The organism is Variovorax sp. P4_B10 (genome assembly GCF_056402375.1).
This window is the reverse complement of the sequence record NZ_JBFUHN010000055.1, coordinates 1-46,598: the sequence shown is the minus strand read 5'-3', so window position 1 is coordinate 46,598 and position 46,598 is coordinate 1. Positions and strand designations below refer to the sequence as shown.

General features: G+C 65.3%; 42 protein-coding genes and 4 tRNA genes. 29 read left to right on the top strand and 17 right to left on the bottom strand.

Annotated features, from left to right (window positions below):
- Positions 1 to 170 precede the first annotated feature (170 nt).
- From AC1DXX_RS23015 to AC1DXX_RS22980, 8 genes are all read right to left on the bottom strand, one after another.
- The gene (locus tag AC1DXX_RS23015) at positions 171 to 1,478 is read right to left on the bottom strand and encodes an MSMEG_0569 family flavin-dependent oxidoreductase (protein WP_478136524.1); all 1,308 of its coding nucleotides are present in this window, start codon (positions 1,476 to 1,478) and stop codon (positions 171 to 173) included.
- 31 nt (positions 1,479 to 1,509) lie between these two features.
- Positions 1,510 to 1,794 carry an MSMEG_0570 family nitrogen starvation response protein gene (locus tag AC1DXX_RS23010; RefSeq protein WP_478136523.1) on the bottom strand — a complete coding sequence of 95 codons (285 nt, stop codon included), beginning with the start codon at positions 1,792 to 1,794 and terminating at the stop codon, positions 1,510 to 1,512.
- Positions 1,785 to 2,972, bottom strand: a complete 1,188-nt coding sequence (locus AC1DXX_RS23005; protein ID WP_478136522.1) for an MSMEG_0565 family glycosyltransferase — start codon at positions 2,970 to 2,972, stop codon at positions 1,785 to 1,787. The genes AC1DXX_RS23010 and AC1DXX_RS23005 overlap by 10 nt, the downstream gene beginning before the upstream one ends.
- The gene (locus tag AC1DXX_RS23000) at positions 2,965 to 3,975 is read right to left on the bottom strand and encodes a sll0787 family AIR synthase-like protein (RefSeq protein ID WP_478136521.1); all 1,011 of its coding nucleotides are present in this window, start codon (positions 3,973 to 3,975) and stop codon (positions 2,965 to 2,967) included. Before AC1DXX_RS23000 ends, AC1DXX_RS23005 begins: the two co-directional genes overlap by 8 nt.
- Positions 3,972 to 4,532, bottom strand: a complete 561-nt coding sequence (locus AC1DXX_RS22995; protein WP_478136520.1) for an MSMEG_0567/Sll0786 family nitrogen starvation N-acetyltransferase — start codon at positions 4,530 to 4,532, stop codon at positions 3,972 to 3,974. The genes AC1DXX_RS23000 and AC1DXX_RS22995 overlap by 4 nt, the downstream gene beginning before the upstream one ends.
- Before the next feature lie 2 nt (positions 4,533 to 4,534).
- On the bottom strand, positions 4,535 to 5,617 hold the full coding sequence (locus AC1DXX_RS22990; RefSeq protein WP_478136526.1) for an MSMEG_0568 family radical SAM protein: 1,083 nt from the start codon (positions 5,615 to 5,617) through the stop codon (positions 4,535 to 4,537).
- Entirely contained in the window at positions 5,580 to 6,644 is a 1,065-nt protein-coding gene (locus tag AC1DXX_RS22985) for a Nit6803 family nitrilase (protein ID WP_478136519.1), read from the bottom strand. The genes AC1DXX_RS22990 and AC1DXX_RS22985 overlap by 38 nt, the downstream gene beginning before the upstream one ends.
- Positions 6,645 to 6,789: 145 nt before the next feature.
- Positions 6,790 to 7,272 carry an MSMEG_0572/Sll0783 family nitrogen starvation response protein gene (locus AC1DXX_RS22980; RefSeq protein WP_478136518.1) on the bottom strand — a complete coding sequence of 161 codons (483 nt, stop codon included), beginning with the start codon at positions 7,270 to 7,272 and terminating at the stop codon, positions 6,790 to 6,792.
- Between the two features lie 342 nt (positions 7,273 to 7,614).
- On the opposite strand from AC1DXX_RS22980, the gene AC1DXX_RS22975 reads away from it, so the two are divergent.
- A complete protein-coding gene (locus AC1DXX_RS22975; RefSeq protein WP_478136517.1) occupies positions 7,615 to 9,018 on the top strand; it encodes an aminotransferase-like domain-containing protein in 1,404 nt (467 codons plus the stop codon).
- Here the strand turns inward: AC1DXX_RS22975 and AC1DXX_RS22970 are convergent.
- From AC1DXX_RS22970 to AC1DXX_RS22955, 4 genes are all read right to left on the bottom strand, one after another.
- Positions 8,954 to 10,252 carry an NUDIX hydrolase gene (locus AC1DXX_RS22970; protein WP_478136516.1) on the bottom strand — a complete coding sequence of 433 codons (1,299 nt, stop codon included), beginning with the start codon at positions 10,250 to 10,252 and terminating at the stop codon, positions 8,954 to 8,956. The genes AC1DXX_RS22975 and AC1DXX_RS22970 overlap by 65 nt on opposite strands.
- Before the next feature lie 22 nt (positions 10,253 to 10,274).
- A complete protein-coding gene (locus AC1DXX_RS22965) occupies positions 10,275 to 12,398 on the bottom strand; it encodes a LamG-like jellyroll fold domain-containing protein (protein WP_478136515.1) in 2,124 nt (707 codons plus the stop codon).
- A 161-nt stretch (positions 12,399 to 12,559) separates the two neighbouring features.
- Entirely contained in the window at positions 12,560 to 13,105 is a 546-nt protein-coding gene (locus AC1DXX_RS22960) for a flavin reductase family protein (protein WP_478136514.1), read from the bottom strand.
- 14 nt (positions 13,106 to 13,119) lie between these two features.
- Positions 13,120 to 14,388, bottom strand: coding sequence for an acyl-CoA dehydrogenase family protein (locus AC1DXX_RS22955; protein WP_478136513.1), 1,269 nt, complete (start codon positions 14,386 to 14,388; stop codon positions 13,120 to 13,122).
- Between the two features lie 131 nt (positions 14,389 to 14,519).
- Here AC1DXX_RS22955 and AC1DXX_RS22950 point away from each other — a divergent pair, with 131 nt between their 5' ends.
- Entirely contained in the window at positions 14,520 to 15,056 is a 537-nt protein-coding gene (locus AC1DXX_RS22950; RefSeq protein WP_478136512.1) for a MarR family winged helix-turn-helix transcriptional regulator, read from the top strand.
- Between the two features lie 29 nt (positions 15,057 to 15,085).
- Positions 15,086 to 16,024 carry a LysR family transcriptional regulator gene (locus tag AC1DXX_RS22945; protein ID WP_478136511.1) on the top strand — a complete coding sequence of 313 codons (939 nt, stop codon included), beginning with the start codon at positions 15,086 to 15,088 and terminating at the stop codon, positions 16,022 to 16,024.
- Between the two features lie 29 nt (positions 16,025 to 16,053).
- Here AC1DXX_RS22945 and AC1DXX_RS22940 read toward each other — a convergent pair whose 3' ends face one another.
- From AC1DXX_RS22940 to AC1DXX_RS22930, 3 genes are read right to left on the bottom strand one after another with little or no spacing between them, the layout of a single operon-like run.
- Positions 16,054 to 16,368, bottom strand: a complete 315-nt coding sequence (locus AC1DXX_RS22940) for a Dabb family protein (RefSeq protein WP_478136510.1) — start codon at positions 16,366 to 16,368, stop codon at positions 16,054 to 16,056.
- Between the two features lie 4 nt (positions 16,369 to 16,372).
- Complete coding sequence (locus tag AC1DXX_RS22935) at positions 16,373 to 17,242, bottom strand: intradiol ring-cleavage dioxygenase (protein WP_478136509.1); 870 nt, start codon at positions 17,240 to 17,242, stop codon at positions 16,373 to 16,375.
- Positions 17,243 to 17,267: 25 nt separating this feature from the next.
- Positions 17,268 to 18,251 (bottom strand): amidohydrolase family protein, encoded by a 984-nt coding sequence (locus AC1DXX_RS22930; RefSeq protein ID WP_478136525.1) that lies wholly within the window; start codon positions 18,249 to 18,251, stop codon positions 17,268 to 17,270.
- A gap of 402 nt (positions 18,252 to 18,653) precedes the next feature.
- Between AC1DXX_RS22930 and AC1DXX_RS22925 the strand changes: the two genes are divergently transcribed.
- On the top strand, positions 18,654 to 20,030 hold the full coding sequence (locus tag AC1DXX_RS22925; RefSeq protein WP_478136508.1) for an MFS transporter: 1,377 nt from the start codon (positions 18,654 to 18,656) through the stop codon (positions 20,028 to 20,030).
- 115 nt (positions 20,031 to 20,145) lie between these two features.
- Here AC1DXX_RS22925 and AC1DXX_RS22920 read toward each other — a convergent pair whose 3' ends face one another.
- Positions 20,146 to 21,714, bottom strand: coding sequence for an MFS transporter (locus AC1DXX_RS22920; RefSeq protein ID WP_478136507.1), 1,569 nt, complete (start codon positions 21,712 to 21,714; stop codon positions 20,146 to 20,148).
- Positions 21,715 to 21,846: 132 nt separating this feature from the next.
- Here AC1DXX_RS22920 and AC1DXX_RS22915 point away from each other — a divergent pair, with 132 nt between their 5' ends.
- The 4 genes from AC1DXX_RS22915 to gph all read left to right on the top strand — a co-directional run bounded on the left by AC1DXX_RS22915 (position 21,847) and on the right by gph (position 24,541).
- On the top strand, positions 21,847 to 22,743 hold the full coding sequence (locus AC1DXX_RS22915) for a LysR family transcriptional regulator (RefSeq protein WP_478136506.1): 897 nt from the start codon (positions 21,847 to 21,849) through the stop codon (positions 22,741 to 22,743).
- A gap of 70 nt (positions 22,744 to 22,813) precedes the next feature.
- The gene (locus AC1DXX_RS22910) at positions 22,814 to 23,083 is read left to right on the top strand and encodes a hypothetical protein (protein WP_478136505.1); all 270 of its coding nucleotides are present in this window, start codon (positions 22,814 to 22,816) and stop codon (positions 23,081 to 23,083) included.
- A gap of 322 nt (positions 23,084 to 23,405) precedes the next feature.
- Complete coding sequence (locus AC1DXX_RS22905; RefSeq protein WP_478136504.1) at positions 23,406 to 23,606, top strand: hypothetical protein; 201 nt, start codon at positions 23,406 to 23,408, stop codon at positions 23,604 to 23,606.
- A 233-nt stretch (positions 23,607 to 23,839) separates the two neighbouring features.
- Positions 23,840 to 24,541 carry a phosphoglycolate phosphatase gene (gene gph / locus AC1DXX_RS22900; RefSeq protein ID WP_478136503.1) on the top strand — a complete coding sequence of 234 codons (702 nt, stop codon included), beginning with the start codon at positions 23,840 to 23,842 and terminating at the stop codon, positions 24,539 to 24,541.
- On the opposite strand, the gene AC1DXX_RS22895 is transcribed toward gph, so the two are convergent.
- Positions 24,538 to 25,137, bottom strand: a complete 600-nt coding sequence (locus tag AC1DXX_RS22895; RefSeq protein ID WP_478136502.1) for a chalcone isomerase family protein — start codon at positions 25,135 to 25,137, stop codon at positions 24,538 to 24,540. The genes gph and AC1DXX_RS22895 overlap by 4 nt on opposite strands.
- Before the next feature lie 326 nt (positions 25,138 to 25,463).
- Here AC1DXX_RS22895 and trpE point away from each other — a divergent pair, with 326 nt between their 5' ends.
- The 21 genes from trpE (at position 25,464) to rpoC (ending at position 46,448) form a co-directional block, all read left to right on the top strand.
- Entirely contained in the window at positions 25,464 to 26,966 is a 1,503-nt protein-coding gene (gene trpE / locus AC1DXX_RS22890) for an anthranilate synthase component I (protein WP_478136501.1), read from the top strand.
- On the top strand, positions 26,963 to 27,355 hold the full coding sequence (locus AC1DXX_RS22885; RefSeq protein ID WP_478136500.1) for a GxxExxY protein: 393 nt from the start codon (positions 26,963 to 26,965) through the stop codon (positions 27,353 to 27,355). The genes trpE and AC1DXX_RS22885 overlap by 4 nt, the downstream gene beginning before the upstream one ends.
- Positions 27,352 to 27,936, top strand: coding sequence for an aminodeoxychorismate/anthranilate synthase component II (locus tag AC1DXX_RS22880; protein WP_478136499.1), 585 nt, complete (start codon positions 27,352 to 27,354; stop codon positions 27,934 to 27,936). Before AC1DXX_RS22885 ends, AC1DXX_RS22880 begins: the two co-directional genes overlap by 4 nt.
- A gap of 122 nt (positions 27,937 to 28,058) precedes the next feature.
- Positions 28,059 to 29,117 (top strand): low-specificity L-threonine aldolase, encoded by a 1,059-nt coding sequence (gene ltaE, locus AC1DXX_RS22875; RefSeq protein WP_478136498.1) that lies wholly within the window; start codon positions 28,059 to 28,061, stop codon positions 29,115 to 29,117.
- Between the two features lie 16 nt (positions 29,118 to 29,133).
- On the top strand, positions 29,134 to 29,796 hold the full coding sequence (locus tag AC1DXX_RS22870) for a LysE family translocator (protein ID WP_478136497.1): 663 nt from the start codon (positions 29,134 to 29,136) through the stop codon (positions 29,794 to 29,796).
- 21 nt (positions 29,797 to 29,817) lie between these two features.
- Complete coding sequence (trpD, locus tag AC1DXX_RS22865) at positions 29,818 to 30,840, top strand: anthranilate phosphoribosyltransferase (protein WP_478136496.1); 1,023 nt, start codon at positions 29,818 to 29,820, stop codon at positions 30,838 to 30,840.
- A 30-nt stretch (positions 30,841 to 30,870) separates the two neighbouring features.
- The gene (trpC, locus tag AC1DXX_RS22860) at positions 30,871 to 31,671 is read left to right on the top strand and encodes an indole-3-glycerol phosphate synthase TrpC (RefSeq protein ID WP_478136495.1); all 801 of its coding nucleotides are present in this window, start codon (positions 30,871 to 30,873) and stop codon (positions 31,669 to 31,671) included.
- Entirely contained in the window at positions 31,668 to 32,375 is a 708-nt protein-coding gene (locus AC1DXX_RS22855) for a uracil-DNA glycosylase (RefSeq protein WP_478136494.1), read from the top strand. The genes trpC and AC1DXX_RS22855 overlap by 4 nt, the downstream gene beginning before the upstream one ends.
- A gap of 107 nt (positions 32,376 to 32,482) precedes the next feature.
- Positions 32,483 to 32,568 (top strand) — tRNA-Tyr (locus AC1DXX_RS22850).
- Between the two features lie 64 nt (positions 32,569 to 32,632).
- Positions 32,633 to 32,706 (top strand) — tRNA-Gly (locus AC1DXX_RS22845).
- Between the two features lie 42 nt (positions 32,707 to 32,748).
- Positions 32,749 to 32,823, top strand: a tRNA-Thr gene (locus AC1DXX_RS22840).
- Positions 32,824 to 32,896: 73 nt separating this feature from the next.
- Positions 32,897 to 34,090 (top strand): elongation factor Tu, encoded by a 1,194-nt coding sequence (gene tuf, locus AC1DXX_RS22835; protein ID WP_012745744.1) that lies wholly within the window; start codon positions 32,897 to 32,899, stop codon positions 34,088 to 34,090.
- 21 nt (positions 34,091 to 34,111) lie between these two features.
- Positions 34,112 to 34,187 (top strand) — tRNA-Trp (locus AC1DXX_RS22830).
- Between the two features lie 103 nt (positions 34,188 to 34,290).
- Positions 34,291 to 34,674: a preprotein translocase subunit SecE gene (secE, locus tag AC1DXX_RS22825; RefSeq protein ID WP_007831049.1), complete on the top strand. Its 384-nt coding sequence runs from the start codon at positions 34,291 to 34,293 to the stop codon at positions 34,672 to 34,674.
- A gap of 3 nt (positions 34,675 to 34,677) precedes the next feature.
- On the top strand, positions 34,678 to 35,280 hold the full coding sequence (gene nusG, locus AC1DXX_RS22820) for a transcription termination/antitermination protein NusG (protein WP_042579443.1): 603 nt from the start codon (positions 34,678 to 34,680) through the stop codon (positions 35,278 to 35,280).
- Between the two features lie 158 nt (positions 35,281 to 35,438).
- Positions 35,439 to 35,870 carry a 50S ribosomal protein L11 gene (rplK, locus tag AC1DXX_RS22815; RefSeq protein ID WP_093441997.1) on the top strand — a complete coding sequence of 144 codons (432 nt, stop codon included), beginning with the start codon at positions 35,439 to 35,441 and terminating at the stop codon, positions 35,868 to 35,870.
- On the top strand, positions 35,871 to 36,569 hold the full coding sequence (gene rplA, locus AC1DXX_RS22810; RefSeq protein WP_478136493.1) for a 50S ribosomal protein L1: 699 nt from the start codon (positions 35,871 to 35,873) through the stop codon (positions 36,567 to 36,569).
- Positions 36,570 to 36,813: 244 nt separating this feature from the next.
- A complete protein-coding gene (rplJ, locus tag AC1DXX_RS22805; RefSeq protein ID WP_093023395.1) occupies positions 36,814 to 37,356 on the top strand; it encodes a 50S ribosomal protein L10 in 543 nt (180 codons plus the stop codon).
- Between the two features lie 46 nt (positions 37,357 to 37,402).
- Positions 37,403 to 37,774 carry a 50S ribosomal protein L7/L12 gene (gene rplL, locus AC1DXX_RS22800; RefSeq protein ID WP_198789614.1) on the top strand — a complete coding sequence of 124 codons (372 nt, stop codon included), beginning with the start codon at positions 37,403 to 37,405 and terminating at the stop codon, positions 37,772 to 37,774.
- Positions 37,775 to 38,069: 295 nt separating this feature from the next.
- Positions 38,070 to 42,194 (top strand): DNA-directed RNA polymerase subunit beta, encoded by a 4,125-nt coding sequence (gene rpoB / locus AC1DXX_RS22795; RefSeq protein WP_478136492.1) that lies wholly within the window; start codon positions 38,070 to 38,072, stop codon positions 42,192 to 42,194.
- Between the two features lie 21 nt (positions 42,195 to 42,215).
- The gene (gene rpoC, locus AC1DXX_RS22790; protein WP_478136491.1) at positions 42,216 to 46,448 is read left to right on the top strand and encodes a DNA-directed RNA polymerase subunit beta'; all 4,233 of its coding nucleotides are present in this window, start codon (positions 42,216 to 42,218) and stop codon (positions 46,446 to 46,448) included.
- The last annotated feature ends 150 nt before the right edge of the window (positions 46,449 to 46,598 follow it).

The following is a 46,598-nucleotide window of genomic DNA, read 5'->3' as shown; positions in this document are numbered from 1 at the left end:
GGTGTGCTCTGCGCAGCGAAATAAAGGAGGAGGCCTGCGGCCTTAGGCCGCGCCGGGGGACATTCGCGGAGCAGAGCACACCGTCGGCGTGAGCGCGCCCTGAACAGCAGCGCCCCAACATGGCTCCACATAGACCGTAGACAGGCGCTGAGCGGCTGGCCGGTCCGCCGCTAAGCGGCGCGCAGCGCGGGGGCCGAAGATGCCTCCATGGCGTCGCCGCCGCGCAACCCCGCCTTTCTCTGCTCGATCGCCTCGGCCAGGAATTCCGCGTCGCGCGCCACGCCGGAAAAACGGCCCGACCCCCAGGTGTGCAGCCACGGCAGGCCGAGGAAGTACAGGCCGGGTTCGTTCGTCACCCCGCGCCGGTGCACCGGCGCACCACGACCGTTGAAGACCGGCGCGTCCACCCAGGCGAAGTCGGGCGAGAAGCCGATGCACCAGATCACGCTCGCGATGCCCGCCGCCGCGAGGTCGAGCCGCGTGCGTTCCTCCGCCGGCTCCCACACGGGCGTGTAGACCGAAGGCGGCGGCGCCTCGATGCCCCGGGCGGCGATGTGCCTGTCGATGGACGCGTTGATGCCGTTGTAGACGCCGTCCGCGTGGTCCAGGTTGTCGCGCAGGTTGGGCTGCAACTCGAAGCGGCCGCCGTCGAAGCCGCTGAGCAGGCCGTAGAGTTCCATGCCTTCGCGCGCGAAGCGCCGCAGGTCGATGTCGCGCCCGCCGTCGCGGCCCGTCACGTAGTGGTTGGTGTTGTCGCGCACGCCTTCGCGCAGCGGGTGCTCGGTGACCGGCATCTCGTAGTAGTTCATGTCGGCCAGCCAGTCGACCACCTCGCGGCCGCGGTAGAAGCGCGCGCAGCGCGGCGCATTGCCGGTGGCGAGATGCACCTTGCGGCCGGCCAGGTGCAGGTCTTCGGCGATCTGCGCGCCCGACTGGCCGCAGCCCACCACCAGCACTGCGCCACCGGGCAGCTGGGCCGGGTTGCGGTATTGCGCCGAGTGGTACTGCACCACGGTGGCCGGCAGCTTCTCGGCCAGCCGCGGCACGATCGGGCGGTGGTAGCCGCCCGAGGCCACCACCACCTGATCGGCGGTGTAGTCGCCCGTGTCGGTCTGCACGGTGAAGCGCTCGCGTTCTGCACTGCGCGAGACGCGCTCGACCGTCACGCCCTCGATGGCCGGTGCCTTCACATGCTCGACAAAGCCTGCAAGCCATTCGTTGATCTGGTCCTTGACCATGAATCCGTGCGGATCGCTGCCGAGGTAGCCCCAGCCCGGCAGCTGGCACTGCCAGTTGGGCGTGACGAGGCAGAACGAATCCCAGCGCTGCGTGCGCCAGCTGTGCACGAGGCTGCGCTTCTCGATCACGAGGTGGTCGATGCCGCGCTGCTGCAGGCAATGGCTCAGCGAGAGGCCGGCCTGGCCGCCGCCGACGATGATGACGCTGTAGTGGCTGCGCCCGCCGTAGGGATGGGACATGGGGTTCTTCTTTCTCTGGATGAGGGGGACGTCAGTCGAAAGCGACGACGGTGACTTCGGCATTGGCGGTGCCGGCGAAGCGGGTGGCGATGTGCTCGATCTCGGCCAGCTGGTCCATCGCCTGCGAGCAGGCGAAGCCATACCTGGCGCGCACGCGTTCGGAGGCGATGCCCAGGGCTTCGCGGGTGCGCTGCAGGAAGTCGTCCAGCGCATAGCGCCGGCCGGGCGCCAGGAAGTCCTGCACCACCAGCGAGGGCGAGTAGCAGCGCGTTTCGCTGGCATCGGGCCAGCGCACCTGGAAATGCATCACGGGCATGGGTGTCTCTCTTTCAAATGGGCGCGGTAGAGGGCGGCATGGCGCTCGGCGCTCGCAGCCCAGCTGAAGCGCTGCGACAGGCGCCCTGCCGAGGCGGCGATGCGCTGCGAATCGCGGGTGGCCAGCGCCTCGGCCAGTGCCTCGGCAATCGATACGGCATCGGCCGGATCGGCCCAGCTCACGTCTGTCTCGGCCAGGTATTCGGTGAAAGGTGCGATGCGCGAAACGACCACCGGCACGCCGCTGGCGAGCCCTTCGAGCACCACCAGGCCGAAGCCTTCGCGCAGCGACGGCATCGCGACCACATCGGCCAGGCGGTACAGCGCGGCGATGTCGGCATCGGGCAACGGGCCGGTCACGCGCAGCGGCTGCCCCGGGCCTTCCTCGAAGCCGAGCGCCTGCGCCAGCGCGCCGAAGGCCTGGGCATGGGCCGCGTGGTCGAGCAGGCTGGCGCCGCCGGCCATCACGAGCTGTGCGCGGGGATGTGCGGCGCGCAGCAAGGCGAAGGCGGCCAGCAGGCGCAGGCTGTTCTTGCGCTCCTCGATGCCGCCGACCGCCAGCACGACCGGCGCACCGGCGGCGATGCCGAGGCGCTGTGCGAGGGCCGCATCGCCGTCCCGGGCCGCCGGCGAGAAGCGCGTGATGTCGACGCCGTTGCCGATCTCATGGGCCTCGATGCCGTATTCGGTGCCGAGATGCTCGCACCACAGGCGGCTGGCGCTCAGCACCAGGCTCGCGCGCTCGAAGGCCGTCTGCTGCCAGCGCGTGAGCTGTGGATCGTCGAAGGTGTCGAGGTGGTGCACGGTGCGCACGAAGCCGTCGATGTGGCCGGCGTCCTGCAATTGCGCGAGCGCGTTGCCGCCGATCGAGTCGTGCGTGTGCAGCACGTCGAAGGATTCGCGTTGAAGCAGGCCCTGCAGGTGGCCGACGAAGGCATCGATGCGCGAACGCACCATGCCGACGGTGTCGCGCGGCGTGCCGTTCACCAGCACCAGCTCGACCCTGCACGGCGGCGTGCGGAACAGGGCCTGTCCCGGCGCGGCCGGAGCCATCACCGTCACCGCGTGGCCGGCCTCATGCAGCGCGGTGGCCAGCTCGAGCGTGTGGACCACGCCGCCGCGCGGATTGACCGAATGCGTCAGCAGGCCGATGCGCAAGGGGCGGTCGAACTCAGACATGCAGCGCTTCCCCGGTTTCGGCGGATGTGTGCGGCTGGATGAAGGCGTCGCTGCCGAAATCCCAGAGCAGGGCCTCTTCCCCGCCCGCATGCAGCCGCACCTGCCGCGTGGCATCGACCTCGCCGACCACCGCGCAGGCGATGTCGCGCGCGGCGAAGCGCCCCAGCACCGGCGCGACCTGCGAGGGCGCCACGCTGAGCACGAAGCCGTAGCTCGGGAAGGACGAGAGCCAGCGCATCAGCGGCACACCGTCGGGCCTGGGCAGCGCATCGATGTCGATGCGCGCACCGACGCCGGAGCATTCCAGCAGCATCAGGGCCGTTCCCACCGCGCCGGCCATGCTGATGTCCTTGGCCGCGTGGCACAGGCCCTCTTCGGCCAACGCCGGCAGCACTTCGAGATCGGCGCGCAGGCGCGCGGCGGGCGCGGTGGTCGAGGCGTTCCAGTACGGAAAGGGCTCCTCGTAGGCGCCGCGCAGGTCGGTCGCCATCACCAGCAGGTCGCCGGGCTTCGCGTCGAAGCTGGTCAGCAGCTTGCGCGCGTGGCCAAGGATGGCGACGGCCAGCTGCGGCCGCTCGCTGCGGTTGTTGCTGTGGCCGCCCACGATGGGCACGCCGTAGCGCACGGCCGCTTCCGCCAGTCCGCGCAGCACGTCGTCCGCCGGGTTCATGCCCGTGCTCCACAGCGCATCGACCACGGCCGTGGGGCGCCCGCCCATGGCGTAGATGTCGCTCACGTTGACCATCACGCCGCAATAGCCCGCGAACCAGGGCATGCGCACGATGAAGTCTTCGACCAGCCCTTCGATGGCGAACAGCAGGTAGCCGCCGTGGCCGTCGGGAATCGCGGCGCAGTCGTCGCCGATGGGCACGGCCTGCGCCAGTGCGGCATGGCCGCCGGGCAGCGAGCGGCCGAGGGCCGACACCACGTCGCTGATGTCGCGCTTGTGGGCGAAGCCACGCGTGGCGCGCAGGGCTTTGGCGATCTCGTGGACCTTCGTCATGACACCGCCTTGGCGCGCGTGACGAAGCCGCTCACGGGGTCGTGGCAGGGCGGGTACCGGCCCAGGTCGGCCTGCATGCGCGCATGCGGGCGGCCGTGCACCGACGTCTCTTCGAGCAGTTGCCAGCCCAGCTTGCGGAACAGCGGCACGTTCTGCATCTGCACCTGCGCAAGGAAGGTGCTGCAGCCCAGCGCGTTGGCGCGCGACACGGCCAGCCGGATCAGCGTGACCCCCAGGTGGCCCTGGCTGCGGAATGCGGGATGCACCGCAAGGCGCGAGCCCCACCATTCGCCGGGTGCATCGCCGCGATGGATGCGCACCGTGCCGACCACCTGCTCGGGCATGCCGCCGTTGCACGACATGGCCACCAGCAGTTGCGCCTCGTCGTCGGTCGCATCGCGGTCGTCGCGCGCGAAGATGCCCTGCTCGATGCAGAACACCGCGCGGCGCAGCGCCATCGCCTCGTCGCGCTCCCACCGCTGCGCGGCTTCGCGCACCAGATATTCGACGGGGGCGTAATGCAGGTCCAGCTCGCTCAGGTCGTCGATGCACAGCATGGTCAGCTTTCGCTTTCTTTTTCGTATATCGACAGCGAGGAGCACGCGCCGCACTTGCCGCAGCCCGCCTTGATGTCGGCCGAGCGCAGGCCCGCGGCCACCACGCGCTCGCCCAGCGGCGCGAGCAGCGACTTCATGAACTCGGGCGTGGGCGCGGGATGGTCTTCGAGCGGCGTGCCGCTGATCGGCACGAAAGGCACGACGAAGGGGTACACACCGCGCGCGAGCAACTGGTCGCAGATGCCGAGGATGGCCTCGCGCGTGTCGCCGAGTCCGGCCAGGATGTAGGTGCTGACCTGTCCGCGCCCGAACACGGCCACTGCCGCCTCGAAGGCGCTCATGTAGCGCGAGATCGGCACGCCGGCCTTGCCCGGCATGATGCGTTCGCGCACCTCGGGCGTCACCACTTCGAGGTGCATGCCGAGCGTGTCGATGCCTGCGGCCTTCATGCGGTGGAACCACCGGTCGTCGTCGGGCGGCTCGCACTGGCCCTGGATCGGAATGTCGACGGCGGCCTYGATCGCGAAGGCGCTCTCGCACAGGACGGCCGCGCCGCGGTCGGTGGCGTTGGGCGTGCCGGTGGTCATCACCATGTGCTTCACGCCGTCGAGCAGCACGGCGGCGCGCGCCACTTCCGCGAGCTGCTCGGGCGTCTTGCGCGCCACGGTGCGGCCGGCCGCGAGCGACTGGCCGATCGCGCAGAACTTGCAGCTCTTCTTTCGGCTCTCGTAGCGGATGCAGGTCTGCAGCACCGTGGTGGCGAGCACGTCGCTGCCGTGCAGCGTGGCGATGTGCGAATAGGGCACGCCGTCGAAGGTCTGCATCGCGTAGAAGCGCGGCTGCTTCGGAAAGCTGATGCTGGCGATGGGGATGCTGCCGCGCATCACGCGGCTCATGCCCTGCGCGTCGGGCGCCTCGGCGGTGAAGGGCGAATGCCAGGCGCTGGAGGTATGGACGGGCACCATGATCGTGTGCCCATCCACCGTCACGGCCTTGTGGTCGGAGGGGCCCGCGCCGCCGCGGCGGCTCGCAACGCCGGCCGAAGGATCAACCAGCCGCAACCCGAAGGACTGGAGCTCGGTCATCAGTTGCCGGCTGTCCGGCGAGGTCGTCGTGGCGATGGTCATGGTCGGGGCTCCGTTGAACGAGGGGGTGGGGTTGCGTGGCGTGTGTCCCGTGCATGGGCAGGGTGGTCTGCGCTGGCCGGTCGTTGATGGCGAGCGACAGCAATTCGGGCCGCGCGTAGTGGCCGACCGAATCCATCATTCGCTTGCGCTTGGCGATCAGCGCCATGTCGAGGTCGGCGACGACCATGCCTTCGCCCTCGGTGAGCGGCGGCGCGAGGTGCTTGCCTTCGGGCGAGACGATGGCGGTGTGGCAGCCGCCGCGCAGCGCCTTCTGCAGGTTGGCGTCGGGCGTCACGCTGCGGATCTGCGCGTCGGTGAGCCAGCCGGTGGCGTTGACGACGAAGCACCCTGATTCGAGTGCGTGGTGGCGGATGGTCACTTCCATCTGCTCTGCGAAGATCGGGCCGACCAGCGAGCCGGGGAACTGCGCGCAGTGGATTTCTTCGTGCTGCGCCATCAGCGCGTAGCGCGCGAGCGGGTTGTAGTGCTCCCAGCAGGCGAGGGCGCCGACGCGGCCGACGGCCGTGTCGACCACCTTGAGGCCGGCGCCGTCGCCCATGCCCCAGACCATGCGCTCGTGATAGGTGGGCGTGATCTTGCGGCGCTTGAGCGCGAGCGTGCCGTCGGCGTCGAACACCAGCTGCGTGTTGTAGAGGCTGCCGTGGTCGCGCTCGTTGACGCCGAGCACCACCACCATGCCGCGCGCGCGGGCGCGCTCGGCCACGGCCTGCGTGACCGGGCCGGGCACGACCACCGCGCGCTCCAACAGCTGCAGGTGCGGCGGCCCCTGCAGCACCGGCGGCAGCACGAAGCTGAAATAGGGGTAGTAGGGCACGAAGGTCTCGGGAAAGACCGCGAGCTGCGCGCCCTTCGCCGCGGCCTCGTCGATGGCGCCGCACACCCGCTCGAGCGTGCCGTTGGGTCGCTCGAAGTCGGGCGCGATCTGGATCGCCGCGGCCCTGACGGTGCGTGATGAAGAACCCATGATCACCCCCTCCCCGCTGCGGCGAGCAAAGCGAAGCCCATTCGGGAAACACCGCGGAACCGGCTTTGCCGGGCCGCTGGTGTTGCCCCCTGCAAGGGGGTGGGCGAAGCGACACGAAGTGCGCGAAGCCTGGGGGTGGTCATGTTCACAGCGTCCAGGTGTCGAGGATGACGGCGCCGGCCTTCTTGTGCAGCAGCACCAGGTCCAGCACGTCGAGCGGGTTGATCGGCGTGATGCCTTCGATCAGCGCGCCTTCGCCGTGGCCGTACAGCGCCTGCAGCGCGAAACGGCAGGCGTACACCTTGCCGCCTTCCTCGATGAACTTGGCGATCTGCTTGTTGAAGTTCTGGTGGCCCGGGAAGGCCTCGTCGCCCAGCGTGGGAAAGCCGCGCTGCACGCCCAGCGTCACGCCAGGGCCGTACAGCAGGATCGAGGTCTCATAACCCTTGCGCTTCAGGCGCGTGGCCTGCAGCAGGTTCACGAAGCCGATCGAGCCTTCGAAGGCCACGGTATGGAAGGTGACGAGCGCCTTCTCGCCGGGCTCGGCCTTGACGTCTTCGAACACCTTCTCTTCGTAGTCGACGAGGAACTCGCCTTTCTCGTTGCGGGGGCGGGTGACTTTGGGCATGGGGGACTCCGGTTGAGGGGTTGAACGCAGGTCTTGCGTGTCTTTCTCTTCGCAGGCGATGTGCCAGCGCCCGGCCGGGTGGGTGCGATCAAGTCGCGATCAATGTGCAGCGGTGCGGCCTGCATGCGGATAAAAAAATTCAGCAAGCCCGGAAAGGCGAGGGTGCGGGTGGCCGGCAAGGCGGTTCTTGCACCGGGACGACGCACGCGGCATGCGATCAATGCACCCGATCAATGGACTTGATCGCACCTGATCGAAGCATTCGGGCCCTCTGGGACGGGCGCGATTCCTGCGTGTTGATCGGTAGCCCGATGCAATCAATGGATGCAATCAACTCCGCCGATGAACACGATCACCACCCACTGGCGCAAGCAGCTGCGCAACAGCGCCAGGCCGGCCTACCTGCTGCTGGCCGAGCTGATTGCCGACGACATCAAGACCGGCAGGCTGGGCGTGCGCGACCGCCTGCCCACGCTGCGCGAGCTGGCCGCCGACCTGGCGCTCAACTACACGACCGTGGCGCGCGGCTATGCCGAGGCGCGCAAGCGCGGGCTGATCGACTCGCGCGCCGGTACCGGCACCTTCATCCGCTCCGGCAGCCCGAGCCTGCGGCTGCGCGGCGGCAGCGGCGCCGAGATGACGATGAACATGCCGCCCGAGCCCGACGACGAGCACCTGATGGGGCGGCTGCACGACAGCGCGAGCCGGGCCTTCGCCGAGATCGATTTTCACGACCTGCTGCGCTACCAGGACTTCGGCGGCAGCGCGCACGACCGCGAGGCGGCGATGCACTGGCTGCGCCCCTTCGTGCCCGACGCGAGCGTGGACCGCATCCTCGTGTGCCCCGGCATCCATGGCGTGCTGACCGCGCTGTTCTCGCAGCTCGCGCGGCCGGGCGAGCTGATCTGCGTGGAGTCGCTCACCTATCCGGGCGTGAAGGCCATCGCGGCGCAGCTCGGGGTGCAGCTGCATGCGCTGCAGCTCGACGACGACGGCCCGATTGCCGATGCCTTCGAGCACGCCTGCAGGACGCTCAAGCCCAAGGCGCTGTACTGCAACCCGACGCTGCTGAATCCGACCGCCGGCACGGTGTCGCGCGCCCGGCGCGAGGCGCTGGCCGACGTGGCGCTGCGCTACGCCATCCCGATCATCGAGGACGATGCCTACGGCATGCTGCCGCGGCAGACGCCGGCCACCATCGCCACGCTGGCGCCCGCGCTCACCTACTACGTGAGCGGTTTCTCGAAATGCTTCGGCGCTGGTTTGCGCAGTGCGTACGTGTGCTCACCGACGGTGGTGCAGTCGCAGCGCCTGGCCGGCGCGATGCGCGCCACCACCGTCATGGCGTCGCCGATCACCAATGCGCTGACGACGCTGTGGGTGGCGGACGGAACGGCCGAGGCCATGTTGCAGGCGGTGCGCGCGGAATCGGTGGCGCGGCAGCTGCTCGCCACGCGCCATCTCGGCGGCAGCGGATTGCAGGCGCATCCCGAAGGCTTTCATGCCTGGCTGCCGCTCACGCCGGGATGGAGCCCGGTGGAGTTCGCGTCCTACCTGCGCACGCAGAACGTCGGCGTCGTGGCCAGCGCGGCGTTTTCCACCGATGGCGATCCGCCCGATGCCGTGCGCATCTGTCTCGGCGGGCCGATGTCGCGCGAGCAGTGCGACCAGGCGCTGCGCCTCATCGCCGATACGCTGGCGCACCCGCTGCATCCGCACGCGACGCTGCGCGCGGGCGGTGGATGAAGCCTTCGGCCGCGGCGATCCACGCGACGGCATGGCCTGCGCCGAGGGTGGCCGATGTGCCGGGTCCCGTGAAGAGCATGCGCTCTTCGACCAGCAGGAGGCATGGCGCGCCTTCGTCGTCCCGCAGAACCCGAAGGGTGGCGCCGCCGAGGTCCAGCGTTTCTCCGGGCCACGAGGGATGCATGTCCGGCGTACCCGGTTGCGTCGAGACGGTCCAGCGCACGGGGCCGGGCGCAGCGGCGCGAACGGCGGCATCGTGCGGCCTGGGGCCGATCAACGCCCAGCCTTCCGTTCCGCCGACGAGGTAGCTGTGGAGACCGGCCGCGCCCTCGGTGCCGCCCGCAACGCGCAGCACCCTGGCGGAAAGCCGCGTGACGAGGCCTGCTTCGAGCGCATAGCGGGCATCACCGCGGCCATCGGGGTCGAGGTGCCCGATCTCTTCGTACGCGGGCTCCTCGATGTTCACCGCGCGGCGGCCGCCGGGGCCGTCGGCCAGCCTCGGCATGTTCAGCGGGACCGTGCGCAGCTGCCGCACGTGGGCCAGAAAGTCGCCGGCGCGCTCGAACGCGTCCAGCTGCTGGAGGACGCGCCGCGTCACGTTCATCAGCTTGAGGCCGCGGGCCGGGTCCAGCGCCTGCGCAGGCCTCAGCCACATGTGCTCGACGGTTTCGCGGCCGTCGGGGCGCACCGCCTGCCCGGGCGGGACCAGCGCGGCGAAGAAGCGCGTGTCGAAGCGGCGCGGCATTCCGGGCGGCGTCAGCCAGTGGCCGAAGTAGACGACCCGGTCGCCGGCGAGGCGCCAACCCCGCGCCTCGCACATGGCGAGCAGCGCATCGGTGCCCCGCTCGGCGGCCTCGCGCATGGCGGCGAGTTCGGCGGGCGGAAGATCGAGCAGCCGGACCGGGCGGCCCTGCGCATCGTTCGCAAGAAGAAGGCCCGCCTCCTCGAAGCACTCGCGGATGGCGGCCGCGTAGAAGTCGAGACCGCCTTCGGGCATGGCGAGGCGCGCGCTTGCCGCGGCATCGTCGAGGCCCGTGCACAGCGCATGCAGATGGCGGTCGTGCGCATCCAGCACGCCGCCCGGAAAGACGCTGGCGCCGCTGTTCTGGTCATTGGCCTTTTCGGCGCGGCGCAGCATCAGGGCTTCGAGGCCTTCGGCGCCGTCGCGCAGAACGACCAGCGTGGCCGCGGTGCGTATCGGGCGCGGTGGAGAAGCGGGAGTCGGGGCAGTCATGCGGCGCTATTGTGAATGCGGCCTACACCAGCGATGCGATCTCCGCGATGCCGAGCGCACCGCTGTAGAGCCGGAAGTCGTCCACACGCCCCTGCAGGCCGGGATCGTCGGGGAACTGCGAACGCCCGAGCCAGTCTTGCGTCGTCTCGCCAAGGTCGAAAGGGGCCAGCGTCATCTCTGCATTGGTGCCGGCGACGACGCCGTCCACGTACAGCGTTCCAAGCGTGCCCGACAGGGTGACCGCGACATGCACCCAGCGCCCGCTCGGAAGCGCCGCCGTGCCATCGATCACCTCCTCGTTGAAGCCGTGGACCGTGGAGATCCCGTAGCGGACCACGCCGCTGCCATTGCGGGCCGTGAGCATCATGTAGCGGCGCGTGCCGGAGCCGAAGTCGAACACGCGGGACCAGGTCGCGGCGCTGTCCAGGAAGACCCGGACCGAGACCGTGAAATCGGCGGCGTTCTTCGCAAGGCCTGTTGGAAGGCTGACGGGCGCGCGCGCGCCGCCGTCGGGTTTCCACTGCAACAGCAACTCGGGTTGGACGGACACCCGCGCTTCGTTGGAGGGGGCGCTGTCGCCCGAGGCGATGGCCGCAACGATCACGTAGTGGTACACGCCGGTCGGGCTGAGCGCGGTGTCGTTGAACGTGAGCACGTCGGTGATGCCCGATGCGATCACGCTGTAGGGGCCGCCCGCCTGCTCCGCGCGCCACACCGAATAGCTTTGCGCACCGGTGCAGCCCCACCATGACAACACCACCTGTGTGCCGCGCAACCGCGCGGTGAGCCCGCTGGGCCGCACGGGGGTTGCGAGCGGATCGCGCGTGAAGGTCAGCGTGCCGAAGCCCAGTTGGTCGCCGTTGCCGCCGTCTCCCTCGGGGCGCATCTGTGCGGCTTGCAGGGCGGTGTAGGGGGTCGCGATGCCCAGCCGGTTCGCGTAGTGGTTGTGCACGCTTTCCCAGACGGGCCGGCGGCTCCCCTGGCTGCCCGTCGACAGCACGGACTGCGTGCCCTGCCTGTTGACGTTGGTGAAGAAGGGCACCGTGTAGAAGGCGCCGGAGCCATCCAGAAGATTGGACTTCGCCACGTACTCGGAGCCGGCCAGGAAACGGTTGTTCTCGTAGCCGTAGATGTCGTCGCCCTGGTTCCACGCCATCTCGCAGAACGCGCCCGCCAGCCCGATGCCGAGCGTGCAGTGCCCCTGGTCGCGCCCGCTCTCCTGCCATTGGCCGAGATAGCCGGGATGCACGTGATAGACCGCCTGCAGGCCCGCCCCATTGCCCTGTCCGGTCTTGTAGTAGCCGATGGCTTCGTCGTAGATGTCCGGCCGGTCGCACAGCACGCCGATGGCGAGCATCGAGGCCAGCGCGCACTGGTCCCAGTTGGCCCAGTAGTTGGTGATGACGGAGCCGTTGTGGTCGATCAGGAAGCTGTGGTTGAGCGGATAGAACACGGTCAGCATCATGTTCTGGAAGCGCGCGAAATCGGCCGGCGCCCAGCCTGGATAGGTGCGCATGATCTCGGCCGCATTCGCGAACTCGTAGCCGTAGATGCCCGCCGCGAGAAAGCGGTCCGCATTGCCCGTGACCGATGTCAGCGTGGAGGACCACTCGTTCAGGAAGACCACGGCAAGGTCGGCATAGCGCGTGTCCTGCGAGACCTTCCAGCGCAGCGCGAGCTGGTAGGCGCGCGCGACGTCGATGAAGAACTGCGCGAAGTTGGAGTCGTCGCCACCTCGGACCACCGTGGCCAGCGGCCGCGGTTTCGCGCCGAGCTGTGCGCGGCCGTTGCCTGTCAATGCGTTCCAGCCGTCGAGCCAGGGTTGGGCCTGGTCCTTGACCTTCTGGCGCATGCGATCGAAGTCGCTCTCCGTGTGAAGAAGGCCGGGGTGGACGAACTTGCGCGCCTGAGGGGACGGAGACGGGGCCGGCGCTACCGCGGGTGCGATGGCAGGTTCGCTGGAAGGATCGACTGCTGCGGAAGCAGCTGGCGGGACCGCCGTCCCGGGTGCCGCGATGCCTCCCCCGACGAAGCTGCCGCCTTCACCTCCGCAGGCTGTTGCCCCCAGAGTGGCAAGGCCGATCGCGCCGACGCAAAAAGTACGGCGATCCAAAGAAGTGTCGTTTTCGCTGTCCGAGATGCGCATTGTTTGTTTGAACTGGATGACTGGTAATGATTTGTTACAGCAACATGCATGCCAATCGTTTGCGCGGCGACGAGCACGCCCAAACTGACATTCAGCGTCACATGAGGCCCCATCGATTGACCCAGAATGTCACTGCCGAGCGTTACGCGCCCCCCCAGACATCATTGAGGCCGCGCCAGCGTCGCCGCGAGTTCCCACAGCGATCCCATTTGCCCTGAATGAAAGAGCAGAGGCGGCGTGTCGGTCCGCGAGAAGCGATCGACCCGGCCGAGGATGATCGTGTGATCTCCCGCCTGGTGGCGCGAATAGGTCGAGCACTCGAACGTTGCAACACTCTCGACAAGCCTTGCACATCCGTTGGGTCCGACATCGAATGCTTCGGCGAAGCGCTCGAATTTGTCCGCTGCGGGCCTGGCGAAATGCGAGGCCAGGTCGCGCTGCGCTGCGGTCAGCACACTGAGGTTGAAAGGCCGTGCCGCAAGGAATGCGTCGGCACTGCGGGTGTCGTCGCGGATGCTCCACAGAATCAAGGGTGGATCCAGTGACACCGAGGCGAACGAGTTGATCGTCATCCCCTCGCGCTTGCCGTCCGGCGTCGTGGTCGTCACGAGGCAGACCCCCGTGGGGAAGGCGCCCAGCGCCTGCCGCAACTGGCGAGCATCGACCGTGTCGGCCGCATCGCCCGTGATGAGAGCCCAGGAGTACATGGCGGGTGCCTCGATCAGTACTGGCCCTTGGGCTCGAGGCCGAGCAGGTATTGCCCCACCATGGAAGAAACCGCGTCCCAATTGAGGCTGATATGCCGCGAGATGGCGTTCGTGTCGCGCCACATGCGCTGGATCGGCTGGTTCAGCGACAAGCCCGCGCCTCCGACGCTGGCGAACACCGCTTCGACGGCATCGCGTGAAAGACGTGCGGCGAAAGCATGGTCGCGGCGATTGCGAATTCGTTGCTGGATGCTGATGACATGGCCATCGACTGCCATCTGCTCCACCTGTGCGGTGTCGCGATAGAGGAGCAGCCGCGCCGCATCGACGCTCGCCGACGCTTCGGCCAGGCGGGACTGCACTGGAAAGAACTCGCTCAACCTGCTTCCGCCTCCGGCAACGGCCCCCCGCGTGACGCGCGAGCCGGCCAGATCGATCAGTTCGTCCACGGCGCCTTGGGCCGTGCCGATGATTGGCGACACGAGGCACACCGGCACCGCCGATAGAAAGGGGATGCGGTAGATCGGGTTCGTGTTGACTTTGGCGCCAGGAGGGCTGTTGGAAGAAGCCTCCGCAAACGTCAGCTTGCGGTGCCCTGGAATGAATGTCGGCTTGTCGATGACGATCGCCTTGGATCCCGTCCCGGCCTGGCCCGCCACGTACCAGTTGTCCTCGATCGACCAATCCGACCGGGGTGCGAGCAGAAAGCCGGCCGTTGGCGGGGCGCCCTTTTCTTCCGGCGGAAACTGAACGCCCAGCAGGGCCCACTGGGAGTTGTCCACGTTGGACGCGAAAAGCCATTTGCCGTGCACGAGATAGCCGCCGTCGACCTTCTCGGCCATCGTCGCCGGTGCGTACGAGCCGCACACGATCGCGCTGGGGTCCTCGCGCCAGACGTCGTCCTGCGCCTGCTCGGGGAAGGTTGCGACCAACCATTGGTGGATGGCGCCCAGCGAGCAACCCCAGGCCGACGACGTGCAGCCTCGTGCCAGTTCGCTGACCACGTCGATGAAGGCGGTGAAGCCGTATTCGAAGCCGCCGTAGCGTGCCGGCTGCATCAGCTTGAAAAAGCCTGCGTCGTGGAACGCACGCGTCGTCTCGTCCGAAACGCGGCGGTCCTGTTCGGTGCGTTGAGCCCGGGCGCGTAGCACTGGCACCAGTTCGCTTGCGGATGCAACTATGTTTTCGATCGAAGGGGCACCTCTTACAGGTGACTTTCGGCCTGGCGCAGGGATGTCGACGTGATTGAGTTGGGCGAGCGGATTCGTTGCGGCATCGGTCATGGGGGTCTCCAAAAGATGGGTGGCTCTGCGATCAGAGAGGTCAATTGAAGCGGATAACATTTGTAAATGCAATCAATAATGACTCGGGGTTTACGCTATATCGGGGATACTTTTCGCTTGTAAGATCGGCCATGACCAAGAGAAAGCCGACAACAACTGCCCCCGCAAAGCAGCGCAAGACGAGCCCCGATGCGCTCCCTGAATTGATTGCAGAAGCAGATAAATCTGCGAACCACGATCTCGAGCGGGCAATCCCTTACTTGCTTGCGCGTGCAGGAACTCGAATGGGCCAGTCGTTCAGCAGGGAACTCAAGCAGTTCAACCTTTCGCTGACCGAGTGGCGGATCTGCGTCGCGCTGCACCACCAGCCCCATCAGCGGCTCTCCGACCTGGCGTTGCACACATCAACCGAACCCTCCACGCTCTCGCGAACGGTCGACGGGCTGCTGCAGCGTGGCGTGCTGGTGCGCGATCGATCGGACGAGGATGCCCGGGCTCTCGCGCTCGCGCTGACCGAGGCAGGGCGCGACCTCGCGTTGCGGATCATTCCCCTGGCTCAGTTGTACGAGCGGGTGTCGTTGTCGGGACTGAGCTTTGCGCAAGCCGAGTCGCTTCGGGACATGCTCCGGATGGTCTACGACAACCTGGCGGTGTTGGACAACGAATGACGGCTCGATGAGCGGTCGGAGACGGCGCGGTGAACATCAACTCCATTGATCTGAATCTCTTCCTGGTCTTTCAGGCGATCTACGCCACGCGCAGCGTGACGCTCGCGGGTGATCGGCTTGGCATGACGCAGTCCGCGGTGAGCAATGCCCTCAAGCGCATGCGTGAACGCTTCAACGACACGCTGTTCGTGCGCTCGGCGGATGGGATGGTCCCCACGCCAGTTGCCGAGCGCCTCATCGCTCCGATCGAAGAGGGAATCGCCTGCCTGGTGCAGGCGGTCGATCAAGGCAGGACTTTCGATGCGCAGACATCGAGCCGCACGTTTCGAATTGCGGTCAACGACATCGGGCAACTGGTCATGATGCCCGAGCTGCTCATGGTCGCTCGCGCCGGTGCACCCGGGGTTCGCTTCGAAACAGTGGATGTCTCCATGGCCGACGCCCGGCAGCGGATGCTCCATGGACAGATCGATATCGCACTCGGCAGTTGGGAGCCGATGGGGCCGTCGTTCTATCAGCAGCGACTGTTCGACGAGTCATTCGTCGTGCTGATGTCGAAGACGTCGCCGCTGGGCACGCCCGAGCGCATCGAACTCGACGACTACCTCGCGGCGGAACACATTGCGTACCGGCCTCAGGGAACGACCGACTCCCAATTGCAGCAGACACTGGAGCGAGCGGGCGCACTCGATCGCCGGCGGGTCGTCCTGACGGCCGCCCACTCGCTGGGCTTGTCGTCGATCGTCGCCGCGTCGGGCTTGCTGCTGACTGCGCCAGCCCGTCTCGCCAGGGCGATGGTGGCTTCACGCGCGGATCTGCATATCGTCGATGCGCCGTTCGAGGTCATGCCATTCGAAATACGACAGCAGTGGCACGAGCGATTTCATCAGGACAGCGGAAACCGGTGGCTGCGTGAACTGATATTCGGCCTCTTCCATGAGCGATCACGCCGCGAGCCACGGATGTAGGCGTCGTACCGGTGCGCCTGGAAGGTCTATCACGCTGCGCGCGAGCGGCTGTAGTCGACTTGATAGCGCTCGGTGCGGATGTCGCCGAGCTCCCGCTTGACGCGAAGGTGCTCGGGATGCGTCGCATAGCCCTCCAGGCTCTGCGCATCGCGAAAGCGTGTGTAGAGCGCTACATCGCAGGCGTAGTCGACGCGACTCGTGTCGATCCCTACTTCGAGTTCCAGAAGACCTGGAATCCGGTCGCGCAGCCCTTCGAACGCATTGCGAATCGTCGTGCAATTCCTGCTTCGCTCCGCGGCCGTGGCACCAGCGACGCGCCACATGACGATGTGTCCTACTTCCATGCTTCTAGTCCTTCCTGGCGTTGTTCAAGACGAAGTCGTATTCGAGCGTGTAGAAGGGAACGCCCATGCATGTTCCATCCGGCGCAACGCCGGGCTCATTGCGCTTCCACTCGGCGATGAGCGAGCTGCGCACGCCGAATACCGCGTCGGAGTCGAGATAGCGGCCTCCTGAGCGGAACACATGGGTGATGAGCGTCTCGTACCCCGGCGCCCGGATCATGAAGTGCAGGTGTGCCGGACGCCACGGGTGGCGGCCGAGCTTCTCCAGCATCTGCCCCACCGGGCCGTCGTGAGGAATCGGGTAGGGAACAGCCACGATGGATTTGAAACGGTAGCGGCCGTCCTCGAGGCTGCTCAGATGGCCTCGACCTTGCGCATGGTCCAGCTCCGAACGCTGAACGTCGTACCAGCCTTCGTCGTCGGACTGCCAGACGTCGATGCGCGCATTGGCAATCGGCTCGCCGTTGATCCCGCGGACGGTTCCGCCAACGAAGCAAGGTTCACCGCTCGCACCGTTGGCGATGTCGTCGCCGTTCTTGTACGCCGGCGCATCGGGTACATAGAAGGGGCCGAAAACCGTTGCCTCGGTGCATCCGGCCGGGCGCCGATTGCACTGTGCCGTGACAAGCGTCGAAAGACCCAGCACATCGGACAGCAGGATGAACTCCTGCCGCTTGTCGTCGGTGATGCTTCCCACGCGCGTGAGGAAGTCGATGCCATGGGACCACTCGGCTTCGGTGAGCTGCACCTCGCGGGCGAAGTCATGAAGGTGCCGTACCAGACTGTCCATCACGGTCTTCAGGCGCGCATTGGAAGTTGCACCGTGCGCTTTCTGGACCGCGCTGGTGATGGTCCATTCGTCGATGTCGATCATTCGATTCCGTGCCCGCTCGAGCGACTCAGGACTGCTTCAGCTTGAACAGCGACAGCGCGTTCGTTCGGCCGATCTTCGTTCGATCGGCCTCGCTGATGCTCGCGTCGTTGAACCAGTTCGAAGCGTGATCGACGTTCTCGAAAGGCCAGTCGGTCGAGAACAGGATCCGATCCGAACCGACTTCCAGCATCGCATCGATCAGCGTCTGGGTGCGGAAGTTGCCGGAGGTCGTGAGGTAGAAGTTTTCCTGGAAGTATTCGCACAGCTTGCGCTGGGCCGGATAGCCCTTGGGGGCCTTGACCCAGGCATTGCGGTGGTCGACTCGCCACATGTTGTAGGGCAGGCCTTCGCCCAGATGGCCGAGGATGATCTTGAGACCGGGATGGCGATCGAAGAGACCGCTCGCCATGAGGCGCAGGGCGTGGACGGCAGTCTCTTGTGCAAAAGCCCACGTGGGGCCGAGCAGCCACGGATGGCCTTCGTAGATCTGCGCCGCGCTCGCGAGCGGGTTGCGCGGATGCAGGTAGAACGGCGCGTCGAGCCGCTCCGCCGCGGCCCAGAAGGGGGCGTACTGCGGCGCGTCATAGTAGGTGGCGTTGTCGGTCGTGCCGACCTGCGAGAAGCCGTTGACCAGGGCGCCGCGGAAACCCAGTTCGGTCATGCACCGCTCGAGCTCCCGGGTGGCCCTTTCGGGGTCCTGCATGGGCAAGGCTGCGAACGCCTGGAAGCGGTCAGGCCTTCTCGCCACCTGCTCTGCCAGAAAATCGTTCGCGCGGATCGCGAGCTCGCAGGCTTTCTGCGGATCGGGCACCGCCTGCACGGCAGGTGCATTCAGCGAGAGGATCATCATCTCCATGCCGTGCGCATCCATCTGGCGCAAGCGCCCTTCATGAATGTCGAGGAGGCGGCTGCTGAGCTCCCGCCAGTAGTCTCCCGGCACGAAGCCCGCTGAATCCTGAAGCGTCTCGGGAATCGCAAAGTGTTCCTCGAGGCCGATCTTGCCTTGCATGACCATCTCCTTTGTGCGCGCGGGCTCTGCCGTTGCTTGGGTTCCTGGCAGTGCCACGTTGGCGTTCGCCTGGTTGCCGAATCTACGAAGGCACCGGGGCGTGGTCCAACGAATATCGGTGATAGCGCGCATTCGCAAAGCGCATGGAAGAGCGGGGCAAGGCATCGCGACAGTCCTGTCCATGGGTAGACCCTCCCCAGAATTTCCAGGATTGATAGGGAACATCCGAAAAATGCGTTGGACCCGCCACTGCGGGGTGACCATCATTCAGGACATAGCGGAACCACGCTTGCCGTGAGTCTGGCCGTGCGATGGTGTGCAGCAGCAGCGTGAACCTCGTCTCGCGGGCCGATGTGCAGGCCCTGACACCCGTTCCAATTCATTCAGTCGGAGACAAGAGCCATGCGCCAAATCGATCTTCACAAGCTGGCCGACGATGCCCGCTTCAACCGCTTTCACGGGCGCGTGCTGTTCTGGTGCGCGCTGATCATCGTGTTCGACGGCTACGACCTGTCGGTCGTCGGCATCGCACTGCCCTCGATCATGGCGAAGATGGGCGTCGATGCGACCAACGCCGGATTCATGGTGAGCTCGGCGCTCTTCGGCATGATGTTTGGCGCCATCTTCCTCGGCACCATCGCCGACAGGATAGGTCGCCGCTGGGCGATCGCCATCTGCATTGGCCTGTTCAGCGTTTTCACGGCCGCAGCGGGTCTTGCCAACGATCCCTTCACGTTCGGCGCGATGCGCTTCCTTGCCGGGCTCGGCATCGGCGGCGTGATGCCGAATGTGGTCGCGCAGATGACCGAATACTCACCCAGGAAGATTCGTGCGACCCTTGTCACCCTGATGTTCAGTGGCTACGCAGTCGGCGGAATCGTTGCAGCGCTTCTGGGCAAGGGGCTCATCGAAACCTACGGCTGGCAGTCGGTGTTCTTCGCGGCCGGCCTGCCGGTCCTCCTGATTCCCGTCATCCTGAAGTCGGTCCCGGAATCGATGCCATTCCTGCTGGCCAAGGGTCGAACTGACGAGTTGAAAGAGATTGCCTCCAGACTCGACCCCAGCTACCGGCCGCAGGCGACAGACCGATTCGTCGTGCCGGCGGAAGACAAGGCCGACAGCGCACCGATCAAGCACCTTTTCCGTGAAGGCCGCGGCTTCAGCACGGTGATGTTCTGGATCGCGTTCTTCATGTGCTTGTTCATGGTGTTTGCACTCAGTTCGTGGCTGACGAAGCTCATGGCCAGCGCCGGCTACAGCCTGGGCTCGGCATTGACGTTCGTGCTGGTGTTGAACGCAGGCGCAATGGTCGGCGCCATCGGCGGCGGCTGGCTCGCCGACAGGTTCCACATCAAGTACGTACTCGCAGCCATGTATGCGCTGGCCGCGGTCTCGCTCACGCTGCTTGGGTTCAAGATGCCGACGCCAGCGTTGTTCATCCTTATCGGCCTGGCCGGTGCGTCGACGATCGGCACGCAGATCGTCGCCAATGCCTACACCGGACAGTTCTATCCGATGGCGGTCCGCGCTACCGGTCTCGGATGGGCATTGGGCGTCGGCCGCAGTGGCGCAATCCTGGCGCCGATCCTGATCGGCGTGCTGGTGGGCATGAGCCTGCCGCTGCACCAGAACTTCATCGCGATCGCGATTCCAGCTGTCATCGGCATGATCGCGGTGCTGCTCATCAAACACGACCGGTCAGCCTCGATACAACACGCCAACGCAAGTTCCGAATTGCCCCGGGCTCCTGCGAACATATCGGTGGTGCGCGGAAGTTGAGCCTGTTACGTCACGGGATCGCGTTCGACGAGGTGGAGACGCCTGCTGGCGGTAGCGAAATGCTCGCCCGAGCTCTCGTATTTCGTCCCTCGACAGGCCCAGGATCGATAGAGCCTCAGTGCCCGCCAGCCGCGCCGGGCAGCACGTCCTGTGCGGGCGAGGCGCGCCGGCGACCGAGCACTGCAAGGCTGAACACCGCGGTCAGCCAAGCCCCGAGCCCACCGTACAGCATGACCCATCCGAAGCCATGGGTCACGGCGGCCTGGAGGATCGCGCCGGCGGCATCCGGCGCAGCCAGCGTCGCCAACATCTGCTGCGCGCCCGCCACGTCCCCGCCGGCAAGCCGCTCGGCCAGCGCACGCAGCCGTGCTGCATCGAGCGCCGGCCCCAGCGCCGTGCGCAGCGCGGCCAGGATGCCCGCCACGAGCACCAGCCCCATCACTGCGATGTTGACGGCCAGGGTGATGAGGCGTGCGCTGACGTCCATGCCCGAGGCCATGCCGGCGCGGTTGGCAGGCACCGAGGCGGTGGTCATGTTGGTCGCGGGCGTGGTGGTCAGGCCCAGACCGATGCCGGCGACCAGCGCGCCGGGCAACACCGTCCAGCCGCCCAGGTGCGTGAGGCTGCTGCCCAGCTTCATCAGCGCGAAGCCCAGGCCGATCAGGAACAGGCCGGCGGGAATCACCAAACGCGCCTGGTAGCGCAGCAGCAGCCATTGCGCGATCGGCGGCATTACCAGGAAAGGCACCGTGTAGACCAGGAGCGCCAGCCCGGTGGTGGTGGTGTCGTAACCCAGGCCGGCGGAGAAGTACAGCGGCAGGTAGATCATGAACGGCCAGTAGCTGCAGTTCATGCCGATGCAGCCGAGGATGGCGCCCGAGAAGTCGCGGATCTTGAACACCGAGAAGTCGAACATCGGATGCGGATGCAATCGCTCGACCGCGACGAACGCGATCAGGCTGAACACCGTTGCCGCTGCCAGGCTCAGCGCGGCCGTGCTGGCCCAGCCCAGGCCCTCTCCCTGCGTGATGAGGGAGGTGAGCCCGAGCACCGCGACGGTCAGCGTGGCGATGCCGGCGAGGTCCAGCTTCTGCTGGCGGGCCTGCGGGTCGCTGGACTCCGCCACGCCGGCCATGATCAGTGCCAGGCCCAGCAACGCCAGCGGCGCGTGCACCAGGAAGACCCAGTGCCAGCTGGCCAGCGCGACGATGGCGCCGCCGATCACCGGGCCGAAGCCCAGACCGATGCCGGCCACCACGCCCCAGATCGCGAAGGCGCGGCCGCGTGCCTTGCCGTCGGGGAACTGGTGCGACAGGATCGCGATGGAGCAGATGAACATCGCGCCGCCGGCCATGCCCTGCAAGAAGCGGCCGGCGATCAGCACCGCCGTGCTGGGCGCCAGGCCGCACAGCAGCGATGCGATGCCGAAGGCCAGCACGGTGAGCGCGAACACGCGGCGCCGCCCGTAGCGGTCGGCCAGCGTGCCGGTGGCCATCAGCACCGTGGTGCAGGCGATGGTGTAGGCGTTCATGATCCATTGCAGGTCCTGGAAGTCGGCGTGCAGCCGCGCTTCCAGCACCGGCAGGATGATCGGCACGCTGGAGATCTCCAGGCCGAACAACAGTGCCGCCAGGCAAATGGCGGCAAGCGCAAGGGTGGGATGGCGAGGAGTGGAAGAAGACATCGGCGCGTCGTGAAAAGAAAGAAAGCGGAAGGTGGGAACAGGAGGTTCCAGGCATTCTCAAGACCCCGATTTCATTACGCAAATGATTAAATTTCCTTCCATTCACGAAGGCGATTCATTAATCTAGCGGCCATGAGCTTCGACACCGGCCTCCTGCAGGCATTCATCGCCGTCCATCAGGCCAACGGCTTTACCCGCGCTGCAGAGCAACTGCACCTGACGCAATCGGCGGTCAGCCACCAGATCCGCCGGCTGGAAGAACTGGTCGGGCGCCCGCTGTTCCACCGCACCACGCGGCGCCTGAGCCTGACCGCCGACGGCGAGGACTTCCTGCGCCATGCCGAGCGCATCCTGCAGGCGCAGGACGCGCTGACGCGGCACTTCCGCTGCTCGCCCATCGAAGGCACGGTGCGCTTCGGCGTGCCCGAGAGCTTCATGAGCGAGGGCCTGCCGCAGCTGTTGCGCCAGTTCTCGCGCAGTTGTCCCAACGTCCGGCTGGAGGTGAGCGTGGGTCTGACGCTCGACCTGGCCACGATGGTGCGCGAGCGCGAGCTCGACCTGGCGGTGGTGGTGTCGGTCTCGGGTGCGGTCCAGGGCACGCTGCTGCGGCGTCTGCCGATGGTGTGGGCCGCTGCCGAGGGCTTCGAGCGCGCCGACGACGCCTCGCTGCCGCTGGCCTATTCGCCAACGCCCTGCGTGTGCCGCCAGGTCAGCATCGATGCGCTGAACAAGGCCGGCATCCCCTGGCACGGCGCCTTCAGCTCGCACAGCCTGCAGGACCTGCGCACGGTCGCGCTGAGCGGCCTCGCGGTGGCCACGTTCACCCGCGACAACCTGCGCCCGGGCATGGTGGTGCTGGACGAGCGCGACGGCCTGCCCGCGCTGTCGACGCTGGACTTCACGCTGGCCTACGGCGAAGGCGACGCGAAGGACCGCAGTCCGGCCGTGGTCGAACTCGGCCGCCTGATCGAACAGGCCGAGTGGGCCCGCCAGGACAAGCCCGCGCGGCGGCCGCGCCGCGCGCCGTGAGCCCTTCGGGGCTCTTTTCCATGGGATATGCTGCGCGGCGCAACGCAATCTTTGAACTTGGAGTGAATCGATGGAAGAAGTGAAGATCCTTCAGATCATGCCCGCTGAAGGGTGGGTCGCTGTATACGACGGCGGCGATGAAGGGGAAATGGAAGAGCCGCTGGCCTGTTTTGCGCTGGTGCAAGTCGACTACAAAAATGGCGACGGCCTCCAGACAGAAGTGCGCGGGATGGCGCCCGACGAAAAGCTCATGGCGTTCGTGGAAGATGCTACAAACTTTGTGACGGTTCGCCGCGCTGAAGAAGCCGAAAACGAAGAGGAAGGCGAGGCCGCCGAGTAGATTTTCCTTGGCAGGGCCGGCAAGCCTGGGAGGCAACTACAAACGGACCCTTCGGGGTCCGTTTGTCGATCAAAGCCGAGGAGTCAGACAGAGGGTGTCTGCACCCAGGGTCAAATTGCTTGCAATCGCTGGACCTGTGCGGCTGCCGCTCAAACTTTCGACAGCGGCGAGTCCTTGACTGCATCGATGACGAAAGCCTGAGCATGAAGAGTGACAGCGGTCGGCATCGAGGCGGTTCCCTGAGCGGTTTTTTTTCTCCCTGGCCTCTACCAGCGCCGAACCACTGTCGAGAAGCAGTGTGCGTGACTCAAGTGAAATCGGAGTGAAGTCCGTGCAGGAGTTCTGTGAAACGATACTTGCCGTCTTGTTTCGCGCAACTCCTGCCCTAGACCCATTCGGGTTCGAGGAAGCCGGGATGCGCGAAAGTGCATGGCGCTTGCGCTATGAGCAGGTCTTCATCGATGAGGGCGAGCACCGGATCGAGCATTGGGGGCTACGGCAAAATTCGGCCGAGGCTGTGTGAAAGAACCGATGCGGGCGACGCTTCTCTGAAAGTCGACCGCTCAGATCGCCTGCTGGACCACGAACGAATTGAATGCTCCGGCCGATCGCGTAGTTTCTGTTGGAGAGTCCGACCCAGTGATAAGCGATGAAGATCACAAGGGCTGCCGTCATTTCCATTGAGGCTAGGTGTGTCCGAACGGCCATGGTGCTCTGTAAAGTGACAGGCAGTTTTCGCAACTCTATTTGTTTGTCTTGAACTCTATTAGCTTCGATCTTTCCCGCTTCGATGCCGCCATCGTCGACCTCGACGGCACCATGGTCGACACGCTCGGCGACTTCGCCGTGTCGCTGAACCACATGCTCGATGACCTCGCGCTGCCACGTGTCGACCCGGCCGCGGTCGAACGGATGGTGGGCAAGGGCTCGGAGCACCTGATCCTTTCGGCGCTCGCACATGTGATGACGCCTGCCGGCGCGGTCGACGCGGCGGGCGTTCGATCGAAGGCGCAGGCCCTGTTCGATCGCGCCTGGGAGCGCTACCAGCATCACTACCTCGCTATCAACGGCCAGCACTCGGCCGTGTACCCCGGGGTGATCGAGGGTCTGAAGGCGCTGCGTGCGCGCGGCCTGCGGCTGGCCTGCCTCACCAACAAGCCGACCTCATTCGCCAAGCCGTTGCTGGCTGCGAAAGGGCTGGATGGTTTCTTCGAGCTGGTGTTCGGCGGCGACGCCTTCGAGCGCAAGAAGCCCGACCCGCTGCCGCTGCTGAAGACCTGCGAGGCGCTGCACACCGTGCCGGCACGCACGCTGATGATCGGCGATTCGAGCAACGACGCCCGCGCCGCAAGGGCCGCAGGCTGCCCGGTGGTGCTGGTGACCTACGGCTACAACCACGGCGAGCCGGTGCGCGGCGTGGATGCGGACGGTTTCGTGGATTCGCTGGCCGTTCTCTAGGGTTTGCCCAGCATCGCGTCCTTCAGCTTCCAGTCGGCCGGGTTCGGGCCGAGCCAGATGCGCAGCAGCGCATTGAAGAAGGCGGGCTCCTTCACCGGATCGGCCTGCGGCACGCCGCGCACCGTGATCACCGTGCCCGTGCCCGGCAGCCAGTCGATGGTGAAGGTGTCGCCGGTCTTGAGCTGTTTCTGGTCCGCAAACATCTGGCCCATGCGCAAGAGGCCCGGAATCAGGTTGACCATTTCGCTCTTCGGCGAGTTGTCTTCCACGCCCTTGGTGAAGAGCTTGCCGAGTTCGTTGGCGTCGATGTCGCGCAGCATCGTGATGGCCACGCGCTTGGGGCCGGGTGCGGCCAGCGCTTCTTCGGCGGTGGAGACCTTCTTGCCCAGGTACAGGCCCGCCGTATAGACCTTGAAGATGGCCTTGTAGCGAACGCCCGCACCGTTGAGCTGCAGGGAGGTACCGCGCAAATCCAGCTGATCGTCCAGCTTGACGCCGGCGATATCCACTTGCGCGGCCGAGGCGCCGAGTGCCGTGGCCAGGCAGGCCAGCGCGGCGAGACGGGAGAACACGGTCGGTATCGAGAGTGCGAGCAAGTGAGCCTCCTTGTATTTGCGAACGGTCGTGCGAATGTATCTTTTCGTTTTACGAATGGCCCTCGGGGGAACCCTGAAGACGCCAGTTGCACGCCGGCCCGTTTTCGTGGGCTAAACTCGGCCTTCCATGTTCGTTCATCACATCATTCAAACAGGTGAAGGCAGCCGGGGAGCCTGGCCCTGGCGTAGCCATACTTCGCTGACTGTTTGATTGCACGGCGCACGCCGTGCGCCCGCGGCTCCGGATCGCTACCGACTCCGGACCACCAGTGAATGACCTTGCCACCGGCCGAAGCAGCGTCGGCAGGCAATTGGAGAACGAATCCGTGATCACCGAACTTGAATTCAAGAGCCTCAGCGCCCAGGGCTACAACCGCATTCCGTTGATGGCCGAGGCCTTTGCCGACCTCGAAACACCGCTTTCCCTCTACCTCAAGCTGGCCCATTCGCAGGGCGGCGGCAAGCACAGCTTCCTGCTCGAATCGGTTGTGGGCGGCGAGCGCTTCGGCCGCTACAGCTTCATCGGCCTGCCGGCCCGCACGCTGCTTCGCGCCAGCGGCTTCGGCGCCGAGGCGGTCACCGAAGTGGTGACCGACGGGCAGGTCGTCGAGACCGCCAAAGGCAATCCGCTCGATTTCGTGGCCGAATACCAGAAGCGCTTCAAGGTCGCACTGCGGCCCGGCCTGCCACGCTTTTGCGGCGGGCTCGCAGGCTACTTCGGCTACGACACCGTGCGCCACATCGAGCGCAAGCTCGAGAAGACCTGTCCGCCCGACACGCTGGGCTGCCCCGACATCCTGCTGCTGCAGTGCGAAGAGCTGGCGGTCATCGACAACCTCTCGGGCAAGCTCTACCTGATCGTCTACGCCGACCCCAAGCAGCCCGAGGCCTATGCCGGCGCCAAGCGCCGCCTGCGCGAGTTGAAGGAAAAGCTCAAGTACTCGGTGAGCGCGCCCATCGTGAAGCCCACGCAGCCGCACCCGCCCGAGCGCAGCTTTGCCAAGGCCGACTACCTGGCGGCCGTCGAGCGTGCCAAGGAAATGATCGCCGCCGGCGACTTCATGCAGGTGCAGGTGGGCCAGCGCATCAGCAAGCGCTACACCGAGTCGCCGCTGTCGCTGTACCGCGCGCTGCGCTCGCTGAACCCCTCGCCCTACATGTACTACTACCACCTGGGCGATTTCCACGTGGTCGGGGCCTCGCCCGAGATCCTGGTGCGCCAGGAGAACACGGGGGAGGGCGAACAGAAGATCACCATCCGCCCGCTGGCCGGCACGCGTCCGCGCGGTGCGTCGCTGGAGCTCGACAAGGCCGCCGAGGTGGAGCTCATCAACGATCCGAAGGAGCGCGCCGAGCACGTGATGCTGATCGACCTCGCGCGCAACGACATCGGCCGCATTGCCAAGACCGGCACCGTCAAGGTGACCGAGGCCTTCGCGGTCGAGCGCTACAGCCACGTGATGCACATCGTGAGCAATGTCGAAGGCACGCTGAAGGACGGCATGACCGCCATCGACGTGCTCAAGGCCACTTTCCCGGCCGGCACGCTGACCGGCGCGCCCAAGGTGCATGCGATGGAACTCATCGACCAGTTGGAGCCCACCAAGCGCGGCCTCTACGGCGGCGCCTGCGGCTACATCAGCTATGCGGGCGACATGGACGTGGCGATCGCGATCCGCACCGGCATCGTGAAGGACCAGATGCTGCATGTGCAGGCCGCGGCCGGCGTGGTCGCCGATTCGGTGCCCGAGCTGGAGTGGAAAGAAACGGAAGCCAAGGCCCGCGCACTGTTGCGCGCCGCCGAACTGGTCGAGGAAGGCCTGGAATGAGCAACGCACCCGATATCCAGAACGACTTCTCGCACGAGATCATCGGCGCCGCCGTCGAGGTGCAGCGCGTGCTCGGCACGGGGCTCGACGAAAGCGCCTATGCGGCCGCACTGGCGATCGAACTCGCCGAGCGCGAGATCGGCTTCACGCGCGACGTGGGGCTGTCCGCCGCCTACAAGGGCCGCTCGCTCGGCGAGGTGTACCGTGCGGGCTTCGTGATCGAGCAGTCGGTCATCGTCGAGCTCAAGGCGGTCGATGTGCTGACCGATCTGCATCGCGCGCAGGTGCTGGCCGCGCTGCGGCTCTCGGGCCTCAAGCTGGGCCTCCTGATCAACTTCAACGTGTTCCCCGTCGTCAAGGGCGTGCACCGGATTGTGAGCAAGCCATGAAACTGCTGATGATCGACAACTACGATTCCTTCACCTACAACATCGTCCAGTACCTGGGCGAGCTGGGGGCGGATGTACAGGTGCATCGCAACGACGAGATCACGGTGGCGCAGATCGGCGAACTGATCGCCTCCGGCGTGACCCGGCTCGTGGTGTCGCCGGGGCCTTGCTCGCCGGCGGAGGCGGGCGTTTCGGTGGCGGCCATCGAGGCCTTCGCGGGCAAGCTGCCCATTCTGGGTGTGTGCCTCGGCCACCAGGCCATCGGCGCGGCCTTCGGCGGCAAGATCGTCCGCGCGCAGCAGCTGATGCACGGCAAGACCAGCGTGATCACGACCACGCGCGAGGGCGTGTTCGCGGGGCTGCCCGAGAAGTTCATCGTCAACCGGTACCACTCGCTCTCGATCGAGCGCGAGAGCTGCCCGAAGGCCCTGGCTGTCACCGCCTGGACCGACGACGGCGAGATCATGGGTGTGCGGCACACCGGGTTTGCGCATGACGTGCGCATCGAAGGCGTGCAGTTCCACCCCGAATCGATCCTCACCGAGCACGGCCACGCGATGCTCAAGAACTTCCTGGATTGACTGGCATGGCTCTCCCCCAGCCTTCGCGCACTTCGTGTCGCTTCGCCAACCCCCTCGCCGGGGGCAATACCAGCGGCCCGGCAGAGCCGGTTCCGCGGTATTCCCACTAAGGATCCAAAGACATGCCGACCTCTCATTCCATCGTTGATCTGCGCAGCGACACCGTCACGCAACCCACGCCCGCGATGCGCGAGGCCATGATGGCGGCGGCGCTCGGTGACGACGTCTTCGGCACCGATCCGAGCGTCAACGCGCTGCAGGAGAAGATCGCCGCGCTGCTGGGCTTCGAGGCGGCGCTCTTCGTGCCGACCGGCACGCAGAGCAACCTGTGCGCGATCCTTTCGCATTGCGGCCGTGGCGACGAGTACATCGTGGGCCAGCAGGCGCACTGCTACCGCTGGGAAGGCGGCGGCGCCGCGGTGTTCGGCAGCGTGCAGCCGCAGCCGCTCGACCATGCGCCCGACGGCACGCTGCCGCTTGCGCAGATCGAGGCGTCCATCAAGCCCGACGACGCGCATTTCGCGCGCACGCGGCTGCTGGCACTGGAGAACACGCTGGGCGGCAAGCTGCTGCCCTTCGAGTACGTGCAGGCGGCGACGGATCTGGCCAAGGGCAAGGGGCTGCAGCGGCATCTGGACGGGGCGCGTCTCTTCAATGCCGCGACCGCGCAGGCCGCGTTGAACAAGCGCAGCGACATCCGCGCCGAGGCGCGCCGCATCGCGCAGTGCTTCGACAGCGTGTCGGTCTGCTTCAGCAAGGGGCTGGGCGCACCCATCGGCTCGGCGCTGGTCGGTTCGCGCGAGTTCATCGCACAGGCGCACCGCATCCGAAAGATGGCGGGCGGCGGCATGCGGCAGGCCGGGTTGCTCGCGGCAGCGGCTTCGCATGCGCTCGATCACCACGTCGACCGACTCGCCGACGACCACGCACTGGCCCAGCGCCTTGCGCAGGGGCTCGAAGGCATCGAAGGCCTCAAGGTCGAGGCGCCGCACACCAACATCGTGTTCGTCGATCTCACGGGTGCGGCGCAGGCGCGCTCGTCGGAACTGCTCGCGAGCCTCAACCAGCAGGGCATTCTCGCGACCGGGCTCTATCGCCTGCGCTTCGTGACGCACCTCGATGTCGATGCGACTGGGGTGGACCGCGCCATCGCAGCCATCCGCGGCTTCTTCAACGCCTGACGCGCAGGAGCCCGCGATGCCCGATCTTCCGCATCTGCTCGCTTTCATCGCCGCAGGCTGGCTGCTGAACCTGACGCCGGGGCCCGATGTGCTCTACATCGTGGCGAACTCGCTGCGCTCCGGCGTGCGCGCCGGCATCGTGGCGGGGCTTGGCATCACGACCGGCTGCTTCGTTCACATCCTTGCCGCTGCAGTGGGCGTCGGAACGCTGATGGCCACTTCCGCAGCGGCCTTCACGGTCCTCAAGTACATCGGCGCGGCCTATCTGCTCTACCTCGGCGTGCGCATGCTGCTGTCGCGCGCGACGCCGCCCGCCGACCTGGGCAAGGCGGCCGCCGCGGTGAGCGGGGAACGCAGCCTCAAGGCGATCTTTCTCGGTGGCTTCTGGACGAACGTGCTCAACCCGAAGGTCGCGCTGTTCTTCCTGGCCTTCGTGTCGCAGTTCATTGCACCGGGCACCGGCAACACGGCTGTCGCCTTCGTGCTGCTGGGCGTGCTTTTCAACCTCAATGCGATCCCCGTCAACGTGGGCTGGGCCGTGGCGGCGGGCTGGATGGCGCGTCGCGGCGCGGTGCAGAAGGGCATGCACTGGCTCGATCGCGCCGCCGGCGTCCTTTTCATCGGCTTCGGCCTCAAGCTCGCGTTCACCGACGCCCCGGCCGTTCGCGCCGGCCACTGACAAACACCCAGGAGACTTCCCATGATCACTCCCCAGGAAGCGCTGCAGCGCACCATCGAGCACCGCGAGGTCTTCCACGACGAGATGCTGCACATCGTGCGGCTCATCATGAGCGGCGAATGCTCGCCCGTGATGATGGCCGCGCTGATCACCGGCCTGCGCGTCAAGAAGGAAACCATCGGCGAAATCACTGCCGCCGCGCAGGTGATGCGCGAGGTGTCGACCAAGGTGCCCGTGACCGACACGACGCACCTCGTGGACATCGTCGGCACCGGCGGCGACGGCTCGCACACCTTCAACATCTCGACCTGCTCGATGTTCGTTGCGGCCGCGGCCGGTGCGAAGGTCAGCAAGCACGGCGGGCGCAGCGTGTCGAGCAAGTCGGGCAGCGCCGACGTGCTGGAGTCGCTGGGCGTCAACATCAACCTGAAGCCCGAGCAGATCGCGCGCTCCATCGAGCAGGTGGGCATCGGCTTCATGTTCGCGCCGAACCACCATCCGGCGATGAAGAACGTCGCACCGGTGCGCAAGGAGCTGGGCATCAAGACCATCTTCAACATCCTCGGGCCGCTGACCAACCCGGCGGGGGCGCCGAACATCCTGATGGGCGTGTTCCACCCCGACCTCGTGGGCATCCAGGTGCGCGCGCTGCAGCGGCTCGGCACCGAGCACGCGCTGGTGGTCTACGGGCGCGACGGCATGGACGAAATCTCGCTCGGCGCCGCCACCATGGTGGGCGAGCTCAAGGACGGCGAGATCCGCGAGTACGAGTTGCACCCGGAGGACTTCGGTTTTGCGATGTCGAGCAACCGCGCGCTGCGTGTGGAGACCCCCGAGCAGTCGAAGGCAATGCTGCTGGGCGTGCTCGACAATCAGGCTGGCCCGGCCCTCGACATCGTGCTGCTGAACGCCGGTGCGGCGCTGTATGCCGCCAATGTGGTCGATTCGGTGGCTGCGGGCATCGAACGCTCGCGCACGGCCATCGCGTCGGGCGCGGCAAAGGCCAAACTGGCCGAGCTGGTCAAGGCCTCGACGACCGTCTGAGTCCAGAGAAAACCGAAAGCACAAGAAGCCATGTCCGACATCCTCGACAAGATCGTTGCCGTCAAGCACCAGGAGATCGCGGCCGCGCAGAAGCGCACCTCGCTCGAAGCCATCCGCTTCGATGCCGAAAGCCGCGTGCTGACGCGCGATTTCGAAGCCGCCCTGCGCGCCAAGATCGCCGCCGGCCAGGCCGCCGTGATCGCCGAAGTCAAGAAGGCCAGCCCGAGCAAGGGCGTGTTGCGCGAAGACTTCATTCCGGCCGACATCGCGCAAAGCTATGCCGAGGGCGACGGTGAAATCAGCGCGGCCTGCCTTTCGGTGCTGACCGACAAGCAGTTTTTCCAGGGCAGCGTCGACTATCTCAAGCAGGCTCGTGCCTCGTGCGACCTGCCGGTGCTGCGCAAGGATTTCATCGTCGATGCGTACCAGGTGTACGAATCGCGCGCGATGGGCGCCGATGCGATCCTGTTGATCGCCGCTTGCCTCGACGACGCGCAGATGAAGGATTTCGAGGCCATCGCGCGCGGGCTCGGCATGGCCGTGCTGGTCGAAGTGCACGACGCGGCCGAACTCGACCGCGCGCTCAAGCTCAGGACGCCGCTCATCGGCGTCAACAACCGCAATCTGCGCAATTTCGAGGTGTCGATCCAGGCCACCATCGACCTGCTGCCCAGGCTGCCGGCCGACCGGCTGGCGGTGACCGAATCCGGCATCGCCACGCGCGAAGACGTCGCCACGCTGCGTGCGGCGGGCGTCAACGCCTTCCTGGTCGGTGAAGCGTTCATGCGTGCCAAGGAACCCGGCGAGGCCCTCGCTGCGTTGTTCAAATGAGCGGGGCGGATCAGCTGTCGAGCAGCGATCCCGCCGACTGGCCTGTGGCGCCGGGCTGGCAGCCGCTGGTCGACGACTTCTTTGCCGGCATCGTGGGGCAGAAGCTGCGGAGTTTCCTGCGCGAACGCCTCGATGCCGGGGCCGTGATCTTTCCTCCGCGGCCGCTGCGGGCGCTGGAGCTGACGCCGCCCGAAGACGTGCGCGTCGTGATCCTGGGCCAGGACCCGTACCACGGGCGCGGCCAGGCCGAAGGGCTCGCGTTCTCGGTGGCGCCCGGCGTGGCGCTGCCACCGTCGCTGCGCAACATCTTCAAGGAGCTCCAACGCGACCTTGGAACGCCGCCGCCGCCGTTCCCGCATCCGGGCGGCAGCCTGGTGAAGTGGGCGACCCACGGCGTGCTGCTGCTCAACACCTGCCTCACGGTCGAGGAGGCCCAGCCGGCCAGCCACTCCGGCCGTGGCTGGGAGGTGCTGACCGATGCCGTCATCCGCCATGTATCGGACGGTGCGAAACCTGTTGTTTTTATGCTGTGGGGCTCGCATGCGCAAAGTAAGCGTGCGTTGATCGACGTTAAGCGCCACAAGGTGCTGATGTCGAACCATCCGTCGCCGCTTTCCGCGTTGCGCCCGCCCGTGCCTTTCATTGGCTGCGGACATTTCGGCGAGGCGCGCGCTTGGCGGGAGGCGCGCCAGATGGGCGGCTGAATTCGAGGATAATCCCCGCGGTTCCCGCCTCGTGCAGTTTTCCCGCTTCTTCTTGGTGCTGGGGGTTCTGTGTAGTCACAAAATCGTGCTATATTTCGAGGTTCGCCGGAGAGGTGGCCGAGTGGTTAATGGCAGCAGACTGTAAATCTGCCCTCTTACGAGTACGCTGGTTCGAATCCAGCCCTCTCCACCAGCGATGAATTTGGTTTCTAAGAGCGATTGGATCTAGCGCTTTGGGTGCCTTGAAGTGCCCCGATGCGGGAGTAGTTCAATGGTAGAACCCCAGCCTTCCAAGCTGATGACGCGGGTTCGATTCCCGTCTCCCGCTCCAGAGACTCGGTTCAGCGCCGGAAAAGCGATTGGTTAGACAAAAGCCCTTTTGGCTCAGTGGTAGAGCACTCCCTTGGTAAGGGAGAGGTCGCGGGTCCGATTCCCGCAAAGGGCACCAGTTTTTGGGGGTTGCAACGGCAGGTTTGCAACCCATCTGCATACGTTGAAATCGTTTTTTTCGGAGTCGAAAAATGGCAAAAGGTAAGTTCACCCGCACCAAGCCGCACGTGAACGTGGGCACGATCGGTCACGTTGACCACGGCAAGACCACGCTGACGGCTGCRATCGCAACCGTTCTGTCGGCCAAGTTCGGCGGCGAAGCCAAGGCCTACGACCAGATCGACGCRGCGCCCGAAGAAAAGGCCCGCGGCATCACGATCAACACCGCCCACGTCGAGTACGAAACGGCCAACCGCCACTACGCACACGTCGACTGCCCCGGCCACGCCGACTATGTGAAGAACATGATCACCGGCGCTGCCCAGATGGACGGCGCCATCCTGGTGTGCTCGGCCGCCGACGGCCCGATGCCCCAGACSCGYGAGCACATCCTGCTGGCTCGCCAGGTGGGTGTGGGCTACATCATCGTTTTCCTGAACAAGTGCGACATGGTCGACGACGCCGAGCTGCTCGAACTCGTTGAAATGGAAGTGCGCGAGCTGCTCGACAAGTACGAGTTCCCTGGCGACGACACCCCCATCATCCACGGCTCGGCCAAGCTGGCCCTGGAAGGCGACAAGGGCAAGCTGGGCGAAGAAGCCATCATGAAGCTGGCYGAAGCGCTCGACACCTACATCCCGACGCCCGAGCGCGCCGTGGACGGCACCTTCCTGATGCCCGTCGAAGACGTGTTCTCGATCTCGGGTCGYGGCACCGTCGTGACCGGCGCYGTGGAGCGTGGCGTGATCAAGGTCGGCGARGAAATCGAGATCGTCGGCATCCGCCCGACCGTCAAGACCACCTGCACCGGCGTGGAAATGTTCCGCAAGCTGCTGGACCAGGGSCAGGCTGGCGACAACGTCGGCGTGCTGCTGCGCGGCACCAAGCGCGAAGAAGTCGAGCGCGGCCAAGTGCTGTGCAAGCCCGGCTCGATCAAGCCGCACACGCACTTCACCGCCGAGGTGTATGTGCTGTCCAAGGACGAAGGTGGCCGTCACACGCCGTTCTTCAACAACTACCGTCCGCAGTTCTACTTCCGCACGACGGACGTGACCGGCGCGATCGAGCTGCCCAAGGACAAGGAAATGGTCATGCCTGGCGACAACGTCAGCATCACCGTGAAGCTGATCAACCCGATCGCGATGGAAGAAGGCCTGCGCTTCGCCATCCGTGAAGGCGGCCGTACCGTGGGTTCGGGCGTCGTGGCCAAGATCCTCGACATCTAAGCCGAGCGTAAAGAGTACCGGAGGGGTATAGCTCAATTGGCAGAGCGTCGGTCTCCAAAACCGAAGGTTGTAGGTTCGATTCCTACTGCCCCTGCCACCTAGGTGGCACTCCGAAAAAAGCCCGTCGCGTCCCGACGGGCTTCGGCGTCTCAAGAGACGCATTGAATTGAAGGCCGAAAGGCACAGGAAATCAGCCAAACATGGCCACTTCTCAAATCGAAACCGTGAGCACGGGCGCCGACAAGGCCAAATTGGCCGCGGCCGTGGTGCTGGCAGTGGGCGCCATCGTGGCGTTCTATCTGCTGTCGCGCCAAGGCTCGCTGGTGCAGTGGGCTGCACTGCTGGTCGGCCTTGCCGCAGCCGTGGGTGCCTTCGGCAGTTCGGAGAATGGCCGTCAGTTGTGGGCCTTCGGCCGCGACTCGTGGCGCGAGGTCAAGAAGGTCGTCTGGCCGACCCGCAAGGAAGCGATGCAGATGACGGCTTATGTGTTTGCCTTCGTGGCGATCATGTCCGTCTTCCTCTGGCTCACCGACAAGACACTCGAATGGGTGTTTTTCGACCTCATTCTGGGCTGGAGAAAGTAAGCAATGACCGACGACGTAGTTGAAACCACGCCTGAAGAAGAGAACACTCCGATTCTGGCCCCCGCTGCCAACCCCGATCTGCGTTGGTACGTGGTTCATGCCTATTCGGGCATGGAGAAGGCTGTCGAGCGCAACATCACCGAGCGCATCAACCGCGCCGGCATGCAGGACAAGTTCGGCCGCATCCTGGTCCCGACCGAAGAAGTGGTCGAGATCAAGAACGGCCAGAAGCGCACGACCGAGCGTCGCTTCTTCCCGGGCTACGTGCTGGTCGAAATGATCATGGACGACGAAAGCTGGCACCTGGTGAAGCACACCAACAAGGTGACGGGTTTCGTGGGTGGCGCCAAGAACCGCCCGGCACCGATTTCGCAGAAGGAAGTCGAGGACATCGTCAGCCAGATGCAGCAGGGCACCGAGAAGCCGCGCCACAAGGTGGAGTTCACCGTCGGCGAGTTCGTGCGCGTCAAGGAAGGCCCGTTCACCGACTTCAATGGCACGGTGGAAGACGTCAACTACGAGAAGAGCAAGGTCAGCGTGTCGGTCATGATTTTCGGCCGCTCCACGCCTGTCGAGCTCGAATTCAGCCAGGTCGAGAAAACCTGAGGCTTTGCGGGACAGACCACGCGAAGCGTGCGCTGTCCTCAACTGATTAGAAGGTCTTCGCGCTCCCCGACTCGGCGCGAAGACAGTGTGAAAAGAGTCGTTTAACCCCGGGGAGCCGCGGCGAGAGCCAAGGCGATATCACCCGCAAGGAGCAAAGCATGGCGAAAAAAATCGTCGGCTTCATCAAGCTGCAAGTACCAGCTGGTAAGGCCAATCCGTCACCACCCATCGGTCCCGCACTGGGCCAGCGTGGTTTGAACATCATGGAGTTCTGCAAGGCGTTCAACGCGCAGACCCAAGGCGTCGAGCCGGGTCTGCCGCTGCCGGTGGTCATCACCGCGTTCGCTGACAAGAGCTTCACCTTCATCATCAAGACGCCCCCGGCGATCACCTTGATCAAGAAGGCCATCAAGCTGGACAAGGGCTCGGCCCGTCCGCACCTCGACAAGGTCGGCAAGATCACGCGCGCACAGCTCGAAGAAATCGCCAAGGCCAAGATGAAGGACCTGACTGCAGCCGATCTGGACGCAGCAGTTCGCACCATCGCCGGCTCTGCCCGCTCGATGGGCGTGAATGTGGAGGGCGTGTAAATGTCCAAGATCACCAAGAAGCAAAAGGCGCTCGAAGGCAAGGTCGACAGCAACAAGCTGTACGCACTCGTTGACGCGATCGGCCTCGTGAAGGAAGCCGCCACCGCCAAGTTCGACGAATCGATCGACGTGGCTGTGCAGCTCGGCATCGACGCGAAGAAGTCGGACCAGGTCGTGCGTGGCGCCGTCGTGCTGCCCAACGGCACCGGCAAGACCAAGCGCGTGGCTGTGTTCGCCCAGGGCGCCAAGGCTGAAGAAGCCAAGGCCGCCGGCGCCGACATCGTCGGCATGGACGACCTGGCTGCGATGGTCAAGGCTGGCGACATGCCTTTCGACGTCGTGATCGCTGCCCCCGACGCCATGCGCGTCGTCGGTACGCTCGGTCAGATCCTCGGCCCGCGCGGTTTGATGCCCAACCCCAAGGTTGGCACCGTGACCCCGGACGTCGCCACGGCTGTGAAGAACGCCAAGGCTGGTCAGGTCCAGTTCCGCGTCGACAAGGCCGGCATCATCCACGGCACGATCGGCCGTCGTTCGTTCGACACCGACAAGCTGCAGGGCAACCTCGCTGCGCTGATCGACGCGCTGGTCAAGGCCAAGCCGGCGACCAGCAAGGGCGTGTACCTGCGCAAGGTGGCTGTGTCGTCGACCATGGGTCTGGGTGTCCGCGTGGACACGCAAACCATCTCGGCGAGCTAAAGAGATTTGCCTTGCCCGAAAGGGTGGGGCGAATGTGGTGGGTCGCGGCAGCTTCGGTTGCCGTGAGCCATCCAAGACCGCTGGTGTGCAGGGTGCCTGCACTTAATCGCCGGACCTTTTGTCCGGCAATCAGCGCAGATGGCGACCCCACTGCAAGGAATTTGATTTTTGTTCCTAACAGTTGGTCGCTGCATGAAGCGCGATCCGAGGCCCCGGCCGAAGATCGCATTAAAAGGAGTAGACCTTGAGTCTGAATCGCAGTGAGAAAGAAGCGGTCATCAGTGATGTGACCAGCCTCGCCGCAAAAGCTCAAACGCTCGTGCTGGCGGAATACCGTGGCATCACGGTTGCCGATATGACCAAACTGCGCAGCGAAGCGCGCAGCAAGGGTGTGAACCTCAGCGTGTTGAAGAACACGCTGGCACGCCGTGCTGTCGCTGGTAGCGCATTCGAAGTCATTGGCGACCAGATGACCGGCCCGCTGATCTACGGCTTTTCCGAAGACGCAGTGGCCGCCGCCAAGGTGGTGGCCGACTTCGCGAAGACCAACGACAAGTTGGTGATTCGCGGTGGTGCGTTTGGCGGCAAGGCCCTGGACGTGAACGGCGTGAAGCAGCTCGCAAGCATCCCTTCGAAGGAAGTGTTGCTGGCGCAGTTGCTGGGCTTGATGCAATCCCCGATTTCCCGTACGGCACGCGTTCTCGCGGCGCTGGCCGCGAAGCGTGGGGAAGGCGCAGCAGCACCCGCAGCCGATGCACCGGCAGAAGCCGAGGCGCAGCCCGCATAAGCCGGCTTGCGTTTGAAATATTCAACCCAATTGTTAGGAAACAAAAATGGCATTCGATAAAGACGCATTTCTGACCGCGCTCGACAGCATGACGGTCCTGGAACTCAACGAACTGGTGAAAGCCATCGAAGAGAAGTTTGGCGTGAGCGCTGCCGCCATGGCAGGCCCCGCAGCTGCAGGCCCCGCCGCTGCAGTGGCCGAAGAACAAACCGAATTCAACGTCGTGCTGGCTGATGTCGGCGCGAACAAGGTTTCGGTCATCAAGGCTGTGCGCGAAATCACCGGCCTGGGCCTCAAGGAAGCCAAGGACCTGGTGGAAGCCGCTCCCAAGGCTGTCAAGGAAGCCCTGTCCAAGGCTGACGCTGAAGCCGCCAAGAAGAAGCTGGAAGAAGCCGGCGCCAAGGTGGAACTGAAGTAATTCAGTCCCCCTAGAGGGCTGGAGGTGCCTGAAAAGGCCCTCCAGCCTTTGCCGCTTTCAGAGCGCACCCAAAAGCCGGCTTGGCGCCGGCTTTCCCGGAGACCTTCAGGTCGACGGAAAAGCAAAAGCCAAGACGTTTTTTGAGTGTCTTCTGACCCCGACTGCAGAAGACCCCTTGGTTCGGGCGATGTGCAACGCATCGCTGTCCGCCAACGGCTGGTAGTGGCCAGCCGCCAAGCAGTGGTGCCCCGGCACTGCTGACAAGTCGCTGAAGATCTCAAGCTCCGGAGCTCTCATGGCCCAATCGTCCGCGTACAGTTACACCGAACGCAAGCGCATCCGAAAAAGTTTCGGTAACCGCGACAGCGTCGTCGAAATCCCCTACCTGCTGCAGATGCAGAAAGACGCGTACACCGCGTTCCTGCAAGCCGGCATCGCCCCCAAACAACGCACCGTCGAAGGCCTGCAGGCCGCGTTCGACGCCGCCTTCCCGATCGTCTCGCACAACGGTTTTGTCGAGATGAAGTTCCTCGAGTACAACCTCGCGAAACCGGCTTTCGACGTGCGTGAATGCCAGACCCGCGGTCTGACCTTCGCCTCGGCCGTGCGCGCCAAGGTCCAGCTCATCATCTATGACCGCGAGTCGTCGACGTCGCAGTCGAAGGTGGTCAAGGAAGTGAAGGAACAAGAGGTCTACATGGGCGAAGTGCCGCTCATGACCGAAAAGGGTTCGTTCATCATCAACGGCACCGAACGCGTGATCGTGTCCCAGCTGCACCGTTCGCCCGGCGTGTTCTTCGAACACGACAAGGGCAAGACGCACAGCTCGGGCAAGCTGCTGTTCTCGGCCCGCGTGATTCCTTACCGCGGTTCGTGGCTCGATTTCGAGTTCGACCCGAAGGACATGCTGTACTTCCGCGTGGACCGTCGCCGCAAGATGCCGGTCACGATCCTGCTGAAGGCCATCGGCCTGAACCCGGAATCGATCCTCGCGAACTTCTTCGTGAACGACAACTTCCGCCTGATGGACAGCGGCGCGCAAATGGAGTTCGTCTCCGAGCGCCTGCGCGGCGAAGTCGCGCGCTTCGACATCACCGACAAGTCGGGCAAGGTCGTGGTCGCCAAGGACAAGCGCGTCACCGCGCGCCACACGCGTGAACTCGAGCAGTCGGGCACCACGCACATCAGCGTGCCGGAAGACTTCCTGGTCGGCCGCGTCATCGCCCGCAACATCGTCGACGCCGACTCCGGCGAAATCCTGGCCAAGGCCAACGACGAACTGACCGAAGCACTGCTGAAGAAGCTGCGCACGGCCGGCGTGCAGGACGTTCAGGTGATCTACACCAACGAACTGGACCAGGGCGCGTACATCTCGCAAACGCTGCGCATCGACGAAACCGTCGACGAATTCGCAGCCCGCGTGGCGATCTACCGCATGATGCGCCCCGGCGAGCCGCCGACGGAAGACGCCGTGCAAGCGCTGTTCCAGCGCCTGTTCTACAACCCGGACACGTACGACCTGTCGCGCGTCGGCCGCATGAAGTTCAACGCCAAGGTCGGCCGCGACGAATCGACCGGCCCGATGGTGCTGACCAACGAAGACATCCTGGCCGTGGTCAAGATCCTCGTTGACCTGCGCAACGGCAACGGCGAAGTCGACGACATCGACCACCTCGGCAACCGCCGCGTGCGTTGCGTCGGCGAACTGGCCGAAAACCAGTACCGCACCGGCCTGGCCCGCATCGAGAAGGCCGTGAAGGAACGTCTGGGTCAAGCGGAGCAAGAGCCGCTGATGCCGCACGACCTGATCAACAGCAAGCCGATCTCGGCCGCGCTGAAGGAATTCTTCGGCGCCTCGCAGCTGTCGCAGTTCATGGACCAGACGAACCCGCTGTCCGAAATCACCCACAAGCGCCGCGTGTCGGCTCTTGGCCCGGGCGGTTTGACGCGTGAACGTGCAGGCTTCGAAGTGCGCGACGTGCACGTGACCCATTACGGCCGCGTGTGCCCGATCGAAACGCCTGAAGGCCCGAACATCGGCCTGATCAACTCGCTGGCCCTGTACGCCCGCCTGAACGAATACGGTTTCATCGAGACGCCGTACCGCCGCGTGGTCGACAGCAAGGTCACGATGGACATCGACTACCTGTCGGCCATCGAAGAAGGCAAGTACGTCATCGCCCAGGCCAATGCGGTCCTGGACAAGGACGGCAAGCTGACGGGCGACCTGGTCTCGGCGCGTGAAGCCGGCGAATCGATCCTGGTCGGTGCCGAGCGCATCCAGTACATGGACGTGTCGCCTGCGCAGATCGTGTCGGTGGCTGCCTCGCTCGTGCCGTTCCTCGAGCACGACGATGCGAACCGCGCGTTGATGGGCGCCAACATGCAGCGTCAGGCCGTGCCTGTGCTGCGTCCCGAGAAGCCGATCGTCGGTACCGGTATCGAGCGCGTTTCCGCGGTCGACTCGGGCACCGTGGTCACGGCCACCCGTGGCGGTATCGTCGATTACGTCGACGCGACCCGCATCGTGGTGCGCGTGAACGACGCCGAAGCGGCTGCCGGTGAAGTCGGTGTGGACATCTACAACCTGATCAAGTATCAGCGTTCGAACCAGAACACCAACATCCACCAGCGTCCGATCGTCAAGCGCGGCGACAAGATCGCCAAGGGCGACGTGGTAGCCGACGGCGCATCGACCGACCTCGGCGAACTGGCCCTCGGCCAGAACATGCTGATCGCGTTCATGCCCTGGAACGGCTACAACTTCGAAGACTCGATCCTGATCTCGGAACGCGTCGTGGCCGAAGACCGCTACACCTCGATCCACATCGAGGAACTGGTGGTGATGGCCCGCGACACCAAGCTCGGTGCCGAAGAAATCACGCGCGACATCCCGAACCTGGCCGAGCAGCAGCTCAACCGCCTCGACGAATCCGGCATCATTTATGTCGGCGCCGAAGTGCAGCCGGGCGACACGCTGGTGGGCAAGGTCACGCCGAAGGGCGAGACCACGCTGACGCCTGAAGAGAAGCTGCTTCGCGCCATCTTCGGCGAGAAGGCTTCCGACGTGAAGGACACCTCGCTGCGTGTGGATCAGGGCTCGCAAGGCACCGTGATCGACGTGCAGGTGTTCACCCGCGAAGGCATCACGCGCGACAAGCGCGCCCAGCAGATCATCGACGACGAGCTCAAGCGCTTCCGCCTCGACCTGAACGACCAGCTTCGCATCGTCGAAGCCGACGCGTTCGACCGTATCGAGAAGCTCCTGACCGGCAAGGTCGCCAACGGCGGCCCGAACAAGCTGGCCAAGGGCACCAAGCTCGACAAGGCCTACCTGTCGTCGGTCGAGAAGTTCCACTGGTTCGACATCCGCCCGGCGGAAGACGAAGTGGCAACGCAGCTCGAGTCGATCAAGAACTCGCTGGAGCAGACGCGCCACAGCTTCGACCTCGCGTTCGAAGAAAAGCGCAAGAAGCTCACGCAGGGCGATGAGCTGCCCGCGGGCGTGCTCAAGATGGTCAAGGTCTACCTGGCCGTCAAGCGCCGCCTGCAACCCGGCGACAAGATGGCCGGCCGCCACGGCAACAAGGGCGTGGTGTCGAAGATCGTTCCGGTCGAAGACATGCCCCACATGGCCGAYGGCACGCCGTGCGACATCTGCCTGAACCCGCTGGGCGTGCCTTCGCGGATGAACGTGGGCCAGGTGCTCGAAGTGCATCTGGGCTGGGCCGGCAAGGGCATCGGCAACCGCATCGGCGACCTGCTGCAGCAAGAGGCCAAGGTGGCCGAGCTGCGCAAGTTCATGGAGCAGCTGTACAACGGCTCGGGCCGTCCGGAAGAACTCGGCCAGCTGAGCGACTCCGACGTGCTCACCATGGCGGCCAACCTGTCCTCGGGTGCCACCTTCGCCACGCCGGTGTTCGACGGTGCCTCGGAAGAAGAAATCCGCGGCATGCTGAAGCTCGCCTATCCGGACGACATCGCCAAGCTCAAGGGCCTGACCGATACGCGCACGCAGGCCTACCTGTTCGACGGCCGCACCGGCGACCAGTTCGAGCGTCCCGTCACCGTCGGCTACATGCACTTCCTGAAGCTGCACCACTTGGTCGACGACAAGATGCACGCCCGCTCGACCGGCCCGTACTCGCTCGTCACGCAGCAGCCGCTGGGCGGCAAGGCGCAGTTCGGCGGCCAGCGTTTCGGGGAAATGGAAGTGTGGGCGCTGGAAGCCTACGGCGCCGCCTACGTCCTGCAGGAAATGCTGACCGTGAAGTCCGACGACGTGCAAGGCCGTACCAAGGTGTACGAAAGCATCGTCAAGGGCGAGCACTCGATCGAAGCCGGCATGCCGGAATCGTTCAACGTGCTGGTCAAGGAAATTCGTTCGCTGGGGCTCGACATCGAGCTCGAGCGTTCTTAATTTGAAAAGGGAAAGAGTCTTATGAAATCGCTACTCGACCTGTTCAAGCAATTTACGCCCGATGAGCATTTCGATGCCATCAAGATCGGCATGGCTTCGCCCGAGAAGATCCGTTCGTGGTCTTTCGGCGAGGTGAAGAAGCCAGAGACGATCAACTACCGGACCTTCAAGCCCGAGCGCGACGGTCTCTTCTGCGCCAAGATCTTCGGCCCCATCAAGGACTACGAGTGCCTGTGCGGCAAGTACAAGCGCCTGAAGCACCGCGGCGTGATCTGCGAGAAGTGCGGCGTTGAAGTCACGCAGACCAAGGTGCGTCGCGAGCGCATGGGTCACATCGACCTGGCCGCACCCTGCGCCCACATCTGGTTCCTGAAGTCGCTGCCGTCGCGTCTGGGCCTCGTGCTCGACATGACGCTGCGCGACATCGAACGCGTGCTGTATTTCGAAGCGTACGTGATCACCGACCCCGGCATGACCCCGCTGAAGAAGTTCGGGATCATGTCCGAGGACGACTATGACGCGAAGCGCAAGGAATACGGCGACGAATTCATCGCCAAGATGGGCGCCGAAGGCATCAAGGACCTGCTCCAGGGGATCGAGCTCGACAGCGAGATCGAACGCCTGCGCGGCGACCTGACCGGCTCCGAAGTCAAGGTCAAGAAGAACTCCAAGCGCCTGAAGGTGCTGGAAGCCTTCCGCAAGTCGGGCATCAAGCCCGAGTGGATGGTGCTCGACGTGCTGCCCGTGCTGCCACCGGACCTGCGTCCGCTGGTGCCGCTGGACGGCGGCCGCTTCGCGACCTCCGACCTGAACGACCTGTACCGCCGCGTCATCAACCGCAACTCGCGTCTGCGCCGCCTGCTGGAGCTGAAGGCTCCGGAAATCATCGCGCGCAACGAAAAGCGGATGCTGCAGGAAGCCGTGGACTCGCTGCTGGACAACGGCCGTCGCGGCAAGGCCATGACGGGTGCCAACAAGCGCGCGCTCAAGTCGCTCGCCGACATGATCAAGGGCAAGAGCGGCCGCTTCCGCCAGAATCTGCTGGGCAAGCGCGTCGACTACTCGGGCCGTTCGGTCATCGTGGTGGGCCCGACGCTCAAGCTGCACCAGTGCGGCCTGCCGAAGCTGATGGCGCTCGAACTCTTCAAGCCCTTCATCTTCTCGCGCCTCGAAGCCATGGGCATCGCGACCACGATCAAGGCGGCCAAGAAGGAAGTCGAATCCGGCACGCCGGTGGTCTGGGACATCCTGGAAGAAGTGATCAAGGAACACCCGGTCATGCTGAACCGTGCGCCTACGCTGCACCGTTTGGGCATCCAGGCGTTCGAGCCGATCCTGATCGAAGGCAAGGCGATCCAGCTGCACCCGCTCGTTTGCGCGGCCTTCAACGCCGACTTCGACGGCGACCAGATGGCCGTCCACGTGCCGCTGTCGGTGGAAGCACAGATGGAAGCCCGCACGCTGATGCTGGCCTCCAACAACGTGCTGTTCCCGGCTTCGGGCGAACCGTCGATCGTTCCTTCGCAGGACGTGGTGCTGGGTCTGTACTACACGACCCGCGACCGCATCAACGGCAAGGGCGAGGGCCTGATCTTCTCCGACATCGGTGAAGTGCAGCGCGCGCTCGACGCCAACGAAGTCGAGCTGACCGCCAAGGTCGCCGTGCGCATCACGGAGTACACCAAGGACAAGGAAACCGGCGTGTTCACGCCGTCGACCTCGCTGGTGGACACCACCGTGGGCCGTGCACTGCTGTCCGAGATCCTGCCGAAGGGCCTGCCGTTCTCGAACATCAACAAGGCGCTGAAGAAGAAGGAAATTTCCAAGCTCATCAACGTCTCGTTCCGCAAGTGCGGCCTGAAAGAGACCGTCGTGTTCGCCGACAAGCTGCTGCAAAACGGCTTCCGTCTGGCAACCAAGGCCGGCATCTCGATCGCGATCGACGACATGCTGGTGCCCGCCGAGAAGCACGGCATCATCGAGCGTTCCGCCAAGGAAGTGAAGGAGATCGAGCAGCAGTACGTCTCGGGTCTCGTGACCTCCGGCGAGCGCTACAACAAGGTGGTGGACATCTGGGGCAAGGCCGGCGACGAAGTGTCGAAGGTCATGATGGCCAAGCTGTCGAAGCAGAAGGTCATCGACCGCCACGGCAAGGAAGTCGAGCAGGAGTCGTTCAACTCCATCTACATGATGGCCGACTCCGGCGCCCGCGGTTCCGCAGCGCAGATTCGCCAGGTGGCCGGTATGCGGGGCCTGATGGCCAAGCCGGACGGCTCGATCATCGAGACGCCCATTACCGCGAACTTCCGCGAAGGCCTGAACGTGCTGGAGTACTTCATCTCCACCCACGGTGCCCGTAAGGGTCTGGCCGACACGGCGCTGAAGACCGCGAACTCGGGTTACCTGACCCGTCGTCTGGTCGACGTGACGCAAGACCTGGTCGTGACCGAGCAGGACTGCGGTACGCACGGCGGTTACCTGATGCGCGCCATCGTCGAAGGCGGTGAAGTGATCGAATCGCTGCGCGACCGTATCCTCGGCCGCTCGGCTGCGGACGACGTGCTGCACCCGGAAAACCGTTCGGTGCTGCTGAAGGCCGGCGAGATGTTCGACGAAGACAACATCGAAGTCCTGGAAGCCCAGGGCGTCGACGAAGTCAAGGTCCGCACCGCGCTGACCTGCGAAACCCGCTTCGGCATCTGCGCCACCTGCTACGGCCGCGACCTGGGTCGCGGCGGCCTGATCAACATCGGCGAAGCCGTCGGTGTGATCGCGGCCCAGTCGATCGGCGAACCCGGCACGCAGCTGACGATGCGTACGTTCCACATCGGTGGCGCGGCATCGCGTGCGGCAGTGGCCTCGAGCGTCGAAGCCAAGTCCACCGGCGTGATCGGCTTCAACGCCACGATGCGCTACGTGACCAACAGCAAGAACGAGCTGGTGGTGATCGCACGTTCGGGCGAGATCGTCATCCATGACGAACACGGCCGCGAGCGCGAACGCCACAAGGTGCCGTACGGTGCGATCCTGGCGGTCAAGGCCGACCAGCAGATCAAGGCCGGCCACGTGCTCGCCAACTGGGATCCGCTGACGCGCCCGATCATCACGGAATTCGCCGGCAAGACGCAGTTCGAGAACGTCGAGGAAGGCCTCACGGTCGCCAAGCAGGTGGACGAAGTGACCGGCCTGTCGACCCTGGTCGTGATCGATCCGAAGCGCCGCGGCGCTGCCAAGGTCGTGCGCCCGCAGGTGAAGCTCATCGACGCCTCTGGCGCCGAAGTGAAGATCCCGGGCACCGACCACTCGGTGACGATCGGCTTCCCGATCGGCGCCCTGGTGCAGATCCGCGACGGCCAGGACGTGGGCCCCGGCGAAGTGCTGGCGCGTATTCCGGTCGAAGGCCAGAAGACCCGCGACATCACCGGCGGTCTGCCGCGCGTTGCCGAGCTGTTCGAAGCCCGTTCGCCGAAGGACAAGGGCATGCTGGCCGAAATGACCGGTACCGTGTCGTTCGGCAAGGAAACGAAGGGCAAGATCCGCCTGCAGATCACCGATCCGGAAGGCACGGTCTGGGAAGACCTCGTGCCGAAGGAAAAGAACATCCTGGTGCACGAAGGCCAGGTGGTGAACAAGGGCGAAAGCGTGGTCGACGGTCCGGCGGACCCGCAGGACATCCTGCGCCTGCTGGGTTCGGAAGAACTGGCGCGCTACATCGTGGACGAAGTGCAGGACGTGTACCGCTTGCAGGGTGTGAAGATCAACGACAAGCACATCGAGGTGATCGTTCGCCAGATGCTGCGCCGCGTCGTGGTCGACAACATCGGCGAGACGAACTACATCTCCGGCGAACAGGTCGAACGCAGCGAAATGCTCAACACCAACGACGCCCTGCGCGCCGAAGGCAAGATCCCCGCGACGTTCACCAACCTGCTGCTGGGTATCACGAAGGCATCGCTCTCGACCGACTCGTTCATCTCGGCCGCTTCCTTCCAGGAAACGACGCGCGTGCTGACCGAAGCCGCGATCATGGGCAAGCGCGACGAGCTGCGCGGCCTGAAGGAAAACGTCATCGTCGGCCGCCTGATTCCCGCAGGCACCGGCATGGCTTACCACCAGGCGCGCAAGGTCAAGGATCAGATGGACGAGGCCGAGCGCCGCGCCATCGCCGAATCCGAAGCCGCCGAGCTGGCTGGTTCGAGCAGCAGCGATGTTTCCAGCACGGCCGACGCCAGCGAAGGCGCCGCGACCGAATAACCGGCTAGCATCACCGGCCATGACCGGTACCCCACGCCCCCCGACCGCCCCCGGTTGGGGGGCGTTTTTCTTTGTGCTTTCCATGAGGTGTCGTTCCCGATGAGTGTGTTGCCCGAGTCGCTGGCCAGCTGGATCGCCGTTGCGGTGCTG

Excerpts from the sequence above, each read along its gene's own strand:
- AC1DXX_RS22930 (WP_478136525.1), bottom strand. The coding sequence starts at position 18,251 with ATGCAAGGCAAGATCGGCCTCGAGGAACACTTTGCGATTCCCGAGACG.
- AC1DXX_RS22880 (WP_478136499.1), top strand. The coding sequence starts at position 27,352 with ATGAAACTGCTGATGATCGACAACTACGATTCCTTCACCTACAACATC.
- AC1DXX_RS22975 (WP_478136517.1), top strand. The coding sequence starts at position 7,615 with ATGAACACGATCACCACCCACTGGCGCAAGCAGCTGCGCAACAGCGCC.
- rpoC (WP_478136491.1), top strand. The coding sequence starts at position 42,216 with ATGAAATCGCTACTCGACCTGTTCAAGCAATTTACGCCCGATGAGCAT.
- ltaE (WP_478136498.1), top strand. The coding sequence starts at position 28,059 with ATGCCGACCTCTCATTCCATCGTTGATCTGCGCAGCGACACCGTCACG.
- nusG (WP_042579443.1), top strand. The coding sequence starts at position 34,678 with ATGACCGACGACGTAGTTGAAACCACGCCTGAAGAAGAGAACACTCCG.
- AC1DXX_RS22935 (WP_478136509.1), bottom strand. The coding sequence starts at position 17,242 with ATGATCGACATCGACGAATGGACCATCACCAGCGCGGTCCAGAAAGCG.
- AC1DXX_RS22915 (WP_478136506.1), top strand. The coding sequence starts at position 21,847 with ATGAGCTTCGACACCGGCCTCCTGCAGGCATTCATCGCCGTCCATCAG.
- AC1DXX_RS22920 (WP_478136507.1), bottom strand. The coding sequence starts at position 21,714 with ATGTCTTCTTCCACTCCTCGCCATCCCACCCTTGCGCTTGCCGCCATT.
- AC1DXX_RS22995 (WP_478136520.1), bottom strand. The coding sequence starts at position 4,532 with ATGCTGTGCATCGACGACCTGAGCGAGCTGGACCTGCATTACGCCCCC.
- AC1DXX_RS22970 (WP_478136516.1), bottom strand. The coding sequence starts at position 10,252 with ATGACTGCCCCGACTCCCGCTTCTCCACCGCGCCCGATACGCACCGCG.
- AC1DXX_RS22885 (WP_478136500.1), top strand. The coding sequence starts at position 26,963 with ATGAGCAACGCACCCGATATCCAGAACGACTTCTCGCACGAGATCATC.
- secE (WP_007831049.1), top strand. The coding sequence starts at position 34,291 with ATGGCCACTTCTCAAATCGAAACCGTGAGCACGGGCGCCGACAAGGCC.
- AC1DXX_RS23000 (WP_478136521.1), bottom strand. The coding sequence starts at position 3,975 with ATGACGAAGGTCCACGAGATCGCCAAAGCCCTGCGCGCCACGCGTGGC.
- rplA (WP_478136493.1), top strand. The coding sequence starts at position 35,871 with ATGTCCAAGATCACCAAGAAGCAAAAGGCGCTCGAAGGCAAGGTCGAC.
- AC1DXX_RS22960 (WP_478136514.1), bottom strand. The coding sequence starts at position 13,105 with ATGTACTCCTGGGCTCTCATCACGGGCGATGCGGCCGACACGGTCGAT.
- rplL (WP_198789614.1), top strand. The coding sequence starts at position 37,403 with ATGGCATTCGATAAAGACGCATTTCTGACCGCGCTCGACAGCATGACG.
- AC1DXX_RS23010 (WP_478136523.1), bottom strand. The coding sequence starts at position 1,794 with ATGCCCGTGATGCATTTCCAGGTGCGCTGGCCCGATGCCAGCGAAACG.
- AC1DXX_RS22870 (WP_478136497.1), top strand. The coding sequence starts at position 29,134 with ATGCCCGATCTTCCGCATCTGCTCGCTTTCATCGCCGCAGGCTGGCTG.
- AC1DXX_RS22980 (WP_478136518.1), bottom strand. The coding sequence starts at position 7,272 with ATGCCCAAAGTCACCCGCCCCCGCAACGAGAAAGGCGAGTTCCTCGTC.
- rplK (WP_093441997.1), top strand. The coding sequence starts at position 35,439 with ATGGCGAAAAAAATCGTCGGCTTCATCAAGCTGCAAGTACCAGCTGGT.
- AC1DXX_RS22855 (WP_478136494.1), top strand. The coding sequence starts at position 31,668 with ATGAGCGGGGCGGATCAGCTGTCGAGCAGCGATCCCGCCGACTGGCCT.
- AC1DXX_RS22925 (WP_478136508.1), top strand. The coding sequence starts at position 18,654 with ATGCGCCAAATCGATCTTCACAAGCTGGCCGACGATGCCCGCTTCAAC.
- AC1DXX_RS22950 (WP_478136512.1), top strand. The coding sequence starts at position 14,520 with ATGACCAAGAGAAAGCCGACAACAACTGCCCCCGCAAAGCAGCGCAAG.
- AC1DXX_RS22985 (WP_478136519.1), bottom strand. The coding sequence starts at position 6,644 with ATGGGTTCTTCATCACGCACCGTCAGGGCCGCGGCGATCCAGATCGCG.
- trpD (WP_478136496.1), top strand. The coding sequence starts at position 29,818 with ATGATCACTCCCCAGGAAGCGCTGCAGCGCACCATCGAGCACCGCGAG.
- AC1DXX_RS22965 (WP_478136515.1), bottom strand. The coding sequence starts at position 12,398 with ATGCGCATCTCGGACAGCGAAAACGACACTTCTTTGGATCGCCGTACT.
- AC1DXX_RS23005 (WP_478136522.1), bottom strand. The coding sequence starts at position 2,972 with ATGTCTGAGTTCGACCGCCCCTTGCGCATCGGCCTGCTGACGCATTCG.
- AC1DXX_RS22910 (WP_478136505.1), top strand. The coding sequence starts at position 22,814 with ATGGAAGAAGTGAAGATCCTTCAGATCATGCCCGCTGAAGGGTGGGTC.
- AC1DXX_RS22940 (WP_478136510.1), bottom strand. The coding sequence starts at position 16,368 with ATGGAAGTAGGACACATCGTCATGTGGCGCGTCGCTGGTGCCACGGCC.
- trpC (WP_478136495.1), top strand. The coding sequence starts at position 30,871 with ATGTCCGACATCCTCGACAAGATCGTTGCCGTCAAGCACCAGGAGATC.
- AC1DXX_RS22955 (WP_478136513.1), bottom strand. The coding sequence starts at position 14,388 with ATGACCGATGCCGCAACGAATCCGCTCGCCCAACTCAATCACGTCGAC.
- AC1DXX_RS23015 (WP_478136524.1), bottom strand. The coding sequence starts at position 1,478 with ATGTCCCATCCCTACGGCGGGCGCAGCCACTACAGCGTCATCATCGTC.